At 65.3% G+C, this 57057-nt stretch carries 52 protein-coding genes and 1 tRNA gene (2 of these 53 cut by a window edge); 15 read left to right on the plus strand and 38 right to left on the minus strand.

Annotated elements, in window-relative coordinates; translation table 11 throughout:
- Positions 1-506, minus strand: partial view of a dTMP kinase gene (tmk, locus tag V8683_RS05530; protein WP_411189474.1) — the 5' portion only. 115 nt of this gene lie to the left of the window's left edge; only the first 506 of its 621 coding nucleotides appear in the window; the start codon lies at positions 504-506; its stop codon lies off the left edge, out of view.
- Positions 507-1517, minus strand: coding sequence for an endolytic transglycosylase MltG (mltG, locus tag V8683_RS05535; RefSeq protein ID WP_411189473.1), 1011 nt, complete (start codon positions 1515-1517; stop codon positions 507-509). It lies immediately after the preceding gene.
- 78 nt (positions 1518-1595) lie between these two features.
- Between mltG and ygfZ the strand changes: the two genes are divergently transcribed.
- A complete protein-coding gene (gene ygfZ / locus V8683_RS05540) occupies positions 1596-2627 on the plus strand; it encodes a CAF17-like 4Fe-4S cluster assembly/insertion protein YgfZ (RefSeq protein WP_411189472.1) in 1032 nt (343 codons plus the stop codon).
- A 90-nt stretch (positions 2628-2717) separates the two neighbouring features.
- Complete coding sequence (locus V8683_RS05545; protein WP_411189471.1) at positions 2718-3551, plus strand: NRDE family protein; 834 nt, start codon at positions 2718-2720, stop codon at positions 3549-3551.
- Between the two features lie 79 nt (positions 3552-3630).
- Here the strand turns inward: V8683_RS05545 and V8683_RS05550 are convergent, their stop codons facing one another.
- The 8 genes from V8683_RS05550 to V8683_RS05585 form a co-directional block, all read right to left on the minus strand.
- Positions 3631-4509 carry an SDR family oxidoreductase gene (locus tag V8683_RS05550; RefSeq protein WP_411189470.1) on the minus strand — a complete coding sequence of 293 codons (879 nt, stop codon included), beginning with the start codon at positions 4507-4509 and terminating at the stop codon, positions 3631-3633.
- Positions 4510-4599: 90 nt separating this feature from the next.
- A complete protein-coding gene (locus V8683_RS05555) occupies positions 4600-5598 on the minus strand; it encodes an NADP-dependent oxidoreductase (RefSeq protein ID WP_411189469.1) in 999 nt (332 codons plus the stop codon).
- Between the two features lie 66 nt (positions 5599-5664).
- The gene (locus V8683_RS05560) at positions 5665-6162 is read right to left on the minus strand and encodes a PaaI family thioesterase (protein ID WP_411189468.1); all 498 of its coding nucleotides are present in this window, start codon (positions 6160-6162) and stop codon (positions 5665-5667) included.
- 20 nt (positions 6163-6182) lie between these two features.
- The gene (locus tag V8683_RS05565) at positions 6183-6485 is read right to left on the minus strand and encodes a Dabb family protein (RefSeq protein WP_411190535.1); all 303 of its coding nucleotides are present in this window, start codon (positions 6483-6485) and stop codon (positions 6183-6185) included.
- Positions 6486-6634: 149 nt separating this feature from the next.
- Complete coding sequence (locus tag V8683_RS05570; RefSeq protein WP_411189467.1) at positions 6635-7813, minus strand: acetyl-CoA C-acyltransferase; 1179 nt, start codon at positions 7811-7813, stop codon at positions 6635-6637.
- A gap of 79 nt (positions 7814-7892) precedes the next feature.
- Positions 7893-8528: a bifunctional nicotinamidase/pyrazinamidase gene (gene pncA / locus V8683_RS05575; protein ID WP_411189466.1), complete on the minus strand. Its 636-nt coding sequence runs from the start codon at positions 8526-8528 to the stop codon at positions 7893-7895.
- Between the two features lie 21 nt (positions 8529-8549).
- The gene (locus V8683_RS05580) at positions 8550-10631 is read right to left on the minus strand and encodes a 3-hydroxyacyl-CoA dehydrogenase NAD-binding domain-containing protein (RefSeq protein ID WP_411189465.1); all 2082 of its coding nucleotides are present in this window, start codon (positions 10629-10631) and stop codon (positions 8550-8552) included.
- A gap of 180 nt (positions 10632-10811) precedes the next feature.
- Positions 10812-12506, minus strand: coding sequence for a 3-(methylthio)propionyl-CoA ligase (locus tag V8683_RS05585; protein WP_411189464.1), 1695 nt, complete (start codon positions 12504-12506; stop codon positions 10812-10814).
- A gap of 141 nt (positions 12507-12647) precedes the next feature.
- Between V8683_RS05585 and V8683_RS05590 the strand changes: the two genes are divergently transcribed.
- The 5 genes from V8683_RS05590 to V8683_RS05610 all read left to right on the plus strand — a co-directional run bounded on the left by V8683_RS05590 (position 12648) and on the right by V8683_RS05610 (position 16545).
- On the plus strand, positions 12648-14291 hold the full coding sequence (locus tag V8683_RS05590) for a protein adenylyltransferase SelO (protein WP_411189463.1): 1644 nt from the start codon (positions 12648-12650) through the stop codon (positions 14289-14291).
- A gap of 57 nt (positions 14292-14348) precedes the next feature.
- Positions 14349-14768, plus strand: a complete 420-nt coding sequence (gene msrB, locus V8683_RS05595; protein WP_411189462.1) for a peptide-methionine (R)-S-oxide reductase MsrB — start codon at positions 14349-14351, stop codon at positions 14766-14768.
- 63 nt (positions 14769-14831) lie between these two features.
- Positions 14832-15365 carry a septation protein A gene (locus tag V8683_RS05600; RefSeq protein WP_411189461.1) on the plus strand — a complete coding sequence of 178 codons (534 nt, stop codon included), beginning with the start codon at positions 14832-14834 and terminating at the stop codon, positions 15363-15365.
- Positions 15362-15673, plus strand: coding sequence for a BolA family protein (locus V8683_RS05605; RefSeq protein WP_411189460.1), 312 nt, complete (start codon positions 15362-15364; stop codon positions 15671-15673). Before V8683_RS05600 ends, V8683_RS05605 begins: the two co-directional genes overlap by 4 nt.
- A 92-nt stretch (positions 15674-15765) precedes the next feature.
- Positions 15766-16545: a peptidylprolyl isomerase gene (locus V8683_RS05610; protein WP_411189459.1), complete on the plus strand. Its 780-nt coding sequence runs from the start codon at positions 15766-15768 to the stop codon at positions 16543-16545.
- A gap of 108 nt (positions 16546-16653) precedes the next feature.
- Here the strand turns inward: V8683_RS05610 and V8683_RS05615 are convergent, their stop codons facing one another.
- The 4 genes from V8683_RS05615 to purL form a co-directional block, all read right to left on the minus strand.
- Positions 16654-17778, minus strand: coding sequence for a Fic family protein (locus tag V8683_RS05615; RefSeq protein ID WP_411189458.1), 1125 nt, complete (start codon positions 17776-17778; stop codon positions 16654-16656).
- A gap of 103 nt (positions 17779-17881) precedes the next feature.
- Positions 17882-18268 carry a type II toxin-antitoxin system VapC family toxin gene (locus V8683_RS05620; RefSeq protein ID WP_411189457.1) on the minus strand — a complete coding sequence of 129 codons (387 nt, stop codon included), beginning with the start codon at positions 18266-18268 and terminating at the stop codon, positions 17882-17884.
- On the minus strand, positions 18265-18513 hold the full coding sequence (locus V8683_RS05625) for a type II toxin-antitoxin system Phd/YefM family antitoxin (RefSeq protein ID WP_411189456.1): 249 nt from the start codon (positions 18511-18513) through the stop codon (positions 18265-18267). The genes V8683_RS05620 and V8683_RS05625 overlap by 4 nt, the downstream gene beginning before the upstream one ends.
- 141 nt (positions 18514-18654) lie before the next feature.
- Entirely contained in the window at positions 18655-22740 is a 4086-nt protein-coding gene (gene purL / locus V8683_RS05630; RefSeq protein WP_411190534.1) for a phosphoribosylformylglycinamidine synthase, read from the minus strand.
- Between the two features lie 393 nt (positions 22741-23133).
- On the opposite strand from purL, the gene V8683_RS05635 reads away from it, so the two are divergent.
- From V8683_RS05635 to pgi, 3 genes are all read left to right on the plus strand, one after another.
- A complete protein-coding gene (locus V8683_RS05635; protein ID WP_411189455.1) occupies positions 23134-24429 on the plus strand; it encodes an FAD-dependent oxidoreductase in 1296 nt (431 codons plus the stop codon).
- Positions 24430-24561: 132 nt separating this feature from the next.
- On the plus strand, positions 24562-26154 hold the full coding sequence (locus V8683_RS05640) for an NAD(P)H-hydrate dehydratase (protein ID WP_411190533.1): 1593 nt from the start codon (positions 24562-24564) through the stop codon (positions 26152-26154).
- Positions 26155-26361: 207 nt separating this feature from the next.
- Positions 26362-27981, plus strand: coding sequence for a glucose-6-phosphate isomerase (gene pgi / locus V8683_RS05645; protein WP_411189454.1), 1620 nt, complete (start codon positions 26362-26364; stop codon positions 27979-27981).
- A 42-nt stretch (positions 27982-28023) separates the two neighbouring features.
- Here pgi and V8683_RS05650 read toward each other — a convergent pair whose 3' ends face one another.
- On the minus strand, positions 28024-28761 hold the full coding sequence (locus V8683_RS05650; RefSeq protein ID WP_411189453.1) for an ABC transporter ATP-binding protein: 738 nt from the start codon (positions 28759-28761) through the stop codon (positions 28024-28026).
- A 6-nt stretch (positions 28762-28767) separates the two neighbouring features.
- Here V8683_RS05650 and V8683_RS05655 point away from each other — a divergent pair, with 6 nt between their 5' ends.
- Together V8683_RS05655 and V8683_RS05660 are read left to right on the plus strand one after the other, a co-directional pair.
- Positions 28768-29541: an arylesterase gene (locus tag V8683_RS05655; protein WP_411189452.1), complete on the plus strand. Its 774-nt coding sequence runs from the start codon at positions 28768-28770 to the stop codon at positions 29539-29541.
- Positions 29542-29662: 121 nt separating this feature from the next.
- Positions 29663-30010 carry a hypothetical protein gene (locus tag V8683_RS05660; protein ID WP_411189451.1) on the plus strand — a complete coding sequence of 116 codons (348 nt, stop codon included), beginning with the start codon at positions 29663-29665 and terminating at the stop codon, positions 30008-30010.
- A gap of 113 nt (positions 30011-30123) precedes the next feature.
- Here the strand turns inward: V8683_RS05660 and V8683_RS05665 are convergent, their stop codons facing one another.
- Together V8683_RS05665 and V8683_RS05670 are read right to left on the minus strand one after the other, a co-directional pair.
- Positions 30124-32061: a SurA N-terminal domain-containing protein gene (locus V8683_RS05665; RefSeq protein ID WP_411189450.1), complete on the minus strand. Its 1938-nt coding sequence runs from the start codon at positions 32059-32061 to the stop codon at positions 30124-30126.
- 106 nt (positions 32062-32167) lie between these two features.
- Positions 32168-32244: transfer RNA gene (locus tag V8683_RS05670), tRNA-Asp, on the minus strand.
- Between the two features lie 331 nt (positions 32245-32575).
- On the opposite strand from V8683_RS05670, the gene V8683_RS05675 reads away from it, so the two are divergent.
- Complete coding sequence (locus V8683_RS05675; RefSeq protein ID WP_411189449.1) at positions 32576-32758, plus strand: hypothetical protein; 183 nt, start codon at positions 32576-32578, stop codon at positions 32756-32758.
- A gap of 97 nt (positions 32759-32855) precedes the next feature.
- Positions 32856-33878, plus strand: coding sequence for a hypothetical protein (locus tag V8683_RS05680; protein WP_411189448.1), 1023 nt, complete (start codon positions 32856-32858; stop codon positions 33876-33878).
- Here the strand turns inward: V8683_RS05680 and V8683_RS05685 are convergent.
- The 9 genes from V8683_RS05685 to V8683_RS05725 form a co-directional block, all read right to left on the minus strand.
- The gene (locus V8683_RS05685; RefSeq protein ID WP_411189447.1) at positions 33866-34348 is read right to left on the minus strand and encodes a hypothetical protein; all 483 of its coding nucleotides are present in this window, start codon (positions 34346-34348) and stop codon (positions 33866-33868) included. The genes V8683_RS05680 and V8683_RS05685 overlap by 13 nt on opposite strands.
- 310 nt (positions 34349-34658) lie before the next feature.
- Positions 34659-36374 (minus strand): dihydroxy-acid dehydratase, encoded by a 1716-nt coding sequence (locus tag V8683_RS05690; protein ID WP_411189446.1) that lies wholly within the window; start codon positions 36372-36374, stop codon positions 34659-34661.
- 7 nt (positions 36375-36381) lie between these two features.
- A complete protein-coding gene (locus tag V8683_RS05695) occupies positions 36382-37881 on the minus strand; it encodes an NAD-dependent succinate-semialdehyde dehydrogenase (RefSeq protein WP_411189445.1) in 1500 nt (499 codons plus the stop codon).
- Entirely contained in the window at positions 37847-39778 is a 1932-nt protein-coding gene (locus V8683_RS05700; RefSeq protein WP_411189444.1) for a thiamine pyrophosphate-dependent enzyme, read from the minus strand. The genes V8683_RS05695 and V8683_RS05700 overlap by 35 nt, the downstream gene beginning before the upstream one ends.
- Entirely contained in the window at positions 39775-40545 is a 771-nt protein-coding gene (locus tag V8683_RS05705; protein WP_411189443.1) for an ATP-binding cassette domain-containing protein, read from the minus strand. Before V8683_RS05705 ends, V8683_RS05700 begins: the two co-directional genes overlap by 4 nt.
- Positions 40546-40570: 25 nt before the next feature.
- Positions 40571-41392: a sugar phosphate isomerase/epimerase family protein gene (locus tag V8683_RS05710; protein WP_411189442.1), complete on the minus strand. Its 822-nt coding sequence runs from the start codon at positions 41390-41392 to the stop codon at positions 40571-40573.
- Positions 41393-41451: 59 nt separating this feature from the next.
- On the minus strand, positions 41452-42576 hold the full coding sequence (locus V8683_RS05715; RefSeq protein WP_411189441.1) for a Gfo/Idh/MocA family protein: 1125 nt from the start codon (positions 42574-42576) through the stop codon (positions 41452-41454).
- A gap of 56 nt (positions 42577-42632) precedes the next feature.
- Positions 42633-43556, minus strand: coding sequence for an ABC transporter permease (locus V8683_RS05720; protein ID WP_411189440.1), 924 nt, complete (start codon positions 43554-43556; stop codon positions 42633-42635).
- A 58-nt stretch (positions 43557-43614) separates the two neighbouring features.
- Entirely contained in the window at positions 43615-44679 is a 1065-nt protein-coding gene (locus V8683_RS05725; protein ID WP_411189439.1) for a substrate-binding domain-containing protein, read from the minus strand.
- 327 nt (positions 44680-45006) lie between these two features.
- Here V8683_RS05725 and V8683_RS05730 point away from each other — a divergent pair, with 327 nt between their 5' ends.
- A complete protein-coding gene (locus V8683_RS05730) occupies positions 45007-45804 on the plus strand; it encodes an IclR family transcriptional regulator (protein WP_411189438.1) in 798 nt (265 codons plus the stop codon).
- An 84-nt stretch (positions 45805-45888) separates the two neighbouring features.
- Here the strand turns inward: V8683_RS05730 and V8683_RS05735 are convergent, their stop codons facing one another.
- The 12 genes from V8683_RS05735 to V8683_RS05790 all read right to left on the minus strand — a co-directional run.
- A complete protein-coding gene (locus tag V8683_RS05735) occupies positions 45889-46734 on the minus strand; it encodes a BtpA/SgcQ family protein (RefSeq protein ID WP_411189437.1) in 846 nt (281 codons plus the stop codon).
- Positions 46735-46746: 12 nt separating this feature from the next.
- The gene (locus V8683_RS05740) at positions 46747-47685 is read right to left on the minus strand and encodes a ribokinase (protein ID WP_411189436.1); all 939 of its coding nucleotides are present in this window, start codon (positions 47683-47685) and stop codon (positions 46747-46749) included.
- Positions 47682-48812, minus strand: coding sequence for a M20 family metallopeptidase (locus V8683_RS05745; protein ID WP_411189435.1), 1131 nt, complete (start codon positions 48810-48812; stop codon positions 47682-47684). The genes V8683_RS05740 and V8683_RS05745 overlap by 4 nt, the downstream gene beginning before the upstream one ends.
- 27 nt (positions 48813-48839) lie before the next feature.
- Positions 48840-49622, minus strand: a complete 783-nt coding sequence (locus V8683_RS05750) for a glutamine amidotransferase (protein WP_411189434.1) — start codon at positions 49620-49622, stop codon at positions 48840-48842.
- Positions 49623-49725: 103 nt separating this feature from the next.
- Positions 49726-50823 carry a phosphotriesterase family protein gene (locus V8683_RS05755; RefSeq protein ID WP_411189433.1) on the minus strand — a complete coding sequence of 366 codons (1098 nt, stop codon included), beginning with the start codon at positions 50821-50823 and terminating at the stop codon, positions 49726-49728.
- 3 nt (positions 50824-50826) lie between these two features.
- On the minus strand, positions 50827-51840 hold the full coding sequence (locus V8683_RS05760; protein ID WP_411189432.1) for an ABC transporter permease: 1014 nt from the start codon (positions 51838-51840) through the stop codon (positions 50827-50829).
- Positions 51841-51842: 2 nt separating this feature from the next.
- Positions 51843-52637, minus strand: coding sequence for an ATP-binding cassette domain-containing protein (locus tag V8683_RS05765; protein ID WP_411189431.1), 795 nt, complete (start codon positions 52635-52637; stop codon positions 51843-51845).
- A gap of 47 nt (positions 52638-52684) precedes the next feature.
- The gene (locus V8683_RS05770) at positions 52685-53641 is read right to left on the minus strand and encodes a substrate-binding domain-containing protein (RefSeq protein WP_411189430.1); all 957 of its coding nucleotides are present in this window, start codon (positions 53639-53641) and stop codon (positions 52685-52687) included.
- Positions 53642-53857: 216 nt separating this feature from the next.
- Positions 53858-54871 carry a LacI family DNA-binding transcriptional regulator gene (locus V8683_RS05775; RefSeq protein ID WP_027796057.1) on the minus strand — a complete coding sequence of 338 codons (1014 nt, stop codon included), beginning with the start codon at positions 54869-54871 and terminating at the stop codon, positions 53858-53860.
- Positions 54872-54991: 120 nt separating this feature from the next.
- Complete coding sequence (gene panB / locus V8683_RS05780; RefSeq protein ID WP_411189429.1) at positions 54992-55813, minus strand: 3-methyl-2-oxobutanoate hydroxymethyltransferase; 822 nt, start codon at positions 55811-55813, stop codon at positions 54992-54994.
- Between the two features lie 38 nt (positions 55814-55851).
- Positions 55852-56619: an enoyl-CoA hydratase-related protein gene (locus V8683_RS05785; protein WP_411189428.1), complete on the minus strand. Its 768-nt coding sequence runs from the start codon at positions 56617-56619 to the stop codon at positions 55852-55854.
- Positions 56616-57057 carry the end of a MaoC/PaaZ C-terminal domain-containing protein gene (locus V8683_RS05790; protein ID WP_411189427.1) on the minus strand. 443 nt of this gene lie beyond the right edge of the window, so the window shows 442 of its 885 coding nt (coding positions 444-885); its start codon lies beyond the right edge, outside the window — the gene reads right to left on this strand; it ends in the stop codon at positions 56616-56618. Before V8683_RS05790 ends, V8683_RS05785 begins: the two co-directional genes overlap by 4 nt.

Consider the following 57057-nt stretch of genomic DNA (forward strand, 5'->3'; position numbering starts at 1 on the left):
CGCGTGCGCACGAAAAACGTGTCGGTCTCGCTCTCGAAGCGATCCGGCTCGCGCGCCGCGCCGCGGCGTTCGCTCGCCGTGGCCGGCAGAACATCGAACAGCACCGTCAGGTCGGGCTGGAAACCGCCCTGCACCCAGCGCTCCAGCGTCTCCAGCTTGTCGCGCGGCAACCCGCGTCCGCCGCCCTGGTAGGCGAAGGTCGCGTCGGTAAAACGGTCGGAGAGCACCCAATCGCCGCGCGCGAGCGCCGGCTCGATCACCTGGGCCAGATGCTCGCGGCGCGCCCCAAACATCAGCAGCGCCTCGGTTTCGAGGTCCATCGGCTGGTGCAGCAGGATTTCGCGCAGCGTTTCGCCAAGCGGCGTGCCGCCCGGCTCGCGCGTCATCACGACCTGGCGCCCGGCGCCGGCCAGCTTGTCCGCAAGCCGGTCGCGAAACCAGGCGAGATGCGTGGTCTTGCCCGCACCGTCGATGCCCTCGAACGTGATGAATCGGCCCCGCGCCATTTACTGCCCCCGAATGTATTTGTCGACAGCCTTGTTATGGTCGACCAGATTGTCCGAAAAAACGCTGCTGCCATCGCCCCGCGCCACGAAATACAGCGCGGCCGTCGATGCCGGATTCAGCGCCGCCTGCAGCGACGCCGCACCCGGCAGCGCAATGGGTGTCGGCGGCAAACCAAGGTGCAGATACGTATTGTAAAGAGTGTCGGTCTGCAGATCCTGCCTGTGCAGGCGGCCCTGGTAACTTTCGCCGAGCCCGTAGATCACGGCGGGGTCGGTCTGCAGCGGCATGCCCGAGCGCAGCCGGTTGGCGAACACCGCGGCCACGAGCGCCCGGTCGCCGGCCTTGCCCGTTTCCTTCTCGATCAGCGAGGCGAGCGTGAGCGCCTCGTAGGGCGACGTGAGCGGCAGCCCCGGCGAGCGCGCGGACCAGGCCTCGGCAAGCCGCGTCTGCATCAGCCGGTAGGCGCGGCGATAGACGTCGAGGTCGCTCGTGTCCTTGTCGAACAAATAGGTGTCGGGGAAGAACAGGCCTTCGGCATTGCCCATAGGCGCAGCCGGCGCGCCGATCGCGGCGAGCAGTTGCGCGTCGCTCATGCCGGCGCTGTCGTGGTGCAGCGCCGGGTTGGCGTCGAGCTCCGCGCGCATGCGCTTGAAAGTCCAGCCTTCGATGATCGTCGCGACGTACTCGTTAACGTCGCCGAGCGCCATCTTTTGCAGCACCTCGTAGGGCGTAATGCCGAGCTTGAATTCGTAGTTGCCGGACTTGAGCGTGCTTTGCAGACCGAGCACGCGTGTCATCAGCACGAACAGGTCGGTCTGGACCGGCACGCCGCCGCGGCGCAGTTGCGCGGTGACGCTGCGTACCGAGCTGTGCGGCTTGATGGTCACATCGAGCTGAGGGGTGGCAAGCTGGACAGGGGAATTGGCCCAGTGCCAGATGCCGCCCGCGGCGGCCGCGCCAAGCACGGCGAGCGTGGCGCCGGCAACAAGGCATTTCTTGAAGAGGGACATGAAAACACGGCTCGGAACGAGCCTCCTATAATAACCGCTTGCCCTCGCTAAAGTCAGGATTGACTGTTCCCCGAATCCATGAATTCCCCGCACGATTCCGCCGCCACGCTTCCCGTCACCGCCGCCGAGCCGCCCGCCGCGCATGATTTCGAGGCCGTCCTCGAAGGCGGCGCATACGCGATCCTGCCGCAGTTCGGCGTGATCGACGCCAGCGGCGACGACGCCGCAAGCTTCCTGCACAGCCAGCTCACGAACGACATCCAGCATCTGGACGTCGCCGGTGCGCGCCTCGCGGGCTACTGTTCGCCTAAGGGGCGCCTTCTCGCCTCATTTCTCGTCTGGAAGAGCGGCGAGGCAATCCGTCTCCTGATCGCGAAGGACGTGCAGGCGAGCGTGCAGAAGCGGCTCTCGATGTTCGTGCTGCGCGCGAAGGCGAAGCTCGTGGACGACAGCGAGAAGCTGCTCGTGGTGGGGCTCGCCGGCGACGTGCGCGGCGCGCTCGCGGCGGAGTTCGACGCCCTGCCCGACGGTGTGCACGTGAAAGTGGACGATCCGGCCGGCACGTTGATCCGTCTGCCCGATGCGGCCGGCCGCCTGCGCTATCTGTGGGTCGGCCCGAAGGAAGCCGTCGAGGCGCGCCTCGCGGCGCTCGCGGGCAAGCTCACGCGCGTGCCGCCCGCCGTCTGGGACTGGCTCGACATCCGCGCGGGCGAGCCGCGCATCACCCACGCGGTTTCGGAGCAGTTCGTGCCGCAGATGGTGAACTACGACGTGCTCGGCGGCGTGAATTTCAAGAAAGGCTGCTATCCGGGCCAGGAGATCGTGGCGCGCAGCCAGTATCGCGGCACGATCAAGCGCCGCACCGCGCTAGCGAGCGTCGCTGCGGGGCTCGATGCCGCGCGCGCGGGTGTCGAACTCTTTCACGCCGACGACCCCGGCCAGCCGTGCGGCATGATCGTCAACGCGGCCAGCGCGCCCGGGGGCGGTGTCGATCTGCTCGCAGAGATCAAGCTTGCCGCGCTCGAATCGGGCACCGTGCATCTGGGCGCCGCCGACGGCCCCGCCCTGCGCTTCCTGCCGCTGCCGTACGCACTGCCCGCCGAGGTCTGACGCGTTGGCCCCGCACCCGCGCGTCGCACGCCGCGCCCCGAACGCATTCGTCGCACCTGGCGCGGCGGCCCATGCCGGGGAGCCTGCGCCATGTGTCTGATCGTCTTCGACTGGCGCCCCGAGGCCACGGCAGGCGCGATTTTCACGCTCGCCGCGAACCGCGACGAGTTCCTGCGCCGCACGGCCGATCCGCTCCACTGGTGGGACGATGCACCCCGCACACCCCACGTGCTCGCGGGCCGCGACCTCGTGGGAGGCGGAACATGGCTTGGCATGACGCGCGGCGGCCGCTTCGCCGCGCTCACGAACTACCGCGCGCCGCATGAAATGCGGCCCGACGCGCCCACGCGCGGCACGCTCGTTTCGGCCTGGCTCACCGGCGGCGACGGCTTGCCCGATACACCGCTCGGCTATCTGGCCGAGGTGGCGCACAACGGCCGCCTCTATAACGGCTTCAATCTGGTGGTGGGCGACTGGACGCGGCGCGAGCTGGCCTGGTACTGCAATCGCGGCGATCTTGCTCCCGCGCTCCTGCCGTCGGGCACGCACGGCATTTCGAATGCCGTGCTCGATACGCCCTGGCCGAAGCTCGTGCATAAGCGCGCGGAGCTCGCCGAGCTGGCCGGCAATGGAGCGCCTGCCCCGCTCGACCGGCTCGTGGCGATGATGCGCGACCCGCGGATCGCCCGCGACGACGAATTGCCGGCCACCGGCATCCCGCTCGAACGCGAGCGCGCGCTTTCGGCGGCCTTCATCGAAACGCCCGATTACGGCACGCGGGGCACCACGGCGCTGCGCGTCGACGCAGACGGCGCGCGGATCGAGGTCGAGGTCGTCGAGCGCAGCGACGACAACGGCTCGCATCGCATCGTGCGGCCCGGCAATTTCGAGCGCCGCGAGCGGTTCGCCGTCGAGACGCGCTGAGCGGACGCGGCGGCCCTGGCCGCCGCACGCGCGCGGCGCGAAACGCCAGTCGCCATGGTTGGCGGCAACATCGTGCCGTTCAGTCCGCCCGCTTCACTTCCGGCTTCAACGAAAGCGGATCGATGGGGTTGCGCAATGTTTCGATATCCTCATGACGCAGTTTCACCGAAGGGAGAATCTGCGGATGCGTGAGGATGTAGAAGCGGTTTTCGCGGACCGCGTCGAAGGTTTGCGTGGCGACGTCTTCCGGCGTGAGGCGGCCCGAGCGCACCGCGCGCTGCAGTTGCAGGTCGGCGGCTTGCTGCGAACGCGTGGGCGGCGCATCGTTGCGCAGGTCATCGGGCCGGCTACGCTCCGCGTTGGCGATGCCGGTGGACACGAACGCCGGGCACAGCACCGAGCAGCCGACCGTTGCGCCGACGCTCTTGAGGTCGTGATAAAGCGTTTCGGTGAGCGACACGACCGCGTGCTTCGACGCGTTATAGACGCCCATCGCCGAAGGCGACAGCAAACCTGCCACGGAAGCCGTGTTGACGATATGCGCGGGCTCGCCCTGGGCCAGCATGATGGGCGTGAAGGCGCGCACGCCGTTCGCGACCCCCATCACGTTCACGCTGAACACCCACTCCCAGTCCTTCGCGCTGCTTTCCCACACGAAGCCGCCGGTGCCCACGCCCGCGTTGTTGAAGAGCAGATGCACTTTGCCATACGTGTCGACGGCGGCCTTCGCGAGCGCGTCGACCGCGGCCGGGTCGCGTACGTCGGTCCGCACGCCAGTCGCTTCGGCGCCGGCGGCACGCAACGCCGCCACCGTCTCGTCGAGCAGCTTTTGATCGACGTCGGCGAGCACGAGCTTCATGCCGAGCGCGGCAGCCTTGTGGGCGAACGCGCGGCCAAAGCCGCTCGCCGCGCCCGTGATGACGGCCACACGGCCGTCGAACTGGAACGGATCAGCCATTGCTATCCCTGGTTGGATTCGCTGCGGTGAAATCGCTGCGTTGGAATCAATGAGAAAGCCGGCGCTCCCGCGCCGGCCCGGCGCGAGGCATCAGACCAGCTTGACGAGCTGCTTGCCGAAGTTCTGCCCCTTGAGCATGCCAAGGAACGCGGACGGCGCGTTCCCGAGACCCTCGGCCACGGTTTCGCGGTACGCCAGTTGCTTCTGCGCGACGAGCGTGCCGAGCTCCTTCAGCGCCTGCGGCCACACGTCCATGTGCTCGCTCACGATGAAGCCCTGCACGAGCAGCCGTTGCGTGAGCAGGAGGCCCGGATACCGGAGCGGCTGCGGATTGCCGTCGTAGCCCGCGATCATGCCGCACAGCGCGATGCGCCCGAACGCGTTCATGCGCGCGAGCGTGGCGTCGAGCACCTCGCCGCCGACGTTCTCGAAGTAGCCGTCCACGCCATCGGGCGTCGCGGCCTTGAGGTCCTGGTACAAGTTGCCGGCCTTGTAGTCGACGCAGGCGTCGAAGCCTAGCGTCTCCACGACGTAGCGGCACTTGTCCGCGCCACCGGCGATGCCGACCGACCGGCAGCCCGCGCGCTTCGCGAGCTGGCCCACCACGCTGCCCACCGCGCCGCTCGCGGCGCTCACGACGACGGTCTCGCCCGCCTTCGGCGCAATGATGCGGTTCAGGCCGTACCAGGCGGTAACGCCCGGCATGCCTACCGGTCCGAGGTAAGCGGAAAGCGGCACGTGGGTCGTATCGACGGGTTGCATGCCCGTGCCGTCCGAGGTGCCGAACTCCTGCCAGCCGAACATCGCCACCACTTTGTCGCCGGCCTTGTACTTCGGATTGCGCGATTCGACCACCTCGCCCACCGTCCCCCCGATCATCACCTCATCGAGCGGCTGCGGCGCCGCATAGGACTTGCTCTCGTTCATGCGGCCGCGCATGTACGGATCGAGCGAAAGGTAGTGATTGCGCACGCGCACCTGCCCCTCCTGCAGCGGCACAAGCGGCGTCTCGACGAGGCGGAAATTGTCGACGCTCGCGGCACCTTCCGGGCGTGACGCGAGCAGGATCTGGCGATTCGTTTGGGTCATGGCGTTCGCTCTGCGGCGCGTGGCCGCGTGGGTAAATGACGATGCAAGGAGGGCGCGCGGAAATGCTCAGCCGTCGCTCGGTCCCGGCTTCGCCGTTGGATCGCTGCGCAGCCGCTGGCGCGCGACGTCGCGCCCCACGGCAAGCCTGCGCATGTATTTGAAGGTGCCGAGCGCTTTCGCGACGAAATGGCCTTCGCTATCGCGCACTTCGCCTTCGCAATAGGCCATCGTGGTCGTGCGCGTGAGCACGCGCCCATAGGCGCGCAACTCGCCGCGGCCCGGCTGCATGAAGTTGACTTTCATTTCGACGGTGACGACGCCCACGCCGTCGCCGGCCACGCTGCGCGCAGCCATGGCGAGCGCGATGTCGGCCAGCGTCATCGTCACGCCGCCGTGCGCGATGTCCCACGTGTTCAGATGCCGTTCGGCGAGCAACAGCGCGACTTCGCTCGCGCCGTCGCGCGCGCTCACGAGCTGCGCGCCGAGATGGTCGACGAACGGGCTTTCGATGTTCATCTGCGAAGTCTGTGCAGCGCTGCCGCCTGCCCTGTCCTGGTCACTCATGGTGCTCAACCGGCGCTCAATCAGATCACGTAATCGACGCACTGGCGGCCTTCCGTCACGGCCTTCGCGAACTGCTTCACGACGACGTGATCGGGGTGGTCCTGATAGGCGTCGAGGGCGGCCTTGTCGGCGAAGTCGGAGACGAGCGCGATGTCGAACGTCGACGCGAGGCCCGGTTCCGCCAGGCCGACTTCCAGATGCAGCGTACCGGGCACGAGATTGCGACAGCCTTCCAGAAGAGCCTTGAACTTCACGAGGTTTTCCTCGCGCGTTGCACCTTCCGCCGACGCCTTGAGCTGCCACATGACGATATGACGAATCAACGTATTCACCTTTTCAGTCTGCGTTGAAGAGGCGCGGCACGAGGCACGCGCCAGAAGACGTCATGATACCCGCGCGACCTGCCGCGCGAGGGAAGCCCCTGCAAGCCCATGCCTGCCGCAAAGCCGCCTTCGGCCCTCGGGCGCCGGCGTCAGACGACTTCGAACAGACCCGCTGCGCCCTGCCCGCCGCCGATGCACATCGTCACCACGACGAGCTTCGCGCCGCGCCGCTTGCCTTCGATGAGCGCATGGCCCGTGAGGCGTGCGCCCGAAACGCCGTAGGGATGGCCAACCGCAATCGCGCCGCCGTTCACGTTCAGTCGATCGGCCGGAATGCCGAGCTTGTCGCGGCAATAGAGCACCTGCACGGCGAACGCCTCGTTCAGCTCCCACAGATCGATGTCCTCGACCTTGAGACCCGCCTGCTTGAGGAGTTTGGGCACCGCGAACACCGGGCCGATACCCATTTCGTCGGGCTCGCAGCCTGCCACGGCGAAGCCGCGGAAGATGCCGAGCGGCGCGAGGCCTTCGCGCTCCGCGACCTTCGCGTTCATCACCACGCACGCGCTCGCGCCGTCCGAGAACTGGCTCGCGTTGCCCGCGGTGATGACGCCGCCCGGCAGCGCCGTGCGGATCTTCGCAACGCCTTCGAGCGTCGTATCACCACGAATGCCTTCGTCGGCGGCGACCGTCACTTCCTTCGTCACCAGTTGGCCGGTCGCCTTGTCGGCGACGCCCGCGAGCACCGTCATCGGCACGATTTCCGCGTTGAACAGGCCCGCGGCCTGCGCGGCGGCGGCGCGCTGCTGCGATTGCACGCCGTATTCGTCCTGGCGCTCCTTCGAGATTTCATAGCGCTTCGCGACGTTTTCCGCCGTCTGCAGCATGCTCCAGTAAATCTCGGGCTTGTTCTGCTTGAGCCAGCCCTCGTACGCCAGATGGCGGTTCATCTCGTTCTGCACGCACGAGATCGACTCCACGCCGCCCGCGACGAACACCTCGCCCTCGCCCGCGATCACGCGTTGCGCGGCGAGCGCAATGGTTTGCAGTCCGGATGAACAGAAGCGGTTGACCGTCATGCCCGGCACGGAAACCGGCAGGCCCGCGCGCAACGCGATCTGGCGCGCGATGTTGCCGCCCGTCGCGCCTTCGGGATTGGCGCAGCCCATGATCACGTCCTCGACGCGCGAGGGGTCGATGTTGGCGCGCTCGACGGCGGCCTTCGTCACGTGTCCGCCCAGGGTCGCGCCGTGGGTCATGTTGAACGAGCCCTTCCAGGATTTGGCGAGGCCCGTACGTGCGGTCGATACGATTACGGCGTCAGTCATGTGTGTCTCCTGCTACAAATAAGTTGATCCTGCGACGGGATGTTCGGGATGGGACGGACCGTTCATTCATGAAAGACGCTCAGGCGGCGCGACTCAGCACCTCTGCCGATTGCACGCGCGCCACGCCTGCGGCGAGCAGTTGTTCCCAGGCGGCGGCGAGCGAACCGTTCAGATCGATGGCACGCGAGGCGTCCTCGATCAGCACCGCCTCGAACCCGGCGGCACGCGCATCGAGCGCGGACCACGCAACGCAGTAGTCAGTCGCGAGGCCGCAGCAGTACACGCGCTTCGCACCCGCTTCGCGCAGATAGCCCGCGAGGCCTGTGGGCGTCTTGCGGTCGGCTTCGAGAAAGGCCGAGTAACTGTCGACGTCCGCGTGATGACCTTTGCGGATGATCGCGCGAGCGTGCGGCACCTCGAGCCCGCGGTGCAGCGCGGCGCCTTCGCTGTCCTGCACGCAATGCGTGGGCCACAGCACCTGCTCGCCATACGGCAATGCCATCGTCTCGAACGGTTGACAGCCTGCGTGGTTCGCGGCGAACGAAACGTGCTGCGCCGGGTGCCAGTCCTGCGTGAGCACGACGTGGGCAAAACCCTGCGCCAGCCGGTTCACGACCGGCACGACTTCGTCGCCGTGCGCGACGGCAAGCGCCCCGCCCGGCATGAAGTCGTATTGCAGGTCGATCAGCAACAGCACGTCGTCCGCGCTTCTCATGATGTCCGTCCGGTGAACGACTCAGTTGAAGGTGCCGCCTTTCTCGGCGAGGTCGGCCAGCGACGGCGCGATCTGCCATGCGTCGCCGTTGGGCTGCCCGGCGTAGCGGCGAATCGCGCGCGCCACGTTGTACAGACCCGCGGTATCGGCATAGAGCATCGGGCCGCCGCGCCACAGCGGGAAACCGTAGCCGGTCAGATAGACCATGTCGATGTCCGACGCCTTCGAGGCGATGCCCTCTTCGAGGATCTTCGCGCCTTCGTTCGCGAGCGCGTACACGAGACGCTCGACGATTTCCTGGTCGCCGATCTTGCGGCGCGCGATGCCTGCTTCCTTCGAGTACGCGACGATCATGTCGTCCACGAGAGCCGAAGGCAACGCGTTGCGCTCGCCCGCCTTGTAGTCGTACCAGCCGGCGCCGGTCTTCTGGCCGAAACGCCCGCCTTCGCAAAGGCGATCAGCGATCTTCGAGTACTTGAGGTCCGGCTTCTCCTGATAGCGGCGCTTGCGGATCGCCCAGCCGATATCGTTGCCGGCGAGGTCGCTCATGCGGAACGGACCCATCGCGAAGCCGAACTTCTCGATTGCGCGGTCCACTTGCGCAGGCAGCGCGCCTTCTTCGAGCAGGTAGAGCGCCTGGCGCACATACTGCTCGATCATGCGGTTGCCGATGAAGCCGTCGCACACGCCCGACACCACGGCTGTCTTGCGGATCTTCTTCGCGAGCTGCATGACCGTTGCGAGCACATCCTTCGCCGTCTCCTTGCCGCGCACGACTTCGAGCAACTTCATGACGTTGGCCGGGCTGAAGAAGTGCATGCCCACCACGTCCTGCGGACGCTTCGTGAAGGCGGCGATCTTGTCGACGTCGAGCGTCGAGGTGTTCGAGGCGAGGATTGCGCCGGGCTTCGCGACTTCGTCGAGGCGCTTGAACACCGTTTCCTTCACGCCCAATTCTTCGAACACGGCTTCGATGATGAGGTCGGCCTGCTTGAGGTCGTCGTAGGTGAGCGTCGGGCGGATCAGCGCCATGCGCGCTTCGAGCTTTTCGGCCGAGAGCTTGCCCTTCTTGACCTGCGCCTCGTAGTTCTTGCGGATCGTCGCGATGCCGCGGTCGAGCGCCTCCTGCTTCATTTCGAGCAGCGTGACGGGCACGCCCGCATTGAGGAAGTTCATGGTGATGCCGCCGCCCATCGTGCCCGCGCCGATCACCGCGACCTGCTGGATGTCGCGCGTGGGCGTGTTCGAGGGCACGTCGGGGATCTTGCTCGCGGCGCGCTCGCCGAAGAACGCGTGGCGCAGCGCGCGGCTTTCCGGCGTCTGCACGAGTTCGACAAAGCATTCGCGTTCGAACGCGAGGCCCTTCACGAAACCGTCCTTCGCCCCCGCGGCAATGGCGTCGACGCACTTCACGGGCGCCGGATAGTTCTTCGCCATCGCGGCCACCGTATTGCGCGCGAACTGCAGGAAGCCCTCGGCATTCGGATGCTCGATCTTGCGGTTGCGCACGAGCGGATGCGGGCCGGCCTGGTCGGCGGCCTTGCGTGCGAACGCGACGGCCTCGTCGAGCAGATCGCCTTGCGCGACGGCGTCGAAGAGGCCCGTGCCGGCGAGCTTTTCGGACAGCACCGGCGTGCCGGTCACGATCATGTTGAGCGCGGGTTCAAGGCCGAGCGCGCGCGGCAGGCGCTGCGTGCCGCCGGCGCCAGGCAGAATGCCGAGCTTTACTTCGGGCAGCGCGATCTGCGCGCCGGGCGCGGCGATGCGATAGTGCGCGCCGAGCGCGAGTTCGAGGCCGCCGCCCATCGCGACGCTGTGAATCGCCGCGACGACGGGCTTGGCGCTCTTTTCGACTTCGTCGATGACGGTGTGGAGCGTGGGCTCCTGGGTCGCCTTCGGCGTGTTGAATTCGGTGATGTCCGCGCCACCCGAGAACGCCTTGCCGGCGCCGGTGATCACGATGGCGGCGACGGCCGGATCGCCGTTGGCGCGCGCGATGCCCTCGACGATGCCGGCCCGGGTGGAATGCCCGAGGCCGTTGACGGGCGGGTTGTTGAGCGTGATGACGGCGACGCCGTCGCGAGTCGTATAGTCCACTGCCATTTGCCTGCCTCCATGCTTGCGGGCCGCGTTGTGCGTCGCCGGCTTCATTGTCCGACATTCCCGGTCAGCAAGCAGGATACACAAAAAAGAACGTTCGTTCAATTTTTGTCGAAAAACCGCAGCCGGCGTGTTCGTGGAAGGCTGCGGTTTTCTTGCGGCAGACGGCGCAAACGGGCCCAATCAGGCCGGATCGTGGCCCGCTGGCGCGTTCATGGGACAGGACGCCTCGGCGGCGAGCGCCGTTGGCAGGACGTAATCGTGGAACTGCTCGCGCAGCTTGAGCTTTTGCAGCTTGCCGGTGGCCGTATGCGGCAACGACTCGACGAACGCGACGTCGTCGGGCTGCCACCATTTCGCGACCTTGCCGACGTAAAAGGCCAGCAGTTCCTCGCGCGTGACCTCGGCGCCGGGCTTCTTCACGGCGACGATCAAGGGACGTTCGGTCCAGCGAGGATGCGCGCAGGCAATGCAGGCGGCCTCGGCGATAGCCGGGTGGGCGACCGCGATGTTCTCCAGATCGATCGAGCTGATCCACTCCCCGCCCGACTTGATCACGTCCTTGCTGCGGTCGGTGATATGGAGGAAGCCGTCGGGATCGATGGTCGCCACGTCGCCGGTCGGAAACCAGCCGTCGACAGTCGGCGTGCCCTCCTGGCGGAAATAGCGGTCGATGACCCACGGTCCGCGCACGTGCAGATCGCCGAAGGCCACGCCGTCCCAGGGCAGTTCGCGCCCGTCCTCGCCGACGATCTTCATGTCGACGCCGAAAATCACGCGCCCCTGCTTCTCCAGCAGTGCGCGCTGTGCATCCAGCGGCCGCTGCGACTGCTCCCAGTTCAGCTTCGCGAGCGTGCCGAGCGGCGACATCTCGGTCATGCCCCAGGCGTGGATCACCTGCACGCCGTAGACGTCCTCGTAGGTACGCAGCATGGCCGGCGGACACGCCGAACCGCCGATCACCGTGCGCTGGAGCGTGGAAAACTTCACGCCCGCCTCGCGCATATAGGTGAGCAGCCCGAGCCAGACGGTCGGCACGCCGGCCGAGCAGGTCACGCCCTCCGCTTCCATCAGTTCGTAGAGCGACTTGCCGTCCAGATCCTTGCCCGGCAGCACGAGCTTCGCACCGTTCAGCGGCGCCGCGTGCGGAATGCCCCACGCGTTCACATGGAACATCGGCACCACGGGCAGGATCGCGTCGCGCGAGGAAAGCGCCATCGCGTCGGGCAGCGAAGCGCCATAGGCATGCAGCACCTGCGAGCGGTGCGTGTAGAGCGCCCCCTTCGGATTGCCGGTCGTGCCGGACGTGTAGCAGAGGTTCGACGCGCAGCGCTCGTCGAGCGCCGGCCAGTCATAGCGACCGTCCTGTTCGTCGAGCAGCGTCTCGTAGCAGAGCACCGGGGTCCGCATGTCCGGCCGGTGCGATTGCGCGGCCAGCGCAATCCAGCCGCGCACGTTCGGGCATTGCGGCGCGAGCGTGTCCACGAGCGGCGCGAACGTGGTGTCGAAGAGGATGTAGCGGTCGTCCGCGTGGTTGATGATCCAGGCGATCTGCTCGGGAAAGAGCCGCGGATTGATCGTATGGCAAACGGCGCCGAAACCCGTCACGCCGAAGTACGCCTCCAGATGCCGATAACCGTTCCAGGCGAGCGTGCCAACGCGCTCTCCAGGCGCCACGCCGAGCGCGACGAGCGCCTGCGCGAGCCGCTTCGAGCGCGTCTCGCACTCGCGGTACGTGTAGCGATGCACGTCGCCTTCGATACGGCGCGACACGATCTGCGTGTCGCCGTGATGCCGTGCCGCGTGCACGAGCAGCGACGACAGGTTGAGCGGCACGTCCATCATCTGTCCCAGCAGCGGCGCAGTCGTCGCAGTCATCGTTGTTGGTCTCCTCGCCCTCTTTGTCTGTTGTCGATCGTTCTCACGGCCGCCGCAGCCCGCCCCGGGGGGCTCCGAGCGGCCGGCCAGCACGCCGGCTGGCGCGGATTTACAATATCGGCTATTCAACAGGCGCTCAACATGTCGTTTTCACCAGGCCTTTCCCATTCAGAGGCAGGCCCCGCCGCCTCGCCCGAAGCCCAGTCCGACGTCCAGCCGGGCCCGCTCGCGGCGCTCGAACGCGAGCTCGCCACGCCGCGTGCCGACGCGTTTTCCTCACTGGGTCCGGCATTCCTCACACGGCTGCCGGCCGCACCGCTGCCCGAGCCCTACCTCGTCGGCTTTTCGGCCGGCACGGCCGCGTTGCTCGGGCTCGATCCCGCGCTCGCCGCCGATCCCGCACGTCCTGCGTTCGCCGCGCTCTTTGCGGGCAACACCACGCGCGAACGCGCGGGCGAGGCGATGTCGTATGCCTCGGTCTATTCCGGGCACCAGTTCGGTGTGTGGGCCGGCCAGCTCGGCGACGGCCGCGCGCTCGGCATCGGCGAACTCGAACATGCCGGGCGGCGCTTCGAGCTCCAGCTCAAGGGCGGGGGGCGCACGCCCTACTCGCGCATGGGCGACGGCCGCGCGGTGCTGCGCTCGTCGATCCGCGAATTCCTGTGCTCGGAGGCCATGCATCATCTGGGCATTCCCACGACGCGCGCGCTCACGGTGATCGGCTCCGACCTGCCGGTGCGGCGCGAGGAACGCGAAACGGCTGCCGTCGTCACGCGCGTCTCGCCGAGCTTCGTGCGCTTCGGCCACTTCGAGCACTTCTACTCGAACGACAACGTCGTCGCGCTACAGGCGCTCGCCGATCACGTGATCGCGCGCTTCTACCCGCAGTTGCGCGAAGCCGACGATCCCTATCTCGCGCTGCTCGACGAGGCCGTGCGCAGCACGGCGGCCCTCATGGTCGAATGGCAGGCCGTGGGCTTCTGCCACGGCGTGATGAATACCGACAACATGTCGATCCTCGGCCTCACGATCGACTACGGTCCGTTCGGCTTCATCGACGGCTTCGACGCGAACCACATCTGCAATCATTCGGATTCGCAGGGGCGCTACGCCTACCGTATGCAGCCGCAGATCGCGTACTGGAATCTCTTCTGCCTCGCTCAGGCGCTGCTGCCGCTCTTCGGGCTGCAACGCGACGCCGCGGACGAAAGCGCCGACGAAAAAACGCGCGGCGAACGCGCGGTGGCCGACGCCCAGGCCGTGCTCGAACGCTTCAAGACCTATTTCTCGCCGGCGCTGGAAGCGCGCATGCGCGCCAAGCTCGGCCTCGAAACCGCACGCGAGGGCGACGACGCGCTCTCGAACCGGCTCTTCGAGATCATGCACGCGAACCGTGCCGACTTCACGCTGACCTTCCGCCATCTTGCCGGTGTCTCGAAGCACGGCGCGAAGGAGGGGGAACGCCGCGACGCCCCCGTGCGCGACCTGTTCCTCGATCGCCCGGCCTTCGACGCCTGGGCAAACGATTACCGCGCCCGGCTTCAGGAGGAACCACGCGGCGACGAAGCGCGCGCCGAGGCGATGAACCGTGTGAATCCGAAGTTCGTGCTGCGCAACCATCTCGCGCAAACGGCGATCGAGCGCGCGCAACAAAAGGATTTCAGCGAAGTGGAACGGCTCGCGCGGGTGCTCTCGCGCCCATTCGACGAACAGCCCGAACACGAGGCTTACGCGGCGCTGCCGCCCGATTGGGCCGGCACGCTTTCGGTGAGCTGCTCTTCGTGAGCCGCCGCGCCCGCCCCACGTTTTCAGCGTTGTCTTTCACCAGACAGGACCCCCGACATGAGCCATGACGATCACAATTCCCCCGCCTATCCCGGCCACAAGGACGACGAAGCGTGGCGCAAACAGCTCTCGGGCACGGACTACCAGGTGACGCGCCATGCGGCCACCGAGCGCCCGTTCACGGGCCGCTACTGGGATCACTGGGACCGCGGCGTCTACGATTGCGTGTGCTGCGGTACGCCGCTCTTCGAATCGGATACGAAGTTCGACGCCGGCTGCGGCTGGCCGAGCTACTTCCGCCCGATCAACGGCGAGGTGATCGAGGAGCGCACGGACCGTTCGCACGGCATGCTGCGCATCGAGGTGCGCTGCAAGCACTGCGGCGCGCATCTGGGCCACGTGTTCGAGGACGGTCCCGCCCCGACCGGCCTCCGGTATTGCATCAATTCGGCTGCGCTACAATTCGAGCCCAAGTGACCGCGGCGCCCTGGGCGTCCCGCCCTCTTTTTACGGCGCATTTCGCCAACCTCCGGGCCGATAATGAAATTTCTGTTTGATCTGTTTCCGATCATCCTCTTCTTCGTTGCCTTCAAGCTGTGGGGCATCTTCACGGCAACGGCCGTGGCCATCGTCGCCACGCTCGTGCAGATCGCCTGGGTAGCCTTCCGCCACCGCAAGGTCGATCCCATGCTGTGGGTGTCGCTCGCCATCGTCGTGGTGTTCGGCGGCGCGACGCTCGTGCTGCACGACGAAACCTTCATCAAGTGGAAGCCCACCGTGCTTTACTGGGCCTTCTCGGTCGCGTTGCTGGGCGCGCAACTGGGCTTCGGCAAGAACATCATCGAGGCGATGATGGGCAAGCAGATCACCCTGCCGCATCGCGTCTGGACGCAGCTCAATCTGATCTGGGCGGTCTTCTTCGTGCTGCTCGGCCTCGTGAACCTCTTCGTCGCGTTCCACTTCTCCACCGACGCGTGGGTCGACTTCAAGCTCTTCGGCGCGACCGGCATCCTCGTGGTGTTCATCGTCGGACAGAGTCTGTGGCTTTCGCGTTACATCAAGGAAGAGGAATGAGCGACGTCTTCCTGAACGCAAGCCCGGCCGAACGCATGGCGCTGATCGAGTCGCGCCTCGCGACGGCGCTTGCGCCCATCGCCTCGATCTCGGTGCGCGACGACAGCGCACAGCACGCGGGCCATGCCGGCGCCGCGGCCGGCGGCCATTACAGCGTAACGATCGTGGCCGCCGCATTCGCGGGGAAAGCCCGCGTGGCAAGGCATCGCATGGTGTATGATGCGCTGGCCGAGGCGATGCAGCGCGGCATTCACGCCCTCGCGATCACGGCGCTCACGCCCGAAGAAGCTGCAGCGCTGCCACGGTAGCCCTGCTTTCCCGTTAGCCTTTTGGTTTCCCTTTGGTTGCCCATTCGTTCCCGTTTAGTTGCCCTTTGGGTTCGCCCTGTTAGGACTTTCCGATGACCTTGAAGAAAACCCGTCTCTGGGTGTTGCTGGCTGCTTGCGCGGCGGCTCCCGCTTTCGCGCAGAACATCGCCGTCGTGAACGGCACGCCGATTCCCAAAGCACGCGCCGATGCGCTCGTCGAACAGCTCGTCCACCAAGGCCAGCAGGACTCCCCGCAGTTGCAGGCGGCCGTGCGTGAAGAACTCGTGAACCGCGAGATCCTGATGCAGGAAGCGATTCGCGAAGGCATTCCGAACCAGCCGGACGTGAAGGCGCAGATCGCCGTGGCCCAGCAGACGGTCGTGCTGCGCGCGCTGATCGAAAACTTCGTGAAGAACAACCCGCCGACCGACGCCGAAGTCAAGGCGCGCTATGACCAACTGGTCAAGGACGCGGGCGGCAGCGAGTATCACCTGCACCACATTCTCGTGGACAACGAGCAGGAAGCGAAGGACCTGATCGCGAAGATCAAGGCCGGCGCGAGCTTCGAAGACCTCGCGAAGCAGTATTCGAAGGATCCGGGCTCGGCGAAGAATGGCGGCGACCTCGACTGGTCGGATCCGAAGGCCTACGTGCCCGAATTCGCCGCAGCGGCAACGCATCTGCAGAAAGGTCAGATGACCGATACGCCGGTGCACACGCAGTTCGGCTGGCACATCATCCGCGTGGACGACATCCGCGCGATCACGCCGCCCCCGCTCGACCAGGTGCGCCCGCAGATCGTGCAGCAACTGCAGCAGGAGAAGCTGCAGGCGTTCGAAGAGAATCTGCGCAAGCAGGCGAAGATCCAGTAACGCACACGGTGCGTCGCTGCGACGAAAAACCCGCGACCTTGATGGCGCGGGTTTTTTGTTGGCCCTCCCTTTTGCCTGTTGCTGCACGCGCTGGCCGCGATCACGCAGCTATCCGGGAAGCTCGCTCAGCTCGTAGCTCGTGCTCCGGCCACCGCCCTCCGTCTTCCGCAACACCCCACGCGTCAGCAAATCGTTGATGTCGCGCAAGGCCGTATCGGAAGAACATTTGGCAATGGCCGCCCATTTGCCGCTCGTGAGCTTGCCGTCGAAACCATCGAGCAGTTTGTTGAGCAGCTTCACCTGGCGTTCGTTGAATGGCGACGTTGCCCACTCGCGCCAGAAGCGCGCTTTGGTCAGCACCGCGTCGAGCGTGAACTGCGCCTGGTCGACCGCACGATGTAGCGCGTCGAAGAACCAGAGCAGCCACTCCGTCACGTCCAGGCCCCGCTTCTGCGTGCGCTCCAGAATGTCGTAGTATCCCGCTCGCTCTCGCTGAATCTGCGCCGACAGACTGTAGAACCGTTGCAGGCTGCCGTCGGCACGGGCGAGCAGCAAATCGCCGATCGCTCTTGCGATCCGGCCGTTGCCGTCGTCGAACGGGTGCAGTGTCACGAACCACAAATGACCGAGGGCGGCCCTGATCAGCGGCGGCTCTTTGGCGGGACCATTGATCCAGTCGAGGAAGCGGCCGGTTTCGGCCTCCAGCCGGTTTGCGGGCGGTGCTTCGAAATGCACGCGCTGGCGGCCGATCGGACCCGACACCACCTGCATAGGGCCGCTGGCGTCGTCGCGCCAGACGCCAACGTTGATCCGGGAAAGGCCTGCATAGCCCGTGGGGAACAACGCGGCGTGCCAGCCAAACAGGCGTTCCCTTGTGACCGGAGACTGGCTGTGGGTCGTGGCGTCGAGCACCATCTCGATCACGCCTTCCACATGACGGTCCACCGGCGCGAGCGCACCGACGTCCACACCCAGACGGCGGGCAATGGACGAGCGCACCGATTGAACGTCGAGCCGTTCGCCCTCGATCTCGCTGGTCTTGACCACGTCCTCGGTGAGCGCGGCAAGGCTGGCCTGGTCGCGCAACGCCAGGCCGACATCGGCCAGCCGCCCCGTCAACACGCCTTGGGCGCGACTGACCTCGGCCATGGGCGCTGCCAGTTTCGCCAGGTCGAAACGCCAGTTCGGCCAGTCGCCGGCTTGCCAGATGTAGGTGTAATCGCCGCTATTCATGCGGTGATTATGGCCGCTATTCGCCGCAAGGGCAAGTTAATCGCCGCATTTTATGCGGTGATTAAAGGCCCTATTCGCCGCAATCTGGCTCAGTCCGTATCGATCAGACCAGGATAATGGTGTCGCTATATCGCGCAATTTGCCGGTCATGCGTGATCAGGCGCAGCGGTTCGGTCAGCGCCTGGGCCACGAGGAGCCGGTCGAACGGGTCCTGATGGTGCGACGGCAGTGTTTCGACGGCCGCTGCATGTTCGGCTTCGATTGGCAGGATGCGATACCCCGCTTCCCGGAAGTAATCCAATGCGGCTTTTCCGGAGACCGGCATATCGCCGCGTTGCAAAGAATGCTTGATGCCGATTTCCCAGAGGCTCGCAACACTCACGAAGACAGTACTGGTTTGCGCCAGAATCAGATCCCGCGCTGTCGAGGACAATTTCGGGCTATCCGTGATGGCCCAAAGCGCGATATGCGTGTCGAGCAGAAGATTCACGCGCCGCTTCCATGGAAGAGATTCGCCACCTCTTCATTATGAGCGTCGATGTCGTCGGGAACCTCGAAGCGCCCTTTGGCCACGCCAATACGCCGTTCTACGGGCGCGACCGGAGCCAGCGGCACGAGTCGCGCGACCGGCCGGCCGCCACGGGCAATGATGATTTCCGCTTCGCGCCCCAATTCGACATCCTCCACCAGGCGCGACAGGGACGACTTGGCTTCGAGCATATTGACGTAGTTCATGGGCGCTCCCGTTTAATATGCTTAGTCTAGTCTGGCTAATCTCGCGAATCAAGCCGACACCGAATCGATACTGAATGCCACGCAACAAAAAGCCGACCTCGCGGGTCGGCTTTTCGTCGTCAAGGCAAGGCCAACGCTGTCTTAGCCCACCCACTTGCGCGCATTGCGGAACGCGCGCATCCACGGGCTCGCCTCGCCCCACGCTTGCGGATGCCAGCTCATCGTCACCGTGCGCTGCACGCGCTCCGTGTGCGGCATCAGCACCGTGAAGCGGCCGTCGGGCGTCGTCACCGAGGTGATGCCCTGCGGCGAGCCGTTCGGGTTGAACGGATAACCCTCGGTAGCCTGTCCGCGGTGATCGACGTAGCGCATCGCCACCGCCACCTTCGCAAGGTCGCCCTGCTGCGAAAAGTCCGCGTAGCCTTCGCCGTGCGCCACCGCCACCGGAATGCGCGAACCTTCCATGCCTGCGAAGAAGATCGACGGCGAACTCTGCACTTCCACGAGCGAGAAGCGCGCTTCGAACTGCTCCGACTTGTTGCGCGTGAACTTCGGCCACGCATCCGCGCCGGGGATCATCGAGGCGAGACTCGACAACATCTGGCAGCCGTTGCAGATACCGAGCGCGAACGTGTCCGGACGCGCGAAGAAGGCGGCGAACATGTCCGCGAGCCTGGCGTTGAAGCGGATCGTCTTCGCCCAGCCCTCGCCCGCGCCCAGCACGTCGCCATACGAGAAGCCACCGCACGCCACGGCGCCCGCGAAATCGGCGAGCGTCGCGCGGCCTTCCAGCAGGTCGCTCATATGGACGTCGTGCGCGTCGAAGCCCGCGCGGTCGAACGCATAGGCGGTCTCGAGATGCGAGTTCACACCCTGCTCGCGCAGGATCGCGACACGCGGGCGCGCCCCGGTCGCGACGAACGGAGCGGCGATATCGTCGGCCGCATCGAACGTAAGATGCGGCTGCATGCCCGGATCGGCCGCGTCGAGCAACGCGTCGTATTCGGCATCGGCGCAGGCCGGATTGTCGCGCAGGCGCGCGATGCGCCAGCTCACTTCGCTCCATGCGCGCTGCAGTTCGGCGCGCGGTGCTTCGTAAATACGCTTCGCGTCGCGATAGATCTCGATCGCGTCACGGTCGTTCAACTGGCCGACCACGTGCGAGCAAGCCGAAAGACCATGCTGACGCAGCACGGCGAACACGGCGTCGCGCTGTTGTACCGGCACCTGAATCACGGCGCCGAGCTCCTCGGAGAAGAGCGCGCGCAGCGTGCGGTCCTCGCGGCGGCCGCTCGTCTGCTTCGCCCAGTCCTTTGCGTCGCCGTAGTCGGATTCGTGGTCGGAGTCGAGCGCCAGCATGTCCACGTTCAGCGACACACCGGTGTGGCCCGCGAACGCCATTTCGCAGACGGTGGCCCAGAGGCCGCCGTCCGAGCGGTCGTGGTACGCGAGCAGTTGCTCGTTCGCGTTCAGTTGCTGGATGGCCGTGAAGAACTGCTTGAGGTCTTCCGCACTGTCCACGTCGGGCACCGCGTCCCCCACCTGCTGCGTGACCTGCGCGAAGATGCTGCCGCCGAGGCGGTTCTTGCCGCGGCCCAGATCGATCGCGATCAGCACGGAATCGACGCTGCGGCCCGCTTCGTCGGTACGGCGCAGTTGCGGCGTGAGATGGCGGCGCACGTCCTCGACCGGCGCGAACGCCGAGATGATGAGCGACACCGGTGCGACCACTTCCTTCGCGACACCCTCGTCGTTCCACTTCGTACGCATCGAGAGCGAATCCTTGCCCACCGGAATGCCGATGCCGAGCGCCGGGCACAGTTCCATGCCGATCGCCTTCACGGTGTCGTAGAGCGCGGCGTCCTCGCCCGGCGCGCCGCATGCGGCCATCCAGTTCGCCGAGAGCTTGAGCTTGTCGAGCGAGGCGATGGGCGCGGACGCGATGTTCGTGATCGCCTCGCCCACGGCCATGCGGCCCGATGCGGGCGCATCGATCACGGCGAGCGGCGTGCGCTCGGCCATCGTCATCGCCTCGCCCTTGTAGCCGGCGTAGTCGAGCGCGGTGATCGCGCAGTCGGCCACCGGCACCTGCCACGGGCCGACCATCTGGTCGCGCACGCTCGTGCCGCCCACCGAGCGGTCGCCGATGGTGATGAGGAAGGACTTGCTGCCGACGGTCGGATGGCGCAGCACGCTTTTCGCGACTTCGTCGAAGGCGATGCCGGTCACGTCCACGGGCACGAGCGGCGTGCTCGCGTGCGCGACGTCGCGATGCATGCGCGGCGGCTTGCCGAGCAGGATGTCCATCGGCATGTCGACGGGCTGGTGGCCGCCGTTCGCGGCAAGCGCCGCTTCGTCGGTGTCGATCAGCTTGAGTTCGCGCGCTTCGGTCGCGACGCCCACGACCGCGAAAGGGCAGCGCTCGCGCACGCAGATCGCTTCGAAGGCCGGCAGGTCGGCGGGCGAAATCGCGAGGACATAGCGCTCCTGCGATTCGTTCGACCAGATTTCGCGCGGCGAGAGGCCGGATTCTTCCAGTTGCACCTTGCGCAGTTCGAAGCGCGCACCCTTGTCGGCGCCGTCCACGAGCTCGGGGAACGCGTTCGAGAGACCGCCCGCGCCCACGTCGTGGATCGAGAGAATCGGGTTGCCTTCGCCCAGTTGCCAGCACGAGTTGATGACTTCCTGCGCGCGGCGCTCGATTTCCGGATTGCCGCGCTGCACGGAGTCGAAGTCGAGTTCGGCCGTGTTGGTGCCGGTCGCCATCGAACTGGCCGCGCCGCCGCCCATGCCGATGCGCATGCCGGGGCCGCCGATCTGGATCAGCAGCGTGCCCGCCGGCAGGTCATGCTTGTGCGTGTGCTGCGCGCTGATATTGCCGATGCCGCCCGCGATCATGATCGGCTTGTGGTAGCCGCGCACGGTGCCCGCAACATTCTGCTCGTAGACGCGGAAATAGCCGCCCAGGTTCGGGCGGCCGAATTCGTTGTTGAAGGCGGCACCGCCGAGCGGCCCGTCGATCATGATCTGCAGCGGCGAGGCAATGCGGTCCGGACGGCCATAGGCCTGCGCCTCATCGGCCGGATTGCGGTGCGCGGGCGGCGTGGCCGCGTCGCGCGCGTTTTCCCACGTTTCGCGTGCTTCGGGCAAATCAAGGTTCGAGACCGTGAAGCCCGTGAGACCGGCCTTCGGACGGGCGCCGCGGCCCGTCGCGCCTTCGTCGCGGATTTCGCCGCCCGAGCCCGTTGCCGCGCCCGCGAACGGCGAGATCGCCGTGGGGTGGTTGTGCGTCTCCACCTTCATCAGCGTGTGCGTGAGTTCGGTGTGGCGGCCGTACTGCTCGCCCGGTGTGCCGTCCGCTCCGTTCTTGCGCGGGAACCAGCGCTCGGCCACGGCGCCTTCCATGATCGACGAGTTGTCCGAGTACGCGACGATCGTGCCTTGCGGGCTCATCTTCTCGGTGTTGCGGATCATCGCGAAGAGCGAGAGCTCCTGCTCCTGGCCGTCGATCGTCCAGGTCGCGTTGAAGATCTTGTGGCGGCAGTGTTCGCTGTTGGCCTGCGCGAACATCATCAGCTCGACGTCGGTGGGATTGCGCTCGAGCTTCGTGAACGCGTTGACGAGATAGTCGATTTCGTCGTCGGCGAGCGCGAGGCCCAGTTCGCCGTTCGCCGTCTCCAGCGCCTTGCGGCCGTGGCCCAGCACGTCAACGGTCTGCATCGGCTTCGCGGGCAGTTCGTCGAAGAGTTGCTGCGCCGTGTCGCGCGAGGCCGCCACGCTTTCGGTCATGCGGTCGTGCAGCGCCGCCGCGACCGCTTCGCGCGCTTCGTCGGAAAGCGTCTTCTTGCCGCCGAGGAGCCCCGACTTCAGCACGACCGTATATTCGACGCCGCGCTCGATGCGGCGTACCTGTTCGAGACCGCAGTGATGCGCGATGTCCGTGGCCTTGCTCGCCCACGGCGACACCGTGCCGAAGCGGGGCACGACGAGGAACGTCACGGCGCCGCCGCGCTCCTGCGGTGCCGCGAACGGCGCGCCGTAGTGCATGAGCGCGTCGATCTTCGCGCTGTCCTCGGCGCTGAGCGGCGCAGCCGCATTGACGAAGTGCAGATACTGACCGTGCACGCCGACGATGTTGGCGTCGATACGCTGGAGCGTTTCGAGAAGGCGGGTTTGACGGAAGTCGGAGAGGGCCGAAGCGCCGGGGAAACACGAGAAGTGGGCCATGGACTGGGGCGTTGCGTCGAAGTTACGTCGCGGGTTGGTGTCGCGAATCTGCGTCACGAATTTGCGTCATGAAGCCGGGGCGCAAATTTCGCCTCGCGCGGCGGCCATCGCAAAAATGGCGATGCGTCGCGCGCGAGGGGCGACATCAGGCAAAAGGGAGATCGCGATTATAACCCGGAAGGCCCGCTCCAGCCGACCCGCCGGGAAGCTTTCCAGCACGCCGCACATGGCGAGCCGCCCCGTTTGGCTGCTATCATTGCGCGTTTCACCCGATCGGCGCGCGAACCCGTCAATCTGCGGAAGCTCGCGCCGCACGCCCTACCCCGGCACGGCACGACCTGACCGTCATCACAGCGGTCATCGGCGCGCCATCTGCCTGCAGATCGTATCGTCATGGATGTCATCGTCATTGGCGGCGGAATCGCCGGCGTCGCTACCGCCTACCAACTGCGCGCGGCGGGCCATCGCGTCTGCGTGGTCGAACGCCACGCCACGGTCGCGCAAGGCGCCACCTACGGCCACAGCGGCATCGCGTTGCCCACGCCGATCGACGTGTGGTTCGGTCCCACGTTCCTGCGCGACGGCCGGCAGTCCACGGGCGGCGTGATCTGCAAGACGGGCTTTACCGGCCAGGCGCGCGCGTTCGTCAAGCGACTGGGCGCCCTCCACGGCTCCGAGCCCTTCGAGGCGCGCTACGCGCTGCTGCGTCCGCTGATCGACGCGGCGGAAGCCGTCCTGGCCGACGCCGAAGGCCGCTTCCAGCTCGAGTACGAACAGCGCGAGGGCCTCGTCTACCTCGTGCGCGGCAGCGACGAATGGGCGCTGACGCAGCCCGCGCTGGAACTGCTGCGCCGCTTCGAGGTGCCGCACCATGCGCTCAGCGCCGCCGAATGCCTTGCGTTCGAACCCAATCTCCCCGCCGACCCGCCGTTCGCGGGCGGCGTGCACTTCGAGAACGGCCGGGTGGCGAACTGTCCGCTCTTCGTGAAGCAGCTCAAGCAGGTGCTCGATATGCAGGGCGGCGTGCAGTTCCAGACGGGCCGCGCGGTCAGCGCGATCCGGCTGGAAAGCGGCCGCGCGGCCGTGGAGCTCGCGCCGCGCCAGCCCGACGAGGCTCGCTCGCGCGACGTCGAAGTGATTTCCGCCGACGCCGTGGTGGTTGCCGCGGGCGCGCAGACGCCCCGCCTGCTCGCGCCGCTCGGGATCAAGCTGCCGCTCTATCCGTTGCGCGTGCACACGCTGAACGCCCCGGTGGCGCACGAGGAGTGCGTGCCGCACCACACGATCGTCGACGCGGCGCGGCGTATCGCGATCACACGCGTGAACCACCGCCTGCGCATCTCGGGCGGCGCGGTGCTGCTGCACGCCCGCCAGATCGACGAGCCGCTGCCCGAGGCGCTGACCGAAGACGCGCTCGCCCTGCTCGGCGAGGCTTCGCGCGACTGGGCACCCGGCGCGGCGCGCATTTCCGCAGCCCTCGCGTGGGAAGGCATGAAGCTGCTTTCGGCCGACGGCCTGCCCGCGGTCGGCAACGCGGGGCATCCGCGACTCTTCGTGAACGCCGGTCACGGGCCCGCGGGCTGGGCGCTCGCGCTGGGCTCGGCGCAGCTTGTCGCGCAACAGGTGTCGGGCATCGCGCCCGGGTTGCCGGCAGAAACCGTCGCCGCGCTGCGGCCCGAGCGCGGCTAAAACCCGTTCGCGCCGACGGCTGCCGCCCGACCTGCGCGGCAGCCCGGCCGGCGGCGGAGCGTGACCGCCCTCGCCCGGCCGGGGTCGCTCAGGTATCGTTGCATTGTCGATACCCTCCGCTTCGCCGACGCCATGCCCGATTCGCCGCTTTCCCATCGCTCCGGCTCTGCCGTCCCCACCCTGGTTACGCCACACGACGAGGCCGTGCCGCTCCTTACCGTCGCGGAACTGCGCGTCGCCGAGACCGCGGCACAGGCCGAACTGCCCGCGCATGCGCTGATGGCGCGCGCCGGGGCCGCCGCCGCCCGCTTCCTGCGCGAGCACATCGCCCATGCGCCCTCGCCGGCCGCAGGACGGCCCGTCTGGCTCGTTGCCGGGCCAGGCAACAACGGCGGCGACGCCCTGGTCGTCGCAACTGAACTGCACCGCGCGGGCGTGCCCGTGGAGGTCTGCATGCCCGTCGAGGTCAAGCCGGACGACGCCTGCTGGGCGTTGGCCGAAGCCCGCGCGGCTGGCGTGCCCATCGGCGCCGTGCCGCCCGATGCGTTCGACGCCTACGGCTGGCTCGTCGACGGCATGTTCGGCATCGGGCTCGCGCGCGGCCTCGAAGGCGTCTTCGCCGGTCTCGCCGCGCGCCTCTCGGCCAGGGCGCGCAGTGACGGCCACGTGCTCGCGCTGGATGTGCCGAGCGGCCTCGACAGTGACACCGGCAACGTGGTCGGCACCGGCCCCGCCGTGCGCGCAACGCACACGGTCACCTTCATCGCGGCCAAGCCCGGCCTCTACACCGGCGAGGGCCGCGATTACGCGGGTGCCGTGACTGTCGCGCCGATCGGTGTCACAGCGGGCATTGATGCACCGAATGCCCCAGGCCCGGCACGCCTGAACGCCCCGTCGCTCTTCGCCCCCTCGCTGCCCGCCCGGGACTACTCGACGCACAAAGGCACGTACGGCACGCTCGCCGTGATCGGCGGCGACACCGGCATGTGCGGCGCGCCCATCCTCGCCGCGCGCGCCGCGCTGCTGACGGGTGCGGGCAAGGTGCACGTGGGCTTCATCGGCAGCGACGCGCCACCCTACGATCCGCCGCATCCCGAACTGATGCTGCATGCCGCAGGCAAGCTCGCGCTCGGCACGCTCGACGCCGTCGCCGCGGGCTGCGGCATGGGCGGCAGCGCCTCGGCCCGCAGTCTCGTCGACCAGATCCTGCAGCTCGACGCCCCCGTTCTGCTCGATGCCGACGCACTCAACCTCGTGGCCCGCGACGAAGCCCTCGCGGCGCGCGCCGCCGCCCGCACCCTACCGTGCGTGATCACGCCGCATCCGCTTGAGGCAGCGCGCCTGCTGGCCACCGAAACGGCCTCGGTCCAGCGCGACCGCCTCGCCGCCGCACGCGCGCTGGCGGCCCGCCTCGCCGCCGTGGCCGTGCTCAAGGGCAGCGGCACGGTCATTGCGGCGCCGGACGGCCGCGTTGCCGTCAACCCCACCGGCAATGCGGGGCTTGCGACAGGCGGCACGGGCGACGTGCTCGGCGGCCTGATCGGCGCCCTGCTCGCGCAGCGCCTGCCACCGTTCGAAGCGGCGCTCGCGGGCGTCTGGCTGCACGGGCTCGCCGCCGACACGCTCAGCGCCGAAGGCACCGGCCCCGCGGGTCTCACGGCAGGCGAACTGGCGCCGGCGGTGCGGCGGCTGATGAACCGGCTGTTCTACTCGTCGCGTGGCTGACGTTCGCGGCTGTTGCCTGCAAAACGCACGACCGTGCGCGGGACACGCTTCGCGCAGGCACGCGCGGGACCGCTATACTGATTCACCGCGTAGCCCAAAATCCATTGGACGCGGGCTCGCATCCCTGCGGCGCGTACAGCCTTCGCCTGCCTCACCGGCGACCTCGCGCCCGCGCGTTCTCCATTCGTTCTTCCCCGCCAGACGAACATGACGAATCCCCTCCCTGCATGGTCCGCGCTTCAGGCGCACTACGAACAGATCCGCAACGAACGCCTGCGTGACTGGTTCGCGCCCGCCAACGACCCCGCGCCCACCCGCGCCGAACGCTACACGTACGCGGGCGGCGGCCTCGCGGCCGACTTCTCGAAAAACCGCATCACCGACGCCACGCTGAAGCTGCTGGTGCAGCTCGCCCGCGAGGCCGGCGTCGAGGCGCGCCGCGACGCCATGTTCGCGGGTGAGATCGTCAACCCGACGGAAGGCCGCGCGGCACTGCACACGGCCTTGCGCGCGACCGAGCCCGACGCGCCCTTCCATACGCAGATCCTCGCCGAGCGCGCAAAAATGGCGAAATTCGCCGACGCCGTGCGCAGCGGCGCCTGGACCGGCTATACGGGCAAGCGCATCCGTCACGTCGTGAACATCGGCATCGGCGGGTCGGACCTCGGGCCGAAGATGGTCGTGCACGCGCTCCAGCACCTCGAATTGCCCGAGATCACGTCGCACTTCGTCTCCAACGTCGACGGCGCGGACCTGTGGCGCGTCATCGAAAACATCGATCCGGAAGAGACGCTGGCCATCATCGTCTCGAAGACCTTCACGACGCTCGAAACCATGACGAACGCGCGTTCGATGCGCGACTGGTTCGTCAAGCACGGCTGCCCCGAAAGCGCGCTCGCGAAGCACTTCGTCGGCGTCTCGGCCAATCCGGCCGAGGTCGTGAAGTTCGGCATCGCAAAGGACAACGTGTTCGAGATGTGGGACTGGGTGGGCGGCCGCTACTCGCTGTGGTCGGCCGTGGGCCTCTCGATCATGATCGCGATCGGGCCGCAGCAGTTCGACGAGCTGCTCGCGGGCGCGCACGACATGGACAAGCACTTCCGCGAGACCCCGCTCGAAAAGAACCTGCCGGTGCTGCTCGGCATGATCGGCATCTGGTATCGCAACTTCTTCGGTTCGCAGAGTTATCTCGTCGCGCCGTACTCCGAGGCGCTGCACTATCTGCCTTCGTACCTGCAGCAGCTCGAAATGGAGAGCAACGGCAAGCAGGCGCGCCTCGACGGCAAGTTCGTCGATTACGCGACCTCGGCGATTACGTGGGGGGAGCCTGGCACGAACGGCCAGCACGCGTTCTTCCAGATGCTTCACCAGGGCACGACGATCGTGCCGATCGACTTCATTGCCGTGCTCACGCCCGAGCATCCGCTTGCCGATCATCACCCGAAGCTGCTCGCGAACTGCTTCGCGCAAAGCGAGGCGATGATGCTCGGCCGCACCGAGGAAGAAGCCAGGAAGATCGCCGGCCCGGACAAGCCCGAACTCGTGCCGCACATCATGTTCCCCGGCAACCGCCCGACCACGACGCTGCTCGTGGACGCGCTCACGGCCCGCTCGCTCGGCGCGCTGATCGCGCTCTACGAGCACAAGGTGCTCGTGCAGGCGACGGTGTGGGATATCAACCCGTTCGACCAGTGGGGCGTCGAGCTCGGCAAGATTCTGGGCAAGGTGGTGGAGGCCGACCTCACGGCCGCGCCGGGCGACGTGAAGGCGCACGATTCGTCGACGGCCGCGCTGATCGCACGGGCACGCGCCGCGCTCAAGCGCTGAGAACGGAACTGAGGCACAAGGGCGCGCCCTGTGCCTCGTTTCCTAGCGGCCCGCCTCGACCTGGCCGGACGTGCGCGCACCGGCATCCAGCGCCCCAGGCATCACGCGCCGGCCTGCCTCGATCGTCACCGTGCTATCGCAGCGGCGCGCAAGATCGATGTCATGCGTGACCAGAACGAGCGTCGCACCGTTCGCGCGATTCATCTCGAACATCAGGTCGATGACGGCATGGCCCGTGGCGGCGTCGAGACTGCCCGTCGGTTCGTCGGCAAAGAGCACGGACGGGTGGGTGACGAACGCGCGAGCGAGCGCCACGCGCTGCTGCTCGCCGCCGGAAAGCAGCTTTGGATAGTGCGCGGTGCGCTGGCCGAGGCCGACACGTTCGAGCAGCGCGCGGGCGCGCAGATAGGCCTCGCGCGAGGCCATGCCGCCCTGCAGTTCCAGCGGCAGCGCAACGTTCTCGAGTGCCGTGAGATGCGGCATCAACTGGAACGACTGGAACACGAAACCCACCGAGCCGTTGCGCAGCGCCGCACGCTGATCCTCGGCCATCCCGGTCAGCTCCTGGCCCAGCAGCCGAACGGAGCCCGCGCTCGCACTGTCCAACCCCGCTAGCAGGCCGAGCAGCGTAGACTTGCCCGAGCCCGACGCGCCGATGATCGCCACGCTGCTGCCGGCGGCAACGGTGAGGTCGATGCCCTCGAGGATCGTCAGCTCACCGGTGGCATCGGTGACCCGCTTGCACAACCCCCGCACTTCGATGACTGGATCGCTATTCATTCGCACATGATCAAGCACAGGTTAGCCGTCAAGGCGCTTCGCAGCGCATTTTCCTCCGCACGCACCCAACTCGCCGGATGCTTCGCCGCGCTTCTTTCCACATCGCTCTCCGCATTTCTCGCCGCCGGACTCGCCGCAAGCGGTCTTGCCCTCGCCGCCCAGGCGGCCTGCGCGGCTACGGCACCGACTGCGGCGCCAACCGCGGTCAACGCCGCGAAGCCCATGATCGTCGTGCTCGGCGATAGTCTCTCCGCCGAATACGGACTACCTCGCGACACCGGGTGGGTCGCGCTGATGCGCGAGCGGCTGGCCAGCGACCGAATCGATTATAGCGTCGCGAACGCGAGCATCAGCGGCGACACCACGAGCGGCGGCCTCGCGCGTCTGCCGCTCGTGATGCAACGCCTCAAGCCCGCCATCGTGATCGTCGAGCTGGGCGCCAACGACGCGCTGCGCGGCGTACCGCTCTCCACCACCGACAGCAACCTGCGCGCCATCATCGCCGAAGTCCGCAAGGGCAACGCGAAGCCGATGCTCGTGGGCATGTACGTGCCGCCCAATTACGGCCCCGACTACACTCAGAAATTCCATGGCCTGTATGGCCAGTTGTCGAAGGAACTGAACGTGCCGCTGGTCCCGTTCCTGCTTGCCGGGCTCGCCGACAAACCCGACCTCTTCCAGTCCGACCAGATCCACCCCACCCAGCAGGCACAGTCATTGCTTCTCGATAACGTGTGGCCGACGCTGAAGCCGCTGCTGGAGAGCGGTGCCCGGCGCTAGCCGGAGCAGGACGTCAAGCGGCGTCTTGCGGCTCCGGGCCCCGGCGAATCGGTCATGGAACCTTTGCCGGACGAGCGGCATGCGTCCGATTCCGATCGACCCTGACTGGAGGGAGTCAAGCGTGAAATATTTACCTCTTATTGTCATAACGGCAGCACTCGGTGCCTGCGCGAACCAGCCGATCCCAAGCGGCACGCAGTCCGTGGGCACGAGCCAGCAGCCGCCGGGGGCCGTGGCGCAATGCATCGCGCAGAAGTGGGCCGACCGCTCGCAGCAACAGGTCGTGACGCAAACGGTCGTCGCAAACGACCAGGCCGCCGACGTCTACATGCCGGGCCAGCAGCCGCCAAACGGCGGCGCCGCGATCGTTCGCCCCGCCTGGTCCTCGAGCGGCAAGACCTGGGTGGGCCTGCGCGCGGGCGCCGGCGCGGACAGCGGCGCCACGGGCGACATCAGCGCCTGCCTCTGACGACCGTTGCACCGCCTCTTTCACCTCTCGCAACGACCGCAAAAAACAAAGCCCCGCAGTTCGACTGCGGGGCTTTGTTCATGCATGCCAGCCCGGGACGGCTTAGAGGTTGCTTACTGCCCGTCGCCCGCCTGACCGGAGGCGCCGAGCGACCCGTAGTACTTGACCTTCGAGCGGTCGCGCACCGCGTCGAGATAAGCCTGGCCCTGCGACTGCCCGATCATCTGGGCGAGCTGCTGCTGCGCGGCGGCAAGGCGCGGACCTTCCACTGCGGGGCCCTGCGCGATCGAGTTCACGCGGTAGATCGCATAACCGTCGGCACCGAGATCCACGCCGACGTAGGCCGGCAATTTCTGCGAATCGGCCTTGAAGACGGCGGAGAGCGCGGCGGGGGGCAGCCCCTGCGCATCGTTGCGCGAGACCTTCACCGCCGACGAGAACCCGTCAGTCGCCTTCGACTTCTGCAGATCGGCGAGCTTCGCTTCGCCATCCTTGCGCGCAAGTTCGGCCGCCTGCTCCGCCACCACCTTCTGGCGCACGGCGTCCTTGACTGCGGCGAATGCGGGCGTGGCCGCAGGCTGGAAGCTCGTCACGTGCGCCGAGATCAGCGTGCTGTTGCCGACGTCGATTGCCTGCGTGTTGTTGTGCTGGTTCACCGAATCGTTCCCGAACACGGCGTCGAGGAATTTCTGGTTGTTCAGCGGGCTGTCCGGCGGCAGCGCGGGGTTCGGCTTCGGCGTAACCGTGGCCGTCTGGAGCGTCAGCTTGTACTTGTCGGCAGCCGGCTGCAAGCTCTTCGACTGTTCGTAGACCAGCGAGCTGAAGCCATCGGAGTCGTCGACGAGAAGCTTGCCGGCCTGCTGCGCCTTGACGTCGTTGACGATCGACGCCTTCACGTCGCCGAACGGCTTGGTCGTGGCGGGTTTGATATCCGTAACCTTGACGATGTGATAGCCGAAGTCCGACTGGATCACGTCGCTGATCTCGTCCTTCTTGAGCTTGAACACGGCATCGTCGAAAGCCTGTCCGCCCGCGATCATGCCGCGCCCGAAGTAGCCGAGGTCGCCGCCCTTCGCCGCCGAACCCGGGTCCTGCGATTCCTTCTGTGCGATCTGCGCGAACTGGTCGGGATGCGCCTTCACTTCAGCCAGGATCGACTCGGCCTTCTGTTTGGCCGCATTGCGGTCGGCCGCGCTGGCATCCTTCGGCACCGCGATCAGGATATGACTCGCGCGCACCTCTTCGTCCGTGCGGTAATGCGCGATGTTGTCGTTGTAGTACTGCTGAAGATCGGCATCGCTCGGTTGCACGTTCGCCGCCACCGTGGCCGCCGAAAGCACCAGGTACTGGATCTGCGCCGTGGCGGGCGTTGCGAAGTCGCTCTTGTGCGCGTCGTAGTAAGCCTGCAGTTGCGCGTCGGTGGGCTGAACCTTGGCAGCATAGTCGCTGGCGTGGAACGCGAGACCCTGCACTTCGCGCTGCTGCTCCGAGAGCGCCATCAGATGCTGGGCGAGCGACTTCGGCGTGAACGCACTGTCGATCACCGCACCGGGCAACTGCTGCATCGCGATGCCATAGCGTACGCGCTCGTCGTACTGCTCGGGCGTCATGCCCTGCATCGCGAGCAGTTGCTTGTAGCGGTCGAGGTCCATCGAACCGTCGGGCTTGCGCAGCGAAGCGATCACCGGATCGGCGAGCAGCGTGCGGCGCACGGCGTCGTCGGACGCCGTGAGATGCAGACGCTGCGTCTCATCCGCGAGTACGCGCTGCTGGATCAGGCCGTCCAGAATATCCTTGCGATGCTCCGGCGTATCGAAGAGGCTCGCGTCGAAGTTCGCGCCCATGACCTGGCGCGCCTGATCGAGCTGCTGGCGCGCCGCGCTGTCGTACTCGGCGCGGGTGATCTTGTGACCATTCACGCTGGCGACGTTCGCGCTTTCGTCGAAGAAGCCGCGGAAACCTTGAATGCCGACGAAGCCGAGCCCTGGCAGGACCACCAGGATCAGCATGAACATCATCAGCCGTTTGTGATTGCGGAAAAAGTCGAGCATGCGTGAAGGAGCAAAAAGAGCGCCAAAAACAGAACGCCCGATATTACCTCAGAGGACAATAAAAAAGGCGAACCGCAGTTTGCCTTCGGTTCGCCTTCTACTGATCTGGCGGAGCGGACGGGGCTCGAACCCGCGACCCCCGGCGTGACAGGCCGGTATTCTGACCAACTGAACTACCGCTCCGTGCGGTACTACCTGCACGCGCGGTTGACTTCACGTGCCTGACAGGAAAACCGTGGAAACTGGTGGTGCCGAGGGGTTCCAGGCCCCCCTTGCCTGCCTTGCTGGCCAAGGCTTTTCACTAGTTCGATTGCCCAGATACAACGACGCAAGATTTTGCCTCAAATGCCGCGACCTTGCAACGGGAATCTGACCGCGCCGGCTTACCGGGGAGCAACGTGCGCCTGGAGTCAGGACATCTTGAAAGCGGGGTCGCGCCGCAATGGATCGTCTTCGCAGTCTGCGTGTCTACCCAGAGCGGCCGCCGCTCGTCGAAGTTGACCGACGACGCCATATGGACAAGCTGACGGCAGAAATACCTCACGTCACGGCCTCCATCCGTGCCTTACGTGCAGTGATCCGTCAGCATGTTGGACACGCTCGACAAGACAAGGCAAACGCATTCCTCAAGGACGTAGAAAAAGCAGTCAATTACGGCAAAACCTGGTCTGCCCCCTCTTTCTGGGCAACGCGTTGACTGGCTAGCGTTCGGCATGAGCCGAGGTGGTACTGCGTGATATGATCCAGGAGTAAAAATTAGTGCCATGTCTTTTCATAGCGAACCAAGAACATCGATGGACCACTACCGGATCCGACGCATAAAAGGGGATATCGTAGAAGCTGTCTGTAAGAATCATTTTGCAGCGATGGGCTTCCAAATCGAGAACGCGGGCGTTGAACACTTCGCGACTCAATTCGCCAATCGGTCTTCACGCTTCCGAGGCCAGTCCGGCGGCAGCAACGTGAACAAGATCCAGAACTACATCGGGAGATTGCCCGACCTGCTGATCGGTCACGAGAAGCACGACCACCATTTTGTGGAAGCCAAATTCCGTGACGCCATTTCAATATATGACTTCGCCCAAGAGTTACTATGGGACTACCGAAAGCAGATTTTCGGCCGCGAATTCGATCACGACATCTTCAGTAACCTGACGAAGACCCAATGGACCGATGAGACTTCAGCTTACGACCTTTCCAGGGAAAATCGTGCTCATCTGGATGCGTTCATGAAGTCGGTCACGCAGGGAGGAATTGAGCCGGATCAGATTCAGGTTCCGATGATGTTTTACGTTCTCATCAAGAACGGAAAGATCTTTTCTCTGTTTCTGATCCGCTTCGACACTGAGAGTGGAAATTTTCAAATCCATCAGGCCGGAAAATCCAGAGAAATCGCCTCGACGGACATTGCGACCCGGGATTTTTTGAGCGACTTCGACAAGTATTACTCCGAGGTCGTAGCGCCTATTTTACGAGAAGTGTTTTCAGCCGATGTCGAGGTCGCCGAGCCACCGCCATCGGAAGCCCAAAGGACCATACTCCAAGGGTCCATTCTCGACGTCTGTATGGCTGCCGCACTGAAATTGAAGCGGCAGGGACGCAACGGGGTCTACTTCGGTGAATTACTCAAAGAAGACTCCGTGGTGTCTTGGCTAAAAAATGCTCAACTTTCCGCCAACAGAGAGAACCTGAAAATTGAACTCGAAAAATGCGGAGTTAGCGGCGCAGCAGCCACCACCTTTACCTTGGACGACGGCAGCGAAATCGACTTGCGCATCAAGATCTACACCGGGGATTTTGACTTCTACATGAAGTGACATCGATCTTCAAGATCCCAGCGGAAACTCGGCATCGTAAAGGGCGTACGTCCTTCCCGGCCGACGGACACATCCGTTCTCACCGCTCGCCGCTCTCTTAAGCTCACATTGTCGCCCCAGACGTAAGCCTTCAGAGTCGAATAGACAGCCGGAGCCCAGCCGCTGTGTCGCCCCGTGGCGGCATCCAGGCCATCCTCAGGAGAGGCTGCCGAAAGGGACAATTGCGCGTTGAAACGCCCGATCAGATGGTCGGCGTGACTTTCGAGGTTCGTCCGGGTCCTCGCTATCAGCGATATTGCACTGAGCGACAACGAAGGGTTGCCTGATACCAGCCATCGAGCGAGCACCGGTTCTGATTCGTCCGACTCGGCCCACACGCGCAGCGTGCTCGAATATTCAGTGCCGGCTTCTGCAAGGCTCTCGGCTTGCTTTAACCTGGCCTGCCATTCGGTTTCGCTGATCCTCGTCACCTGTATTCCCTCTATACGTTTTCCTGTGTCAACCAGCCTGCGTTTCGGCGTCGCCCATCAACGCACGCAAATCGCGCTCAAGCTCTGCCATGGTTGAGGCAACTTCCGTCGAGACGCGCAGCTCGATTTCTATCCACTTTTCGGTCCTATTTTGCTGTCGCGATATCACCAGGTTAAACAGGTTTGCGCTACTCGCTAGCGACTGCCGAATCTGGTCGATCCGTTCGGATGCGCTCTGCGTCAGGAAAATCCGCTGCGGGAGATACGCAGCATCGAACGCTTCAAAGGCGTCAGCGATGCACAGCCCGGCTTACTTCAGAAACTGGAAGTCGCAGCCTTCATCAGCCTGGAGAATCTCGCGCTCATACAGCTTCGCGTAGCCGCGCTTGACCGTCGACTCGGGACGCGGCGGCTGTTCGGCGCGCCGACGATCGAGTTCCCTGTCCGAAACGAGCAGTTCCAGCGAGCGATTTGCGACGCTCAGGCGAATCCGGTCGCCGTTGCGGACCAGTCCGAGCGGGCCGCCCGAAGCGGAGTCCGGCGTGATGTGCAGAACAATCGTTCCGTATGCGGTACCGCTCATGCGAGCATCCGACATGCGGACCATGTCCTTGACGCCGGCGCGCGCCAGCTTGCCAGGAATGGGGAGGTAACCTGCTTCCGGCATGGCGGCATCGCTCGTTGGGCCGGCGTTCTGCAGGATAAGGAAGTCGTCGGCCGTCACATCGAGTTCATCACTGTCTATGCGATCAGCGACATCCTGCAGCGATGTGAACACCACTGCACGCCCCTCCTTTTCAAACAGCTTCGGATCAGCAGCCGAGCGCTTGAGGATCGCACCGCGCGGTGCGAGGTTGCCAAACAGCGCAACGAGACCGCCGGTCTCGCGCACCGGCTCGGAGGAGGGTTTGACCACGGCATGATCGACCCAGCCGACGTCGTTCAATCGGTCACCCAGCGTCTCGCCCGTGATCGTGCGGCAGTCCAGATGCAACAGCGGCTTGATCTCGCGGAGGATGGCAGGCACGCCGCCCGCTGCGTACAGGTCCTCCATGTAGTACTGGCCGGTCGGCTTCAAGTCGACGAGCACGGGCGTCGTATCGCTCAACTGATTCAATCGATTCAGGTCTACCTTGATGCCGAGACGGCCAGCGATCGCCGTGAGGTGAATTACGGCATTGGTCGAGCCACCGATTGCGAGCAGCACGCGAAGCGCGTTCTCCACCGACTTCTCGGTGACGATCTCACTCGGGCGGATCGGGTTTGCGATGAGGTTGAAAGCCACACGCCCGGTTTCCTCTGCGATGCGCAGACGGTCGGCGTCTACCGCTGGGCATGCCGCGCTGTTCGCCGGCATCATCCCGAGCGTCTCGGCGATGATCGCCATCGTGCTGGCCGTGCCCATTACCGCGCAGGTGCCTGCCGTGGACGCGAGACGTCGCTCGACCGTGTTGATCTCATTCGCGTCAATTTCGGTGGCGCGGAACCTGGCCCAGAATCGACGACAGTCTGTGCAGGCGCCAAGACGTTCGCCACGGTGACGGCTGGTCGACATCGGACCCGCCACGAGCTGGATGGCCGGGATATTCGCCGATGCTGCTCCCATCAACTGCGCTGGAACAGTCTTGTCACATCCGCCAAGCAGGACCACAGAATCCATCGGCTGCGCCCGGGTCATTTCCTCAACGTCCATCGACATGAGATTGCGGAATTTCAGGCTCGTGGGCGTAAGGAACGTCTCACCGAGCGAGATCGTCGGAAACTCGATGGGCAGGCCGCCCGCTGCGAGGACGCCGCGCTTCACCGCCTCGATCATCTCGGGAAAGTGACGATGGCAGTTGTTGAAGCCGCTGGCCGAATGCGCGATGCCGACGATGGGACGGTCCAGCATCTCGCGGCTGTAGCCCATCGAACTTGCAAACGTGCGACGCAGATAGACGCTGAATTCGCGGTCACCGTAGTTAGTCAGGCCGCGGGCGAAACCCACCGGCTGGACAGAATCCTTCTTGCTGTTTTGCTCGCTCATCGCCAACTCACTGAATACGAAGCTTGATGTACTTGGGTTCCAGGTAGTCGCGCATGCCCAGTTGACCGCCTTCACGACCCATGCCACTTTCTTTCACACCGCCGAACGGAACCTCGGCCGACGCAAGCAGCATGTCATTCACACCGACCATGCCTGCCTCGAGCGCTTCGCTCGCTCGCGTTGCCGTGCCGAGCGAACTGGTGAACACATAGGCGGCGAGACCGAAGGGCACGTTGTTGGCGCGCTCGATCACTTCGTCGAACGTCTTGAAGCTCGCAACCGGTGCGACCGGCGCGAACGGCTCGGCCGTCATGATTTCCGCGTGTTCCGGCACATCGCCCAGAACCGTCGGTTCAAAGAAGAAGCCGCCGCTCGGGAAGCTCGTGGGGATCGAGCCGCCGGCCTGCAAGGTTGCGCCCCTGGACACCGCATCGCTGACCATGCTGACCGCGCGTTCGCGACCGCGCGCATTGGCCATCGGACCGAATTCCGTGGACGCGTCGAGACCATTGCCCAGACGCAGCGACTTCGCGACATCGGCCATTGCCTTTTCGAACGATGCCTTGATGCTCTCATGAACATAGAAGCGGCTAGGCGAAATGCAGACCTGACCCGCGTTGCGAAACTTCGTGCGCGCACAGAGCGTGCCAGTTTCAACGGGATCAACGTCATCAAATACCAGCACCGGGGCGTGACCGCCAAGCTCCATGCTCACGCGCTTCATGCCGTCCGCGCACAACTTCAAAAGAATCTTGCCGACAGGCACCGAGCCGGTGAGGCTGACCTTGCGGACGATTGGCGAAGCGATCAGGTGCGCCGAGATGTCGGTCGACTTGCCGGTAACCACATTGAGCACACCCTTTGGGAGACCGGCGGCACGCACTGCCTCGACCATGATGTACGTTGAAAACGGGGCCTCTTCCGACGGCTTGACGATAATCGAGCAGCCCGCTGCGAGTGCAGGTGCGATCTTGCGCGCGGGCAGCAATCCCGGAAAATTCCATGCCGTGAATGCTGCCACGGGGCCGACCGGATCGAAGCGCACGTGAAGACGCGTGTTCGCATCGCGCCCGTCAAGAGTATGACCGAAAACGCGGCATGCTTCGCCGGAATACCAGTCGAATTGCTCGGCCATGGCGTTGAACTCACCGCGGGCTTCCGCGAGCGGCTTGCCCGTTTCGAGCGTCATCATGCGAGCGCCTTCATCAGCGCGAGCACGGATTTCCGCTGCCACGCGGCTCAGCAACGCCGCACGCTCCCAGCCACTCACGGCCCGCCATGTGCGGAAGCCGCTCTGAGACGAATTCAACGCATCGTCGAGATCACGTGCGTCGGCGCAGGGAATCTCGCCGAGCGCACTTCCGTCGAACGGATTCAGCACCGGCTCCGTATTTCCAGACGAAGCCTGACGCCATTCACCGTCGATAAACAGTCCATATCGTTGATACACGGTTGCCTTCTCAATGTCTGATCTAGATTGTCTGCTGGGCGTAGAGCTTTTCGACATCGTCGACCCACGGCCCGACGTTCCAGCGACCGTATGCGCCCATGCCTCCTTCGTCCTGGTGGCCCCAGTACACCGGCACATGCACCACCGACAGGCCGTCGTGACGATAAGCCTCCTCCAGCGCCGCATCCAGCTCGCCGAGCGTGTAGCCGCCGAAGATACCCTTCACGCCTTTGACCGAGTTGGCCATCGCGACGAAGTCCACCTGCACCGGGTCATTCGTGCCGAAGTCCGGGCCGTACTGCGAAGCCTGCAGCGACGAGATCGCTCCCATGCGCCGGTTGTCGAAGATCACCAGCATCCCCTTCGTGCCGTGCACCACCGCGTCGATCAGGATCTGCGGATTCATCATGAATGAGCCGTCGCCCGTGAAGCCGACCATGTAGCGGGGCTGCTCCGCGAGCGCGCCGGCCAGCATGCCGCTCGACGCAAAGCCCATGTACGAGGCACCCGTTTCCGTGTACGTCTGGTCCGCGCGGTCGTCTTCCACCAACTGGAAGCCATTGGCCTGCACATCGCCCGCGTCGAACAGCTTGATCGCCCCCACGCGGTTCGCAAACGACGACACCGCGTGCACCGCGCTCGGCTGCGTGAGCACCTTGCGCCCCCACACCTCGTCCTGCAGCGTCACGCCCGCCACGCGCTCGCGCTTCAGTGCGTTCCACTCGGCCTTCTTCGCCTGGCATGCCTCGACCCAGGCGTTCGAGACAGGCTTCGATACGTTGCGGCGCCTGAGCGCTGCGACCAGTCCGTCGATGACCGCACCCACGTCCCCCGTCAGTCCGACCGTGTGGTTGTAGTGATTGGCGTCGTCGACGTCGCCATTGATGTTGATGACCGCCCCGACCTGCGGATAACCCGTGCCCGAGCAGTCGGCCTGGCACACCGCGCGCGAGCCCACCGCGATCAGCAGCGTGGCGCTCTCCATGGAGTGGTTGCCCGAGATCGAGCCCTTGCTGCCGCCCACGTGCATGTTGCGCGGATGCGCGTCGGGCAGCACGCCCACCGAGCCCGGCGAGAGCACCACCGCGCCGTTCACTGCGTCCGCGAGCCGTGCCATCTGCTCGCCATGGCGACGCGAGCCGCCGCCTGCCTTGATCACGATGCGCTCGTGCTGCGCGATCAGATCGCAGGCCGAATCGTAGGCAGCGTCTTCCGCAGGCGCGACCACCGGCATCTCGATACGCTCGGGCAGCGCATCGAGGCGCAACTGCATGCGTTTGGGCTGCACGTTGATCGGCAGCATCAGGAAGAACGGCCCCGCGAAGTACGGACGGTGTACCGTCTCCGTGCCGCGGCGCATTGCCTCGCGCAGCGCCTCGGGCGTGTGCAGCGTGTACGCGCCGCTCATCGTCTCGGCAATGCGCAGAAACTGGCTCTGGCGGCGCGTGGGGATCTGCTGCATGTTGTAGCCTTCGCCGTGCGTCGTCTCGTCGCCGTAGATGTGGTACACGCCGACCCCGTTGGAGGCGGCCGCGAGCGAGCCCGCGAACGCCTGCAGCGCGCCCGGGCCGATCGACGTGACCACCGCGGGCGTCTCACCGAATGCCCAGGCCAGCGCCGTGGCCGCGTGTGCCATCGCGACCTCGTTACGGCACTGGAAAAAGCGCGTGACGCCCTCTTCGGTGTACGCGCGCAGGATCTCGCCCAGGTCGGTCGTGCCGTGCCCCAGGATGCCCAGATACTTGGACACACCCTGGCGCAGCAGCGCGAGCACGAGTGCTTCCGACACGGTGACGTCGAGCGATCCCGCCAGGGCTCCTGACTCCAGTGCCTCCTTCAGCCCGCCCGCCCTGGCGATCGCGCGTGCACGCGCCCTCGCCTGCCGCGTTACGTCGTTGTCCAGCGCGTGCGGCTCCTGCTGCTGTGTCAGAGTCGAAGCTTCCGGAAACGTCATGATTGCTTCCCTCGCCCGGACATGATCATCTCGACGATCTCGGTCTGGTTTGTCTTCGAGGTCAGGAGTTCGCCTGCCTTCTGACCGCGGTACATCACTGCGATGCGATCCGTGACCTCGAGAACATCGAGCATATTGTGCGTGATGTACACAACGGCAACGCCTTCATCCGCGAGCTTGCGGGTCAGTTCAAGCACCTTGCGCTGCTCGGGCACCGCGAGCGCCGCTGTCGGCTCGTCGAGAATAACCAGATTCGCCTTCCATCGGATCGCTCTCGCGATTGCCACTGCCTGGCGCTGGCCGCCGGAGAGACTATCAACCGAGACCTTGAGCGACGGGATGTGGATATGAAGACGATCAAGCGTCGCGCGGGCATCGGCGTGCATTGCCTTATTGCGAAGCACCTTGATCAGTTTTGGAACGATGGTTGTCGTAATCTCGCGACCGATATAAAAATTGTCGGTCACGCCGAGATTCGGCACCATCGCGAGGTCCTGGAACACCGTCTCGATTCCGAGTGCGTGCGCTGCCTTCGGCCCTGAAATATTCACTTCCTCTCCCCGGCACAAGATCTGCCCGGAGGAAAGTTGATGCACGCCCGAAAGCACCTTGACGAGGGTCGTCTTTCCAGCCCCATTGTCACCAAGCAGGCCGAGCACTTCACCCGCGCGAATATCGAGGTCCACGTTACGCAGCGCTTCGACGCCCCCGAATCGCTTGCCCACGCCGCGCATCTGGAGGAAAGGCTGAACTTGAGCTGAACTCATTTTGATATCCGTCCTGTAGAGCGAATCAAACGCTCAGGTTGGAGAGGAATGCCCGGCTCTCGTCCAGGATTTGTTCGTCCGTGCGTGTAAAGCCGTAGACCTGCGCTTCGTATTCAATCGAGAGCGCGCCGTCGTAACCGGCATCGCGAAGCCGATCGACAAGCGCCTTGAAGTCGATCTCGCCTTCGCCGAGTGGAGGGAAGGCGAAATCGGGAAATCGACCGGATCCGTCTTTCATGTGAACGTGTGCGATCCTGTCGGCGAAGCGGTCGACAATTTCGAAAGGACTCGCGCCCTGAACGACGATCTGGCTCGGATCGAAGTTGATCTTGAACGGAACCCCGGGCAGGTCCGACGCCAGTCTTGCGTAGTCCTTAGCGCTGTGGAAAATGTGGCCGGCAATCGCTTCGATTCCCAGTTGCACGTCGCGCTCCGACGCATGCTCGACAAGTTCCCCAATCGCATCTGCGAACCATCCCCATGCGATCTCGCGGCTCGTGTTGGCGGCAAGCGGGCCAGAGAGAACATGGACGTAACTCGAACCCATTTCCACGGCGAGATCGTTGCAGCCTTTCATGAAGTCGATTGCCTGTCGGCGTAGAGCTTCTTCAGGATGCAACATCGGGATGTGCGCACCGATAGCCGGCACCTTGAGCTTTGCGGACGCGATGGCGCGACGGATGTCTTCGCGCTCCTCCTTCGGGGTAGCCGGCGTGATGTGCGCTTCTGCCCAGGGCAGCGTTTCCGCGTTCAGTTCAATGCCCGCATAGCCTGCGTCCTTCACTGCCTTGATCACGTCTTTCAACGACCGCCTGGGGAGACCGACCGTATGGAACGATGCGTACATATGGATTTCCTCAAGACGGCACACGCGTGCCGCCTCGTCATGGTGAAATTAGCTGTTAATCAGTAGCTGGGCAGCTTGAACGGCGCGTCGGCCGGCAGCGGAAGATCGACCCAGCGGCCCCCGTCATTTGCCGAGATGTAGGCGCCCTGAACCACTTCCTGCGCCCGCAAGCCGTCCATACCGGAAGCAATAACCGGCGCGCCTTCCGTAATGCTTTTGCAGAAAGCCGCGAACTGGCCTGCATAGGCACTTTTGCGCGGCGGAAAGATCTTGATCCAGCCGCCCTCAAAGGTGTTCCACCAGGCCTCGGGGTAGTGCGCCTCGCGCAATACGTCCGGCAGATCGTTCGCCTTGTTTTCGGTGTACACCGCGAGCGGCGCGGCGTGGAAGGGATTCAGCGTCTCGCTGGCGATGTGGATCGTGCCCTTCGTCCCGTAGATGTCGGTGCCGTCGCCAATTGCCGGGGAATAGCGATCGGAGGAGAGGCAGCCCCGCGCCCCGTTCTTGAAGCGCCCAAGCAACCACACGTTGTCATCCGCCTTCTCCGGCAGCACATGGTGCGACAGCTCGGCGAAAATCGCGGCGAAATCGCCCACGAGATACCGTGCGAGATCGATACGGTGAATCGTCAGGTCGATGATCGTGGCCCCACCGGACTGCGCCAGATCGTAACGATATCGGGACGCCGCCGGATACGCGGTGGACTTCTCCGAGTAGACGGACCGGAACGCATGAACGTCGCCGATGAATCCCGAATCAATGAGCGTCCTGGCGATCTGTACCTGGCTCCAGAATCGCTGGTTGAAGCCGACCTGCAGCACGACGCCAGCCTGCCGGGCGGCTTCTACCATGCGCGCACATTGCTGAACTTCGATGGCGAGAGGCTTCTCGCACAGAATGTGCTTCCCGGCCCTGGCCGCTGCGACGGCTGCCTCTTCGTGCCGGTTGTTCGGCGTCGCGATGATGACGGCGTCGATCTCGCTGCTGTCGAGCATGGCGTCCAGGGTGTCGAAGCGGCGTCCGGCGCCAAACTCGGCGATCAAGCCATCGACGCGGGTCGGGTCTGCGTCATAGATTCCGACCAGGCGCGCAAGGCCGGACTTGAGCACCGTCGGGATGTGACTCAACCGCATGATGGTACCGGCGCCAATCAGTCCGATTCCCAACTGCCTTTCATTGCTCATTTTGGATTCCTTTTAATCCGGATTGGAAATAGCTCGTATTGCCGATGGCCGAAGCCTTATTTGATTATGCGAATCTTTCCGCGGCGGATAGAGACAAGAACGGACGCCACCAGCACAGCTCCAGTCAGCACCGTTTGCACGTTTGTCGACACACCGACGATGACAAGGCCGTTGGCAAGCGTGGTCATGACGAGACTACCGACAACCGTCCCTACGATCGAACCCATGCCTCCGGTCAGTGGCGTGCCGCCAATCACCACAGCGGAAATAGCAAGCAGTTCGAAGCCAATCCCGGTTGTAGGACTTCCCGAGCCGATCTGGGCGGTGAGGATGCCGCCGCCCACACCCGCCATGACGCCGCATAGAACGAACATTGCGAACTTCACGCCCCTGTTCGGGACTCCAAGAATGCGGGTCTTTTCCTCGTCTCCCCCGATCGCGAACACGTAACGGCCGAACGTCGTGAACTTCAGCAACAGGCCGGTTACGACTGCCGCGATCGCCATGATGATCAGCGGTACCGGCGGATTGCCGAGATCGTTATACGGGCTCGCGAGATCGACAGAGACCGGTGTGCCCTGCGTCAGGATAACGGTGAGACCCCGTGCCATGGAGAGCATGCCGAGCGTGACGACGAACGACGGGATGCGCCCGACGACGAACAGCGCACCGTTGACCGCACCCACCACGCCGCCGACCGCCATTGCAACGACGAACGCCCAGACCCCGAGTTGCGGACTTGCCCATGCTGCGAAAATGCCCGCGAGTGCCATTGAAGACCCGACGCTCAGATCGATGCTGCCGCCGATGATCACAAACGTCAGCCCGATCGCGACCACGCACAGGACCGCACAGTTCTGAAACACGGTACCCAGGTTCGACCACGTCAGGAACCGGTCGGGGGCAAGGACACCGAAGATCAGCACAACGAGAAATAACGCGAGGTACGCAATGTAGTGAGCGACAAAATCGCTGTACACGAAACGCTTCCTCGGAGTGGGCACTGCAGGAATGGACGGGTTCGTCGTAGACATCGCTTTACTCTTTAATCTTCAGAGGGAAGGTCTGGCTGGTCGCCTTCGGATTGAACGTCAGTGAGTAGTCCTTGACGTTATAAGGCGGTTGCGAATCGATGAATTGTTGCTTGAACTTTGCGAACGAACCCGAATCGACGTCGAGCAAGCTCAAACGAATGTTCGTATTGAGCGGGTCGTGACCATTCACCTTGTCGAAGGCGATCAGCACGGCGAAACCGAGCTGCAACCAATGGCCGCCGGTCGAAAAGATGTAGTTCGTATTTTTGGAGATCAGATCGACAGCCTGCGGCACGAGGTCCATGCCGGCGAGCTTGATTTCGTCCTGGCGGCCAGCCTGCCGGACCGCGCGGAACGCACCGAGGCACAACGCGTCGTTGTAACACCATACGCCATCGATCTGCCCTTTACCGTGAGCAGCAAGCAGGTCCTGCATTGCCTTGTAGCCCGAGTCTTCCGATTCGCCTGGACCTACGTACTGCACAAGCGTTACGTCTGGATGCGCCTTGATCGCTTCCTCCAGCCCCGACTTGCGGCCCTCTGCAACCGACGAGCCGGGCAAGCCACCGATGGCCACAATCTTCTTCGCGCCGGCGGCGATGAGGTGGTTCGCTATCGAGCGGCCGGCGTAGACATCATCGGGGCCGATGAAACCGAGGTACGGCGCCTGCGCGTTGTCCGCGGCAAAGCCAGGGTAGCGATCGACAATCATGATCGGCAGATGAGCACGATTCGCAATGCGGATCAGACCTGGGGCACTCGCAGTCGACTGCGGCGTTACGACAAGCGCCTGCACGCCACGCGACACCAACGACTGTACGTCGCTGATCTGTTTGTCTTCGCGGTTTTGCGCGCCAACGATAACTAACTTCGCCCCCAGTTGCTGGGCGACGTATTGCGCGAAATTGACGGCTCGAACCCAGAATGGGTTGTCGAGTGTCGGAATCGAGACTCCGATGGTGATGTCTTTCGTCTGCGCCGAGGCCGGAACGACCCACGAGGCTGCGCATGCCAACAGTGCTGCCCCAAATACGCGCCGAAGCGCGCCTCTCCGCGATGCCATGATCATGAATGTCTCCTTAGCTGGGTTCTCCACCCTTGTTCGTCGCCCTTACACCGTCCGATGGAACGGATGGACTGAATATAGTCGCCGCGTTTCACAATCGTCAACATCGTTGCGTGAAAAATGATGCGGGGATTACCCTGGCTTCTGCGCTATACGGTGCTTACAGTCGAAAACAATCGCCTCAGGTGCCGAAAAATCTTTCTTTCGTTGTGCAATAATCAACGCCTTATTATATTTTTAGCGAATCGAGCGAATAATTGGTTGCACGATAAGGCAAGGTGTATCATCAGCAGCAACATATTTGCGTCACAGCGCGCTCGTGAGGAAAAAATGGAAGTTCGATCTGTGTCGAAAGCGCTTCGTTTGATGGAAGCGCTCGCCGATGTTGACGGCCCGGTCGGGGTCAGTGAATTGGGTCGGCAACTGGATATGGACAAGGCTTCGGTGTCGCGGATGTTGCGCACGCTTGAAATATCGGGCTTTGTTACGCAGGATCCGGTGACCAAGAGTTATATGCTGGGTCTGACGCTCGTGCATCTTGGTCAGAAGGTTCTGCGCCGAATTAACTTGCGCAACGCCGCACGAGGGTCGCTCGAGTCTCTTGCCGCCCGCTCCGGCGAGTGCGCGCACATTGCAGTTCTGGTTGGCGGTCGCGCCCTTTACATCGATCAAGCGGCACCCTCGCGAGGAGTCAGCATCGATGCCCCAATCGGCACGCTTGCACCGCTGCACTGCACCGCGCTTGGAAAGATCTTGCTCGCATTCCAGCCGGAGGCCGCACGGCAGTCACTCCTTGGAACCCTGCATCTGGAATCGTTCACGCGCCGCACACTCACCGACGCGAGGGCAGTAGGAAGGGATCTGGAGCAGATCGCGTCCCACCGGGTCGCCTACGACGATGAAGAATTCAGCGTAGGCGTGCGTTGTTTGGCCGTTCCGATCTTCAAGCACGATGGGTCAGTCGCGGCGGCAATTGGACTGTCCGGACCGAGCCCGCGTGTCACCGACGAACGCCTGCAAGAGTGGGCAGTCATGTTGCAGGAAGAAGCGCTCTCGATTTCCATACAGCTAGGTTGGGAGGCGCCCAAGGAATTGCGCAAGCGAGTCGAACTGACCGCCGGGGAATAGCTGCGCGACACTTCGCGTGGTTGGGGGTGCTCGTTCCGCATGACGGCAAGGACGTGAGCGTCGGTAAGTTGCTCTGTCCGGCCCTCATCCTCCTCTCGCCGCCAGCACAAACTGCCGAACCTTGTCCTCATCGACAGGATTCCACCACACGCCTCCCACCTTCAGCGAACTCGCGACGATCACCGCATCGACCACCGATAAAATCTCCGCCACGTTGTGCTCCGTGCAACCGCTGCCCACCAGCAACGGCAAACGGGTCGCCGCACGAATCTGCCGCAGATACTCGACGCTGGCCGCATCCCCCGTACGCTGGCCAGTGGCGATAATCGCATCCGCATCGAAAAACTCGACATCGCGCACAAGCTCCTCGAGCGCCCGGTCCGCGACGATCGCATGCGCACCATGCTTCACGTGGGCATCCGCGAACACGCGGATCCCGTCGGCCCGAAGCTGCGCGCGATAGCGCAGCGCCCGCGCCGCCTCCCCCTCGATCAAGCCTTCGTTGGCCACGTACGCATTCGCCCACTGATTGACCCGCACGAATGCCGCGCCGCTGGCAGCCGCAATCGCGAGGGCCGGTATCGACGCATTCGCAAGCACGTTGATGCCGACGGGCAGACCGGTTTCGCGCCCGATCCGGTCCGCCGCCACGGCCATGAACGCGGAGGTCTCGTGGCCGATGTCGTCGGGCTTCGAGAACGGCACGTCGCCGTGATTCTCAACGATGAGGCCGTCTACGCCGCCCTGCGCATAGGCGCGCGCGTCGGCAAGCGCCGCTTCGTAAAGCACCTCGCTCGCTCGCCCGTCGTAGCGCGGCGCGCCAGGAAAGGCAGGGCAATGAATGACGCCGATCACCACGCCGCGCGAGCGCCCGAAAATCCGTTCGAGACTGTCGGTGCGGCCTCGCCCCACTACCTGCTGCGTGCTCATGGAAATTCCCTCTCAACGGGTTCGAATAAACGTGGCCAGCTCGCTCATGAGCTCGCGGCCCGGGAAACTGGCTTGCGTGCCGCGGCGGCTCACCACGTACGCGGCTACGGCCATCGCATCGGGCAGCGCATCGCCGACCGAAAGGCCGCGTGCGAGCGCCGCGGCAAGCATGCCGCACAGCGCATCTCCGGCACCCACTGTGTCGACCGCCGCCACCGCCCGGAGCGTCGGCACATCGACCGGCTCACCGTCGCCATGGCACCAGATGATGCCCTCGGCCCCCAGGGTGACGAGCACGTTTGCCGCGCCGGCGCGCCGCAGCGCCTGCGCCGCGCGATGCGAATCGGTCAGCCCGGACAGCGCCGCCGCTTCGACGCGGTTGACCACCAGCACATCGACGTCGGGTAGCAGCGCACGGCAGTCGTACTGCGCAGGACCGGGGTTCAGCAGTGTCCTGCGCCCGCCCCGCCGGGCGTGCCGCAGGAGCGCGGCGGTCACGGCACGCGACAGATTGCCCTGCAGCACGATCCAGTCGCCCACGCGGCTCGAAGCATCGAGAGCGTCCTCGTCGGGCGCGTAGCGGTTCGCGGCGTCGCTGCGGGTCACGATGGTGTTTTCGCCGCACGCATCGACGGTGACCACCGAAAGGTCGGTCGCGCAGTCGAGCTGCACGACGTAGCGCGTGTCGACGTGTTCGCGCTCGAGCATCGCGATGATCCGCGCGCCCTCCGCGTCGCAGCCGACGGCGGCCAGCAGCGTAACCGCCGCGCCGGCGCGTGCCGCGATCACCGCCTGGTTCGCGCCCTTGCCGCCGAAGTCGAGCGTGCTGTCGAGCGCGAGCGAGGTCTCGCCCGGCTGCGGCAGCGCGGCGACGCGCAACGTCATGTCGATCGCCGCGTTGCCGATCACGCAGACCCCCGCGCCGCCGCGCGCTCCAGTGCCGTTCGTCATGGGCCGCGCGCCGCCCAGTCGTCGAGGATGACGCGGTACAGATCGACCGCGGCATGGATGCGGTCGATGCGGCAGTACTCGTCGGTCTTGTGCGCGAGCTCCGGCTCGCCCGGACCCAGCAGAACGGTGGGCGGCCATGCCGTGGCGGGCTTCAGCACGGCCGCGTCGGTGAAATAGCGCGCCGTGCGCGGGGCGGCCGGCATCTCGTCGAACGGCCGGGCGAGTTCGAGCACGCGCGCGATCCAGTTGTCCGACGGTTCGGAATAGACCGGCGGCAGATCGATGACCGGCGACAGTTCGACCGGCGCGAGGCGACCGTGCAACTCCCTCGCGAGGCAGGCGTGATCGATGCCGGGCACGGTCCGCATATCGATCGTGAACTCGGTGCGGTCGGGAACGGAGTTCACGTTGAGGCCGCCGTGGATCGTGCCGACGTTCAGCGTGGGCGCCCCCATCGCTTCGTGCGCGGGGCCCACGCTGAAATCCCAGAGCTTCGCGAGCGCCTCGGCGGCGACGCGGATCGCGTTGACGCCGCGCTCGGGCATCGCGCCGTGCGCGGTCACGCCGTGCGCCACGCCTCTGAGCCACAGCGCGCCCTTGTGTCCCAGCAGAACGCGGTTGGCGGTTGGCTCGCCGACGATCAGCGCGCCGAGCGGCGGCAGCCACCCGGCGCCCTCGGCACGCAGCGCCTCGGCGCCGTCGCAGCCAGTCTCCTCGCCTCCCGTGAGGATCAGGTGCACGCCCGTCCCGCGCCGCAGCGTATCGAGCGAGCCCGCACACGCGGCGACGAAGGCGGCAATGCCCGCCTTCATGTCGCTCGTGCCGCGCCCGTACAGCCGTCCGCCCGCGATTTCGCCCGCGAACGGATCGTGCTCCCACGCCGCCGCGCCCAGCGGGACCACGTCGAGATGTCCGGTGAAGCCGAGCGGCAGCCCTTCGGCGTCGCCCGCCAGCCGCGCCACCAGGTTCAGGCGCCGGGCGCCGAACGCATGCAGGCTCACGTCGAACCCCAGCCCCCGCAGTACGCCGGCCAGATGGCGGGCGCAGGCTTCCTCGTCGCCGGGCGGATTGACCGACTCGAACGCGACGAGCTCCCGCGTCAGCACGACGGGATCAATGGCGGTCATGAGCGAATCTCGCGTGCCGTGACCGGCTCATTGCGCCGCCTTGTTGCGAGAGCCCGCGGTGTCCGGCGTCAGCCAGTCGAGGCAGTTGCGCCACAGCCGCGCATAGCCTTCCCATGCGGAAAACTCGGGCGGCAGCCAGTGCACGGACATGTCGCTCGTCCAGGCGAGCGTGCGTCCCGCGCCGTACTGACCCGCGGCGAGCAGCGGATGGCCGGTCTCCGGCACCGTCGCGATCAGCGTGGCATCGGGCTTGATTTCCACTTCGTTGTAGCCGAGCAGATGCGGCCAGTGGGCGCCGAGCCCTTCGATCACGGGGTGCTGCGCCACGATCTCGGGCGTGAAGCCTTCGGGCACCTCGACGCGGTCGTCCCACGGCAGACAGCGCACGGGCAGCACCGCTTCGACAGGGGTATTGCGAAACCGCGCGCTGCCGTTGATGCCCTGGAAACTCAGGTAGCCGCCGATCATCATGAGCCCGCCGCCGGCCTGCACGTAGTCGCGCAGGAGCTTCAGGCGGTTCGGCGTGCGCCGGCTCTGCGCCCACGTGTCCGGATGCAGCAGCAGCGTGTTCGCGCCGATATCGGACAGGATGATCGCGTCATAGGCCTGCAGTCCTTCGAGTGTCGACGGAAACAGCGTCTGCGCGTCGTGGCTCGGCATATGCGTGACCGCGTAGCCGGAATCCTCGAAGAGTGCGAGGAACTGCTGCGAGCCCGTGTGATACGTCACTGAGGCGAACTGATCGAAGCCTTTGACGTGAGTTGCCGTGCTGGTCCAGGATTCGCCGGCGAGCAGGACGGTTTTCTTCATTCGCATCTCCTTTGGACGCAGGCCCGCGGCGCGTTTGCCGTCGGCACCTGCGTGATTGCATCTCGATGAATGGCGCGGGTGCGCCGTCAACCCCGGCGTCGCGTCAACCTGGACGGTCGCGCGAAAACACCCGGGCGGGATTCGTCACGAGCAGCGTTTCGATCTGCGCGTCGGTTACGCCGTGGCGCCGCAGCCGTGGCACGAAGTGCTCGAGGAGGTAGCCATAGCCGTAGCCGCCGTAGCGCGTGAGCATCATCTTGAGGAACACGTCCTGCGACAGCAGCAGGCGGCCGATGAAGCCGGCGTCGATCAGCGCGCGGATGGCGCGCGCGTTCTCTTCGTCGGAAGGCGACTGCGCATCTTCGTCCGCGTAGTAGTAGTCCATGCCGATCATGTCGTACTCGAGCCATGCCCCGCGCCGCGCTAGCGCGTGCTGATAGGCCACGTCCGCATGGCTCGGGTTCATGTGGCACAGCACCGTATGCGAGAGGTCGGCGCCTTCCCGCTCCACGATGTCGAGCACACGGTGCCCGTGCCGCACCCAGCCCGGCAGATGCACGGACAACGGCACCCGCGTCGCCGCGCTCGCGCGCGCGGCCGCGCGCAGCGACTTCTCCTCCTCGGCCGTGAACGCCGCCGAAACGCCGATCTCGCCGATCAGCCCGGCGATCACCTCGGGCTTCTGCCCGGCCCCGCCCACTTCGTAGATCAATTGCTCCGCAAGCGCGTCGGCGTCCCGCTCGCGCACCCAGGCCGGATGCGACGGCTCCAGATAGAAGCCGGTCGACATTACGATGTTCAGGCCCGTGCGGCGCGCGATGCGCTGCAGCGCGAGCGGATCGCGGCCGATGCCGAGATTGGTGGGATCGACCACCGTCTGCCCGCCCAGATCGCGGAATTTCATCAACTCCTCGGCGGCGAGGTCGGCGTCGAACAACTGGCAGTTGTCGCGGTTCATCAGCGGATTCATGCGCAACGCGCCGAGAATCCCGATATGCACCTTCTGCTCGCCGATATGCCGCTGGCTGCAGCACGCGGGCGCGACCCACTTGCCCGAGGCGTCGATCAGGATGTGCTCGTGCATCAGCGTGACGCCCATCTGCGCGACGGGAATGGGGCCCAGCACCGTCATCACCTGGCCGCTGTCGACACCCACCGGCAGCGGATCGACGTGCCCGAACGAAAGTTTCGATCGCGTCATCGCTCAGCCCTTGCGCCGGCGCTGCGGCGAGAAAATGCGCGTGTTCATCCAGATCGCGAACAGCATGATCGCCCCCTGGATGATCTGCGTGTAGAACGGCGAAACGTGCACGAGAATCAACCCGTTGCCGAGCACGGCGATCGTGAGCGCGCCGAGCAGCGTGCCGAGTATGGTGCCGCGCCCGCCGAACAGGTTCGTACTCCCCAGCACGACCGCCGCGATCACCGCGAGCTCGAAGCCCACGCCCTGGTTCGACGACCCGCTGCCAAGGCGTGCCGTCGTGATGAGGCCGGCCAGCCCCGCCGAGGCGCCGCTCAATACGTACACTTTGACGATCACGCGGCGCACGTCCACCCCCGCGCGGCGCACGCCTTCCGCGTTGGTGCCGATGCCGGTGATGTAGCGCCCGAAGCGCGTGTGACGCAGCACGGCCCAGCCGGCCACCAGCGTCGCGACCGCAATCACCGCGGGCAGCGGGAGGCCCAGCAGCCATTCGCGGCCCAGATCGACGAACCAGCCGTTGCTGTCCACGGGCACCGAATAGCCTTGGGTGATCAGCAGCGCCGCGCCGCGCACGATCGACAGCGTGCCGAGCGTCACGATGAACGCGGGCATGCCGGCGATCGCGATGAAGTAGCCGTTGACGAGGCCGATCAGCCCGCCGAGCACGAGGCCGCCGATCAGCACGAGCGTATCGGGCACGCCGGCATGCAGCGCGATCGCCGCGAGCGCGCCGACGAAGGCGAGCGTCGAACCGACCGACAGATCGATGCCGGCCGTCGTGATCACGAGCGTCATCGTGGTCGCGACGATCAGGAGCGGCGCGCTCTGGCGCAGCACGTTCAGCAGGTTGCCCGCCGTGAGAAAGGTGTCGGTCGACAGCGTGAACGCGACGAGGCAGACGAGGAAGAAGGCCGCGATGCTGGCGACGCCCGCATGCCGGCCCAACTGGCGCGCGAGCCGGGACTGCCGCGGCGCGGCCGGCGTGGGAGAAGAGTGGGACACGGTGATACCCATGGTCAGTGCTCCGCCAGAGGGCGCGCGGAGCGCGCGGTGAACTTGTGGCCGACGATCAGATCGACGATTTCCTGCAGGTTCGTTTCGCCGATCGGGCGGTCCGCGACGGCCTCGCCCTCGTACATCACCGCAATGCGGTCGCACACGAGAAACAGGTCCTGCAGCCGGTGGCTGATCAGGATCACGCTGACGCCGCGCGCGCTGACCGTGCGCACGAGATCGAGCACGGCCTCGACTTCGGCAACGGCCAGTGCGGCGGTCGGCTCGTCCATGATGAGCACCTTCGGATCGAACGACACGGCGCGCGAGATCGCGATCGCCTGGCGCTGGCCGCCCGAGAGGTTCTCCACATCGAGCCGGGTGTCGGGAATACGGATGCCGAGACCGTCGAGCATTTCGCGCGCGTCGCGATGCATCTTCGCGTGATCGAGCACCGGAACGCCGCAGATGCGGCGCATCGGTTCGCGGCCGAGGAACAGGTTGCCGGCCACGTCGACGGTGTCGCACAGCGAGAGATCCTGATAGACCATCTCGATGCGATGGGCGCGCGCGTCGCCCGGATCGTTGAAGTGGACCGCCTGGCCGTCGATCTCGATCGAGCCGCTGTCCGGAACCACGGCGCCCGAGAGCACCTTGGAGAGCGTGGACTTGCCGGCGCCGTTGTCGCCGACGAGCCCCAGCACCTCGCCGGGCGCGACGTCCAGATTGACGCCGCGCAGCGACTGGATCGCTCCGTACTGCTTGGCAATATTGCGCATGCGGACGCGCTGCGGCGCCGCCGTGCCTGCATCGTTCATCTCGCTTCCTCCACGCCACGCGCCCCGCAACGGGGCGCCTCGTCCGGTTACTTGAACACGCTGCGGTACTTGTCGACATTGGCCTTCGTGACGATCGTCACCGGTACCGAAATGGTCTTCTCCACCGGTTGCTTCGCAATCAGCTTCAGCGCCGCATTGACGGCTGCCTTGCCCTCGCCTTCGGGGTCCTGCTGGACGACCGCGGTGACGAAGCCCTGATCGATGCCCTTGATCGCCTGGGCGCTCAGATCCCAGCCGACGATCTTCACATGGTCGGCCACGCCCTGGGCCGACACCGCCGCAACCAGACCGATCAGCGCGGGTTCGCCGGTCGCGTAGAGAATCTGGACGCCGGGGTTGCCGGAGATCAGGTTCTCGGCCGCGGTCTGCGCCTGGTCCTGCACGTTCTGGCCGTCGACGGTGGCAACGATCTTCGCATCGGGAGCGGCGGCGAGACCCGCCTTGAAGCCGTCTAGACGCACGTTCTGGATGTACGAATTCAGCGCACCCACCACGCCTACCTGGGCCTTGCCGCCGAGCGACTTCTTGATGAGGTTCGCGGTGTAGGTGCCGATGTCGATACCCACCTTGCGGTTGTCCACGCCCACCTGCACATCGTTGTCGCCGTTGACGATCGCGTCGATCGTCACGACCGGGATGCCGGCTTTCTTCGCCTCCGTGATCGCGGGCTTGATGCCGTTCACGTCGATCGCGACGACGAGAATCGCGTCCACCTTCTGCTGGATGTACGTTTCGATCGCGTTGTTCTGCGCGTTCGGATCGTTGTTGGAGTTGAAGATCGCGAGGTCGGCGCCGGCCGCCTTCGCCGCCTTCTGCGCGCCATCGTCCATCTGCGTGAAGAACAGCGCCTCCTGGTTGATCTGGACGAGGGCGATCTTTTTCTTGCCGGCCGCGTGCGCGGCGCCCGTTGCCCCCAGCAGCGAGACGGCGCTCGCGAGAACGACGGTAGTGAGGATCCGGCTAAACTTCCTGGCTGTGCTCATCAACTTCCCCTTCATGGCAGGCCGAAGGCGCGGAACCGCCGCCCCTGCGGCCGTCCCGGCTTCAGTTGGTGAAACTTCAGCAGGCGCAGTCGATCGCGCGCCCGAGGCTGGCAAATGACGCCGTCAAACCGGATGCTTGTAAACCGGTTTACTGAACACTACTGCCGACAGCCGGACGCTGTCAACCGCATCAAAAATAAATTTTTGGCGATCCGCTCAGCGCTCGCGCGGCGGCGCGACGGAAGCGCGTTCGATCAGCCGCACGGGGAGCCGCTCGACGGTGGCGGGGGTGTCGCCCGCGAGGCGGGCAACCAGCATGCCGACCGCCTTGCGCCCGAGATCGCGGGCGGACTGGCGCAGGGTGGAGATTGGCGGCATCAGGAGGCTCGCGAACTCCATGTCGTCGAAGCCGACGATCGACATATCGGCAGGCACGCCGATCGCGCGCTCGCGCAAGGTTTCGAGCATGCCGACGACGAGGTAGTCGCTCGCCGCGAAGACCGCCGTAGGCGGCGAAGGCAGTTCGAGCAGCCCAGCCAGCGCCGAGGCCCCGAACTGCCGGTCGTACGAGCCGAAGCGCACGAGTGCCTCGTCGAACGGGACGCCGGCCTCCGCCAGCGCGCGCCGGTAGCCCTCGCAGCGTTCCTGCACCGTGAAAAGCCCGCGTGGGCCGCTCACGTGGCCGATGCGCCGATGCCCTGCGTCCAGCAGATGTTGCGTCGCGAGATAGCCGCCCTGGACGTTGTCGACGAAAACCTTCGGCACGTCGGCGCCGGCGATGTCTTCGTCGATGATGACGATATTGCCGCGCGTGCCGATCAGGTTGCGCAGCGAGCCGTCGTCGGGACGGTTGGAGACGAGGATCAGGCCGTCGAGATGCTGCGTGTCGAGCCAGCCGACATACAGCGACTCGCGCTCCAGTTGATTGCGCGTGATGCACAGCGAAAGCCCGTAGCCGCATTCCGACGCGGCCAGCTCCACTTCGTCCGCGATTTCAGCGAAGAACGGGTTGGCGACATCGGGCATCGCGAGCCCGATCGTTTCGCTGCTGCCAAGGCTCAGGCGCCGCGCGAGGCTGTTCTGGCGGTAGTTGAGCGCGACGATCGCCGCGTCGATGCGTTCGGCGGTCTCGGGCGGAAGGGTAAGACTGCCGTTCAGATAGCGGGAAACGGTGGCTTTCGACACCTTCGCGTGTTCGGCGACATCGCGGATCGTGGACACTTTGGGCACTGCAGGATTCCGGAGCGGAAAACGCCAGTGTAGCGCGGGTGTCTCGTGATCTCCGGGCGTACGCGGTTCTGACCGGTATCGCCGAAGGCGTCGCCGGATGTCATGGCTAGTCCTGCATCCTTATGCGGGAAAGGTATGCTCGGGCGCAGGGAATGCGCCGCTCTTCACTTCGTCGACGTAAGAAGCGATCGCTTCGTCGATCGAATTGCGCGCTTCCATGAAATTCTTGACGAACTTCGCCTTGCGCCCCGGAAACACGCCAATCGCATCGTATAACACCAGTACCTGCCCGGAACAGCCCGGCCCCGCGCCAATGCCGATAGTGGGAATCGCAACGCGTTGCGTCACGTCGTCAGCAAGCGCAGCGGGAATCGCTTCCATCACGAGCAGCGCGCAACCCGCGGCTTCCAACGCCAACGCGTCCTCGATAAGTTGCCGCGCCGCACCGTCCGTCTTTCCCTGCACGCGAAATCCGCCGAGCGCATGGACGGACTGCGGCGTGAGACCGATATGCGCGCAGACGGGAATACCGCGCTCGACCAGAAAAGCGACCGTCGGCGCGAGCCATGCCCCGCCCTCCAGCTTCACCATATGCGCGCCGGCCTGCATCAGCCGGGCCGCGTTGCGAAATGCGTCGTCGGGGGTTGCGTAGGACGAGAACGGCAGATCCGCAACGACGAACGTACTGCGAATGCCGCGCGCCACGCATTCCGTGTGGTAAATCATCTGCTCCACCGTCACCGGCAGCGTGGTGGCGTGGCCCTGGCAGACATTGCCGAGCGAATCGCCGACCAGTATCGCGTCAACGTTGCAGCGGTCCAGCATCGCGGCGAAACTCGCGTCGTAGCACGTCAGCATCGCAATTTTTTCGCCGTTTTCCCGCATGCTTTGCAGCACGGAAATCGTCATGCGCTTGCGAACGGGTTCTTGAAGATAAGTCATATAGATCGTGCCGAAAGTCATGAAAGAAAGCGTCGATGTCAGCGCTGCCAAACCGGCGAGCGCTTCTCGGCAAACGCCGCGATGCCCTCCTTCGCGTCATGGCTTGCCCATAGCGAATCAACCGCCGGGTGCTGCCATAACGAAGGATCGGCCGTACCTGCGCGCTTCATGCCGTCCATAACCACGCGTTTGGTCGTTTCGACGGCGAGCGGCGAATTTTTCAGCATGGCTCGCGCGTAGTTCAACGCGGCGTCCATCAGACCTTCGCGCGGAACGACCTCGTTGACGAGGCCAAAGCGCAACGCCGTGGCGGCGTCGATCGATTCGCCCGTGAGCAGCATCTGCATCGCGAATTTGTAAGGAATATGCTGCGCGAGGCGTTGTATGCCGCCTTCGATCGCAGCCAGCCCGACGCGCGGCTCGGGCAGCGCGAATCGCGCCGACTCCACCGCCACGGCGATGTCGCACGCAAGCAGTATCTCGACGCCACCGCCGAGCGCCAAGCCGTTGACCGCCGCGATAACAGGCTTCTGTAACGAGAAGCGGCGGCTCAATCCCGCGAAGCCGGTGACCGGTTTGCTCGCCGGATCGAGATCGTCCTTGATATCGCTGCCCGCGCAGAATGCCTGCGTGCCGCTGCCCGTGACGATCGCGACGCGCAAAGCGCCGTCTGCCTCGAAGCGGTCGAATTCGGCCGCAAGCGCGTGATGCGTTTCGACGTCGAGCGCATTGCGAACGGCGGGCCGGTGGATCGTCAGGATCAGTACCTGGCCTTGTATGTCGCGCTGAATGGAAGAATGCGTCATGTATTCGAAAATGCGGGTTCGTAGACAAACAGGCCGCTATCCATGACGATTACGCCGCGCTCCGGTGCGCGCACGCGAAAGCGCGCGTCGCCTTCGCCTTCGCGCCACACGTCGACACACAGCCGTTCGCCCGGAAAGACGGGCGACGTCAAGCGGGTCTTGATACGCCGAACGGTCCCCGTATCGTCGGGAAACAGGCAGCGCATCAGCGCATAGGTCGCCATGCCGAAGGTGCACAAACCGTGCAGGATCGGCCGATCCAATCCAACCGAGCGCGCCACCGCTGCATCGACATGCAAAGGGTTGTCGTCGCCGCACAGGCGGTAGATCAGTGCTGCGCGCTCGTCCACGTGCAGCGTCAATTCGTCGTCCGGGCTGCGTGACGGCATCGTATCGAGTTGGCGCGGAAGCGGCGGCGGGCCGCCGAAACCGCCTTCG

The organism is Paraburkholderia sp. AV2 (genome assembly GCF_054968425.1).

Bases quoted from the DNA above. Each gene is read 5' to 3' on its own strand.
- V8683_RS05785 (WP_411189428.1), bottom strand. From the start codon at position 56,619: ATGACGCATTCTTCCATTCAGCGCGACATACAAGGCCAGGTACTGATC.
- pgi (WP_411189454.1), top strand. From the start codon at position 26,362: ATGACGAATCCCCTCCCTGCATGGTCCGCGCTTCAGGCGCACTACGAA.
- V8683_RS05555 (WP_411189469.1), bottom strand. From the start codon at position 5,598: ATGACCCAAACGAATCGCCAGATCCTGCTCGCGTCACGCCCGGAAGGT.
- pncA (WP_411189466.1), bottom strand. From the start codon at position 8,528: ATGAGAAGCGCGGACGACGTGCTGTTGCTGATCGACCTGCAATACGAC.
- V8683_RS05700 (WP_411189444.1), bottom strand. From the start codon at position 39,778: ATGACGTTTCCGGAAGCTTCGACTCTGACACAGCAGCAGGAGCCGCAC.
- V8683_RS05610 (WP_411189459.1), top strand. From the start codon at position 15,766: ATGACCTTGAAGAAAACCCGTCTCTGGGTGTTGCTGGCTGCTTGCGCG.
- V8683_RS05765 (WP_411189431.1), bottom strand. From the start codon at position 52,637: ATGAACGATGCAGGCACGGCGGCGCCGCAGCGCGTCCGCATGCGCAAT.
- V8683_RS05695 (WP_411189445.1), bottom strand. From the start codon at position 37,881: ATGTCGAAAAGCTCTACGCCCAGCAGACAATCTAGATCAGACATTGAG.
- V8683_RS05735 (WP_411189437.1), bottom strand. From the start codon at position 46,734: ATGAGCACGCAGCAGGTAGTGGGGCGAGGCCGCACCGACAGTCTCGAA.
- V8683_RS05580 (WP_411189465.1), bottom strand. From the start codon at position 10,631: ATGGCAGTGGACTATACGACTCGCGACGGCGTCGCCGTCATCACGCTC.
- V8683_RS05745 (WP_411189435.1), bottom strand. From the start codon at position 48,812: ATGACCGCCATTGATCCCGTCGTGCTGACGCGGGAGCTCGTCGCGTTC.
- V8683_RS05605 (WP_411189460.1), top strand. From the start codon at position 15,362: ATGAGCGACGTCTTCCTGAACGCAAGCCCGGCCGAACGCATGGCGCTG.
- V8683_RS05770 (WP_411189430.1), bottom strand. From the start codon at position 53,641: ATGAGCACAGCCAGGAAGTTTAGCCGGATCCTCACTACCGTCGTTCTC.
- msrB (WP_411189462.1), top strand. From the start codon at position 14,349: ATGAGCCATGACGATCACAATTCCCCCGCCTATCCCGGCCACAAGGAC.
- V8683_RS05635 (WP_411189455.1), top strand. From the start codon at position 23,134: ATGGATGTCATCGTCATTGGCGGCGGAATCGCCGGCGTCGCTACCGCC.
- V8683_RS05590 (WP_411189463.1), top strand. From the start codon at position 12,648: ATGTCGTTTTCACCAGGCCTTTCCCATTCAGAGGCAGGCCCCGCCGCC.
- V8683_RS05675 (WP_411189449.1), top strand. From the start codon at position 32,576: ATGGACAAGCTGACGGCAGAAATACCTCACGTCACGGCCTCCATCCGT.
- V8683_RS05715 (WP_411189441.1), bottom strand. From the start codon at position 42,576: ATGAGCAATGAAAGGCAGTTGGGAATCGGACTGATTGGCGCCGGTACC.
- V8683_RS05640 (WP_411190533.1), top strand. From the start codon at position 24,562: ATGCCCGATTCGCCGCTTTCCCATCGCTCCGGCTCTGCCGTCCCCACC.
- V8683_RS05750 (WP_411189434.1), bottom strand. From the start codon at position 49,622: ATGAAGAAAACCGTCCTGCTCGCCGGCGAATCCTGGACCAGCACGGCA.
- V8683_RS05710 (WP_411189442.1), bottom strand. From the start codon at position 41,392: ATGTACGCATCGTTCCATACGGTCGGTCTCCCCAGGCGGTCGTTGAAA.
- V8683_RS05740 (WP_411189436.1), bottom strand. From the start codon at position 47,685: ATGACGAACGGCACTGGAGCGCGCGGCGGCGCGGGGGTCTGCGTGATC.
- V8683_RS05690 (WP_411189446.1), bottom strand. From the start codon at position 36,374: ATGAGCGAGCAAAACAGCAAGAAGGATTCTGTCCAGCCGGTGGGTTTC.
- panB (WP_411189429.1), bottom strand. From the start codon at position 55,813: ATGACTTATCTTCAAGAACCCGTTCGCAAGCGCATGACGATTTCCGTG.
- ygfZ (WP_411189472.1), top strand. From the start codon at position 1,596: ATGAATTCCCCGCACGATTCCGCCGCCACGCTTCCCGTCACCGCCGCC.
- V8683_RS05680 (WP_411189448.1), top strand. From the start codon at position 32,856: ATGGACCACTACCGGATCCGACGCATAAAAGGGGATATCGTAGAAGCT.
- V8683_RS05570 (WP_411189467.1), bottom strand. From the start codon at position 7,813: ATGACTGACGCCGTAATCGTATCGACCGCACGTACGGGCCTCGCCAAA.
- V8683_RS05760 (WP_411189432.1), bottom strand. From the start codon at position 51,840: ATGGGTATCACCGTGTCCCACTCTTCTCCCACGCCGGCCGCGCCGCGG.
- V8683_RS05725 (WP_411189439.1), bottom strand. From the start codon at position 44,679: ATGATCATGGCATCGCGGAGAGGCGCGCTTCGGCGCGTATTTGGGGCA.
- V8683_RS05650 (WP_411189453.1), bottom strand. From the start codon at position 28,761: ATGAATAGCGATCCAGTCATCGAAGTGCGGGGGTTGTGCAAGCGGGTC.
- V8683_RS05560 (WP_411189468.1), bottom strand. From the start codon at position 6,162: ATGAGTGACCAGGACAGGGCAGGCGGCAGCGCTGCACAGACTTCGCAG.
- V8683_RS05665 (WP_411189450.1), bottom strand. From the start codon at position 32,061: ATGCTCGACTTTTTCCGCAATCACAAACGGCTGATGATGTTCATGCTG.
- mltG (WP_411189473.1), bottom strand. From the start codon at position 1,517: ATGTCCCTCTTCAAGAAATGCCTTGTTGCCGGCGCCACGCTCGCCGTG.
- V8683_RS05550 (WP_411189470.1), bottom strand. From the start codon at position 4,509: ATGGCTGATCCGTTCCAGTTCGACGGCCGTGTGGCCGTCATCACGGGC.
- V8683_RS05655 (WP_411189452.1), top strand. From the start codon at position 28,768: ATGATCAAGCACAGGTTAGCCGTCAAGGCGCTTCGCAGCGCATTTTCC.
- V8683_RS05615 (WP_411189458.1), bottom strand. From the start codon at position 17,778: ATGAATAGCGGCGATTACACCTACATCTGGCAAGCCGGCGACTGGCCG.
- V8683_RS05585 (WP_411189464.1), bottom strand. From the start codon at position 12,506: ATGACTGCGACGACTGCGCCGCTGCTGGGACAGATGATGGACGTGCCG.
- V8683_RS05600 (WP_411189461.1), top strand. From the start codon at position 14,832: ATGAAATTTCTGTTTGATCTGTTTCCGATCATCCTCTTCTTCGTTGCC.
- purL (WP_411190534.1), bottom strand. From the start codon at position 22,740: ATGGCCCACTTCTCGTGTTTCCCCGGCGCTTCGGCCCTCTCCGACTTC.
- V8683_RS05755 (WP_411189433.1), bottom strand. From the start codon at position 50,823: ATGACGCGATCGAAACTTTCGTTCGGGCACGTCGATCCGCTGCCGGTG.
- V8683_RS05730 (WP_411189438.1), top strand. From the start codon at position 45,007: ATGGAAGTTCGATCTGTGTCGAAAGCGCTTCGTTTGATGGAAGCGCTC.
- V8683_RS05625 (WP_411189456.1), bottom strand. From the start codon at position 18,513: ATGAACTACGTCAATATGCTCGAAGCCAAGTCGTCCCTGTCGCGCCTG.
- V8683_RS05545 (WP_411189471.1), top strand. From the start codon at position 2,718: ATGTGTCTGATCGTCTTCGACTGGCGCCCCGAGGCCACGGCAGGCGCG.
- V8683_RS05705 (WP_411189443.1), bottom strand. From the start codon at position 40,545: ATGAGTTCAGCTCAAGTTCAGCCTTTCCTCCAGATGCGCGGCGTGGGC.